The sequence below is a fragment of the Bacillus sp. SYZHCR11 genome (assembly GCF_057196865.1).
The window spans coordinates 742,611-800,281 of the sequence record NZ_JBXUND010000001.1 but is presented as its reverse complement, the minus strand read 5'-3'; the positions used below and the strand labels follow the sequence as shown (position 1 = coordinate 800,281).

Below are 57,671 nucleotides of genomic sequence, written 5' to 3'. Positions count from 1 at the left end.
CAATTGAGTCCGTCAAGCTTCAAAGTGAAGCGGAGCAGCTTGCCGGCATGATTCTGCAGTCTGAGACGGCTGAAAATTACCGCGATTGTTACAAGCGTCTCCGTGAAGATGAAGAGGCAGGGCGGATCATTCGTTCTTTTATGAGCGTTAAAGAGCAGTATGAGGATGTGCAGCGCTTTGGCAAATACCATCCTGATTATAGAGAGATTTCCCGCAAAATGAGAGAAATGAAGCGGGAGCTCGATTTAAACGATAAGGTGGCCGAATTTAAAAAAGCGGAGACTGAGCTTCAGTCGCTGCTTGATGAGATCAGCATTGAACTCGGAACGGCCGTCTCGGAGCATGTAAAAGTGCCGACGGGGAATCCTTATTTTGACGGCCTGTCATCCTGCGGCGGCGGCTGCGGTTCCGGCGGCGGCTGCGGATGCAAAGTTTCCTGACGAGACGGCCGTCTCGTCTTTTACATAAAATGAACAGAAAGTCAGGCGGGTGATCATGATGGAAAATAAGCGCCAAGGCATAATCGTATATCTGCATTCTTTAAAACACAGCAAAATGCTGAGAAAATTCGGCAACGTTCATTATGTTTCCAAGCGGCTGAAATACGTTGTGCTGTATTGCGATATGGACCTGATCGAAAAAACAATGGAAAAGATTTCTTCTTATTCTTATGTGAAGAAGGTAGAGCCTTCTTATAAACCTTTTTTAAAGCTGGAATTTGAATCAAAGCTTGATAAAGCGAAAGAGTACGATTATAAAGTCGGTATATAAAAAAATCCCCGCAGATACCTGCGGGGTCCTTCTATTCCTTAACAAGTTAAGGAGAAGGAAAAGGGAGAGGAGAAACCGGAGGAAGAACTTATGGGGAAACGTAAGTCTTCTCCGCGGTTGGCAACAACATCATTCATTGATGCTGTTACACGTAGTCTTGACAGGAATGTGAATATGTATACACGTTTTTCACGTTCATTGTTTGAAAGAATGCTTTATGATAAGATAGGGATTGTTTTTATACATAACGGCTCAGCCGATGAGAAACATCAAAGTTTTCAGAAAAAGTGGTGTGAATAATGAGAGTAATTTCCGGTTCAAGAAAAGGACGAGCCTTAAAGGCGGTGCCGGGCACATCAACAAGGCCGACGACGGATAAAGTAAAAGAGTCTATTTTTAATATGATCGGCCCGTATTTTGACGGAGGAACGGGGCTGGATTTGTTTGCGGGGAGCGGCGGTCTCGGGATTGAAGCGCTGTCGCGCGGATTTGACCGCTGTATCTTTGTGGATCGTGATTTCAAAGCCATCCAAACGGTAAAAGCAAATATCAAAGCGCTCGATCTGCTGTCTTCAGCGGAAGTATACCGCAATGATGCAGAGCGGGCCCTCTATGCCGCGGCGAAACGGGAAAAAGGTTTTGACGGAATTTTCTTAGATCCTCCGTATAAGGAACAAAAGCTGAAAGCGCTTATCGAAATGATTGATGAGCAGAACATGCTGAATGAAGACGGTTTTGTCGTAGCCGAGCATGATAAAGCCGTTGTGCTTCCTGAAGCCGTCGGCGCGCTTTCTGTAACAAGAAGGGAAATTTACGGGCTTACAGGAGTGACGATATACCGAAATAGGGGGTAATGATGTGGCAAGTATAGCTGTATGTCCCGGAAGTTTTGATCCCGTCACCTACGGACACCTGGACATTATCAGACGGGGGGCAAACGTGTTTGAGCATGTGTACGTATGCGTGCTCAATAATTCTTCTAAGCAGCCGCTGTTTACAGTCGAGGAACGCTGTGAGCTGTTAAGAGAAGTGACAAAAGACATTCCGAATATTACGGTCGAGACGTCACAGGGACTGTTAATCGACTATGCGAAAAAAAAGCGGGCGAAAGCGATTATCAGAGGGCTCAGAGCTGTTTCTGACTTCGAATATGAGATGCAGGGGACTTCCGTCAACCGCGTGCTTGACGAATCAATAGAAACTTTTTTTATGATGACGAACAATCAGTACTCTTTTTTAAGTTCAAGCATCGTAAAAGAAGTCGCAAAATATAACGGGCCTGTTTCAGAGTTTGTTCCTCCGGAAGTTGAACAGGCGCTGAAGCAGAAATTTAAAGGATGAGAAGCGCTGATCGGCGTCTCATCCTTTTTTTGTCCGTGCTGACAGCCTGTAACAATAAATCAATGCGTATACGGCGAGAGCTGTCAGCGTGATGGCGGGTCCGGTTTCAACAAGTGTATTCCATCCGCTGACGGCAGCAGATCCCGCGTCCTGATCGCGGAAAGGGAGGAATACGGACTGGTAAGGTTCGTCCAATGCAAGGTAAAGCGGCTTCCACAGTAAGAGAATAAAGAGTGCGGCATAAATGCCCTGAAGGATACGCGCCGCGAAAAACGGTTTAAAGCGGATATCTGTTTCCGATAAAATGCCGGCTACCTGGGCCTGTACGGAAAGGCCGCTGAACCCGAGAATAAAACTCACAATCATGGCTTTCGGCAGCAAGGCGGCATCAGCTTCACTGACCAGCTTGCTCCCAAGTGTAATTTCAAACATTCCGCTGATAAGAGGGATGTCCAGATTTGCCGGAAGATGAAAAAGGGAAAGCAGCGCGTTTGTAAATACAGAAAGCACATCCATGACTTGTACGATTGATAATAACCGGCTGAAAACCGAAAACAATATAATAAAACCGCCCACCATCAGCAAGGTTTGTACAGAAGAGGTGACGGCGTCGCCCAAAATTTTTCCGAGCGGCCGCTTTTCCGAAAGCCGCGCCTTGTGGAGGGCCAGAAATGCTTCCTTCAGAGAAGGAAGAGCGATCGTCTTTTTACCGGTATACGCCCTCTCTTCTTTCCGTCCGTATGAACGCATCGTGAGGCCGACGGCGATGTTTCCGAGATAGTGAGCCGATGCCAGCAGAATGCCGAGAGACGCGTTATGAAAAAAGCCGACCGCCACGGCAGCGAATATAAATAACGGATTGGATGAATTGGTAAAAGAGACGAGGCGTTCAGCCTCTACTCTGGAGATTTGTTTATCCTGGCGCAGCCGTGCCGTCAGCTTCGCGCCGGCCGGATTGCCTGAAGCCATGCCCATAGCCAGTACAAATCCGCCGACCCCCGGCACTCTGAAAATGGGACGCATAAAGGGTTCGAGTAAAAGGCCGACAAATTTGACAATGCCGAATCCGATTAAAAGCTCAGATAGAATAAAAAACGGAAGCAATGAAGGAAAAACGACCTCCCACCACATGGAAAGACCGGTTTTGGAGGCTTCGAATGAGGCCTGAGGGTGTGAAATAACCGTCGCCGTCAAAAAAATGAAAAACAATGAAATCAAAAATGTATGAAACTTAGACAAATTCATTCTTACCTCCCCGATGCTAAAATTGCACACTGACATTTATATCATGATAAAATATAGAACAGACCTTAAAGGCGGCCGGGCAAGTACCTATTTGTCATCCTGTACTAATATACGAGCATAGGGGTTCAATTTAGACCATAGAATTCATGTATAGGATGTCTATTAGGGGGTTCGTCGCGTTGGCCAAACCTACAATCGGGTTAGCGTTAGGTTCGGGAGGGGCAAGAGGCATCGCTCATCTCGGAGTGTTATCCAGTTTACATAAGCATCAGATTCCAATTGATATGATTGCCGGCAGCAGCATGGGAGCATTAGTCGGAAGCTTTTATGCGGCCGGGCATGACGTGGCTACGATGAAAAAAGTCGCCAAAGCATTTAAGCGGCGGGTGTACGCGGATTATACGATGCCGAGGCTCGGATTTTTAAAAGGAGACCGCATCAGGCAGCTCGTTCATGCCTATACGTACGGCAAGCCGATAGAAGAACTGCGGATCCCGCTCGGCATCGTGGCCTGCGACCTTCAGACCGGCGAAAAACTCGTTTTTACGAAAGGTTCAGTATCCGAAGCCGTCCGCGCGAGCATCAGCATACCGGGCGTTTTCGTCCCGCAAAAAATGAACGGACGTATGTTAGTCGACGGCGCGGTGGTCGACAGAATACCGGTGTCCGCCGTAAAAGACATGGGTGCTGATATCGTCATCGCCTCTGACGTATCCCGGGTGAAAAAAACGGAAAAAGCGGCACATATTTTTGATGTAATCATGCAAAGTATGGATATACTGCAAAATGAATTGGTCCGTCACCAGACCATTGCCGCAGACGTCATGATCCGCCCTTCTCTTGAATCATTCAGCTCAAGTTCTTTTGCCAACATTGATCATATGATCACAGCGGGCGAAGAAGCCGCAGACCGGATGATCGGCCGGATTAAACAAGAAATAGAGAACTGGGAGGGCTAACTCATATGAAAGCAAAACATTTTCGCTGGGTGTTTATCATCCTGATCTTATTAATTGCTGTTACATTTATTAAGCTTCCGTATTACATTACACAGCCGGGAGAAGCATCAGAGCTGAGACCGCTGATTAAGGTGGACGGAGGCTATCCTGAAAAAGGAAGCCTTTCCTTGATGACTGTCAAAGTAGGCCCCGCCAATCCGTATACATATCTTTGGGCGAAAGTGCATCCTTACGATGAAATCGTCCCTGATGAAAGCATAAAAGAAGAGGGCGAATCGGACTCGGATTATATGAAGCGCCAGCTGCAAATGATGAAAAGCTCCCAAGAAAACGCGGTCATTGCCGCTTATCAAAAAGCCGGGAAACAGGTGAAATACTCATTTAACGGGATTTTCGCCAGCTCAGTCGTCTCTGACATGCCGGCAAAAGGAAAAATAGAGGTCGGTGATAAAATCATCAGCGCGGACGGGAAAACATACGAATCCGCTGAAAAGCTGATTGATTATATCAGCAGCAAAAAAGCGGGGGAAAAAGTAACGTTTCACATTGAACGGGACACGAAAGAAAAGACCGTTGACATTGTGCTGAAATCATTCCCGGACGACCCGAAAAGAGCGGGAATCGGCGTCGCGTTATATACGGACCGGAACGTGAAAGTGAAGCCGGATCTCCATTTCAGCATTGAAAATATCGGCGGGCCTTCTGCGGGTCTCATGATGTCTTTAGAAATTTACAACCAGCTGACAAAACCTGACGAAACAAAAGGCTATAATATAGCCGGAACGGGGACAATCGACGTGGACGGCAAGGTCGGACCGATCGGCGGAATCGATCAGAAAGTCGTCGCCGCAGACAAAGCGGGAAAAGATATTTTCTTTGCGCCGAATCAAAACGGAGCTGAAAATTCTGATTACAAAAATGCGGTAAAAACAGCGAAAGCAATCAAGTCCGATATGAAGATCGTCCCTGTCGACACCATGCAGGACGCACTTGACTATTTGGATCAGCTGAAAGTAAAAAGCACCTGATACAGGCAGGTGCTTTTTTTACGCATTCAAAAAACGCTGTTCGTCTTCATCATAGCGGATCGGCGCTTGTGAAAATTCCTGTTTCTCAAACAATGTGCGTTCAGGTTCTTTTATCGGCAGGCTGTAAACCCGTCCCGCCAGTATGTCCAGATCCAGAGCGGGATGAGAGAAAGAAGAGAGCTTGCTGACGAGAGGTGCGGTAAGCTCTTTTTTCTTTGCCGACAGGTACGCCTGTCCTTTTTTCGTCATTCCGAGAAGACGGATATAAGGAGCGCTTGAAGGCTGTAAGAGCCGATGCATGTCCTCCTTTTTCGTCCGTGTCAGAATGTGCGTGTTCATCCGCTGCAGCCTCGTCCACGTGTATCGTTTTGTTTTCAATCGTTCCATCATTTCGCGATAGGATCGGGCTTGTCTGATGGTGCGCAGAATTCTGTGCTCAAGGCCTTCTTCCACTTCATAGATTCGGCTCAATTCTTCAGCGGACAGAGTGCTGAGGCTGTATTTTACATATGAAAAATAGTCTTCGGTGCTGTGCCATATCCCGTATGAATTTCTGTATGCCTCCAGCTCACGCGCAGACGCTTCCGGGAGAAAGCTCCTTGCGGCCGCCGTTCCTTTTTCTATCAGCGCTTTCCGGATGCTTGTTGCGCTGGCTATCCGGCTGTTATCTCCGGGAAGCTCGGCGTCATGATACTGGGAAGCGATTCTGGCTGTCGTATAAGGCTTCATAGCGGAACCGAAGGCGTGTATCGCTCTAATGTAGTGAAAACCGAGAATATTGTTCGGCTTGGACAAATCGAGCATGTCCCGCCCTTTGAATATGTGTGAAAAAGCTTTTGAGGCGGCGGCCGGATAGCTGAGACCCTTTTTCAGCTCCTCTTTCAGAATCAGGCTGCAGTCATCTTCCTTCCGGCTGAACGCTTCAGACGCTTCAATAAAGGGTTCGATCCGCCCGTTTTCGCTGCCGAAAAACAAGCTGCTGCATCCTAAATGATGAAGAAGCGAAACGCTGCCGCGCGCGAATAATTCCGCTTTTTGTACGGCATACATATAAGGGAGCTCAATGACGATATCCACGCCGTTTTCCAGCGCCATTTTTGTCCGGGCCCACTTTGAGACGGCGGCCGGTTCTCCGCGCTGCAAAAAAGGGCCGCTCATCACCGCCGCCGCGACGCTGCTGTCCGTTTTGATTTTTGCTTGTTCCGCATGATAGCGGTGTCCGTTATGAAAGGGATTATATTCAACAACCAGGCCGACTGCTTTCATATTTGTCCCGCCTTTCTTGCTATGTTTTGCTTCGTGTGGTACATTTGCAAATGAAGTGCATATTTTAGTCCGTTTCGTTTAGTGTATGCATAGCCTATCCGGCTGTCAACGATTGCATGACGGCGGCATTATGCTGTAAAGAAAAAATATTGACAAAAACATTCTGAAAAGCTATAATCATGTTTGTTGCTTTCCTGAGGTGATACAAATGAAATGGACGATTTATCAGCTTCATCAAATGGCGAAAAAGAGCTTTGAATTTGATGAAACAGTTGAGTTAAATGAGCTGACAAAATTGAATTCTGACATCCGCCGCATTTCTCCCGTCCGGGTGAAGGGCCGCGCGGAGATTGAATCCAAGCAAGTTTCGTTTGACTTTACGATTTCAGGCGAAATGGTTTTGCCGTGCTCAAGAACTTTAGTTGATGTGCCGTATCCATTTACAATCGCGACAAAAGAACTGTTTAGATTTCATAAGTCGGATGATATAGAAGATGAGGACGTTCATATTGCTGAAGACGATATCGTCGACTTAACTCCGATCGTAAAAGAAGAGATTCTTTTAGAAATTCCTATGCAAGTCTTTTGTGAAACTGAACAAAAAGAAGGAGCCGCTCCCCAAGTGGGGAAGGATTGGCAAGTGATTTCTGAGGAAGACAAGAAAAATCAAATCGACCCCAGACTTGCGGATCTGAAAAAGCTCTTAACACAAGATGATGAATCTTAACTCTTTAAGGAGGTGGGAATAATGGCTGTACCTTTTAGAAGAACTTCTAAAATGAAAAAAAGATTGCGCCGTACACATTTCAAACTAAATGTACCTGGTATGACAGAATGCCCGTCATGCGGAGAGATGAAATTGTCTCACCGTGTATGTAAAGCATGCGGATCATACAACGGCAAAGACATAAATGTTAAAAGCAATTAATGTATGAAGAAAAGCGCGGGAATCTCGGTTCCTGCGCTTTTCTTTTTTTTTTGCCCCTCCGGCCTGCTTCCGCCGAAAAAATTGTGAGCGCCAGTAGTCTATCTAATCTATCAGCGGCATATGTATGAGGTAAATGAGCAAATATGGAGGGAGATACGATTGACGATAACGAGACAAGACGCGTGGACGCAAGATGAAGATTTGCTGCTGGCCGAAGTGGTGCTCAGGCATATTCGGGAAGGCGGGACCCAGCTTTCCGCTTTTGAAGAAGTCGGCAGAGCGCTGACGAGAACGGCTGCCGCCTGCGGGTTCAGATGGAATTCTTATGTCAGAAAACAATATCAGTCAGGGATAGAACTGGCGAAAAAACAGCGGAAGGAATTAAGAAAGCAGATCGGGGTGCATTCCGCCAATCTGCCGGGAACCGTCAAACAGCCTCCGATCCGCAGGGCGGAAGGAGAAAAAGAGCTGTCCATTGATGATGTCATTTTGTTTCTTCAGCAATTTAAAGAGTCGCCGGCCGCAGCGGATGTTCGTCATGAAAAAGAAAAACTCACAGAACAGCTGACCGCGCTGCAAAAAGAAGTCGAGGATCTGCGTGAGGAAAATGAAAGCTTGAGAAACAAGCTGGAGATGACGGAAGAAGATTATAAAGCGTTAATTGACATTATGGACAGAGCGAGAAGGATGGTCAATTCAAAAGAAGACGACAGGAAATCGGCGCAGAGCCTGTAAAATGAACCGGCCTGAGGGCGGCGGCCCGGCCGGTTTTTTATTATGCCGTTTCTCCGGATGTCATTTCACCGTCCATATCGGGATGCCAGATGTAAGGATTTTCTCCTTTATCACGCGCCATATCATATTTAACGGGCTCGAAATTCATCTTATCCCAGAATTCTGCTGATTTCATGCGTGAATTTGTCCTGATCGGCATTCTGAAGGATTTTGCAAAATCAACAAGCGCTTTTCCGTATCCGTTGTTTTGATAGCCCGGAAGAACCTCAAGCTTCCAAAGTTCCAAAAAGTCCTGACGCTGATCAAAATACGGATTCGCGCCTCCGTTTACCTGATATAAACTCATTCTCGCCACTAGTTTATCCCCGAAGTAAATCCCGTAAAAAGGCGAGGTGCTGTCATTTTCAATGATATTATCCTGAAGATCTTCAAGCATCGACAGCTCCTGCATCCCGTATTCCTTAAACCTTTTAAATTCTTCGAGTGTCTTATAGTTGATGAGCAGGCGCTCTATTTTCAACACAAACTCCCCCTTTGTTGTGTTCTACCATTATTGTAAACGCTTTAATTGAAAATTCCAACTATAATATGCTTGCCTGTCTTTTTGCTCAAAACGAAATTGAAGTAATTTGCGGCGGCTTCTGCTATGATAATATGGAAAAATGCAGATATAGGGTGTGACAGTGTGAAAATCGGAATTATCGGCGGCGGAGCGGTAGGCCTTTTATGTGCTTACTACTTATCGTCCCGCCATCAGGTAACAGTCATTACGCGGCGGACGGAGCAGGCTGATGCGATTAACTCAGGCGGTATACGGCTTTTGAAAGACGGAATAGAATGTACGGCGGCATGCAGAGCGCAAACAGGCATCACTTCCGGATTCGACCTCTTAATCGCAGCCGTTAAACAGCACCAGCTCAGTGCTGTGCTGCGGGATCTTGAGACGGTAAAAGGGACGAATGTGCTGTTTTTGCAAAACGGCATGGGACACATACACGACATTAGAGATTGGCATACGGATCATTCGCTTTATGCCGGCACTGTTGAGCACGGAGCAAAAAAGATATCGGATCATGCCGTTGAACATACGGGAGCGGGAGCCGTAAGATGGAGTGTATTCAGCGCATCCCGGCCGGAAACGCTCAAAAGCATCTTTTCCGGCATGCACCGGGATTTTCCCGTATATGATGAAAACGACTGGTATCGGCTTTTAACGGGAAAACTGATCATCAATGTATGCATCAACCCGTTAACTGCATTGCTGCGCGTGAAAAACGGAGAGCTGTTAAGAAATGACGCTTACAAAAAATATATGAGAAATGTGTTTGAAGAAGCGGAGACAATACTTGGCCTCGCCGATAGAGAAAAAGCGTGGAACAAGGTTTGCGAAGTTTGCAGACTGACGGAAAAAAATCATTCTTCCATGCTCGTCGATATCATGGCAGGCAGGCGGACAGAGGCCGATGCGATTATCGGCTACCTTGTAAAAGAAGCGGAAAGCCGCGGATTGCCGGCCGTTCATCTCACGTTTTTACACCGCAGCATAAAAGCGTTAGAAAGAAACTGAAACAAAGTCTTTTGAGGTTTTCCGGTAACATGCTATACTCATTTCGGAAACCTAACTATTTATTGGAGAAAGGAAGTTCCAGACAGATGCAGCTAACTGAACTTTCCATCAAAAGTCAAAATAAGTTTGTGCAGCACTATATAGATGGAGAAAACATGTCTTCATTTTTTGATTATGATATTCATTCAGAGGACGTATGGCAAAAGCGGCTTCATGACCTCTCTTCGCGGCCGTTTGCCAGAGAGGAATTAGCGGATTATTTATCCTCCTATCACGAAAAATTTCACTCCGCCGCCATGCAGGCCTCCATCGAAAAACTGAGAGATCCAAAAAGCGCAGCGGTTGTAGGCGGCCAGCAGGCCGGTCTTTTAACGGGGCCTCTTTACACCATACATAAAATTATCTCCATTATCGTACTTGCCAGACAGCAGGAAGAGGCGCTGCAGATTCCTGTCGCTCCGATTTTCTGGGTGGCGGGTGAAGATCACGATCTGGAAGAAATTAATTATGTGCATACGTCAACAGAGAATAAAGGTCCGGTGAAGCGGAAACTGCCGCAGTCGTACTGGAAAAAAACATCGGCGGCTAAAACCGAGCTTGATCAGGAAAAATGCGCGGCTTGGATTGATGAAGTGTTCGCTGCTTTTGAGGAAACGGATCACACAAACACACTCCTTCAAAACGTGAAGCGATGTTTACGCTCATCAGAGACATTCACGGACTTTTTTGAGCTGTTGATCGCCGACTTGTTTCAAGAAGAAGGCCTTATTCTGATGAATTCGGGAGATCCGGGGATTAAAAAGCTGGAAACGGGTATGTTTCAGCAGATTTTAAAACACAATCACGAGCTTGCCAAAGCCGTGTCAGACCAGCAGCGTCTTATGCGGGAAGCCGGTTATCACCCGATTATTGAATCGGACAAAGATCAGGCTAATCTGTTTTACGAACACGAGGGAGAGCGTTTCTTAATTGAAAAAGAAAACGGCGTTTTTGTCATTAAGGAGCTTGACCTGAAGTGGACGAACGACGAGCTTCATACCCATATGGAAGAAAAACCGGAATGTTTCAGCAATAACGTTGTGACAAGGCCGCTTATGCAGGAGTTTCTCATCCCGACTCTGGCGTTTATCGCGGGACCGGGGGAGATCAATTATTGGGGTGAGCTGAAGCAGGCTTTCTCATTAATGGGCTTCCGCATGACGCCGGTAGTGCCGAGACTGAACATTACGATTCTTGAGCGCCATATTGAAAAGAAGCTTTCAGAACGGAATATTCCGCTTCAGGAAGCGATCGAACACGGCACCGGACACCTGAAAGACGCTTATTTTGAAGAGCAGATTCCGGAAGAGTTTTCTTCTGTAATGGAACAGGCGAAGTCGCAGATTGAAGCTGTCCATAAAAGCGCAAGGAACGAAGCGCTGAAGGTCGATTCAAGCCTTGAGCCGCTCTTACAGAAGAATGCCGCCTTCATTCAGGATCAGCTCTTGTTTTTAGAACGGACGGTAACGAAAAGAATTGAAGAAAAAGAAGGTTTTGTGCTGCGTGACTATGAAAGAATCCAAAACAGCATCAGACCGCTCGGCGCTCCGCAGGAACGGATTTGGAATGTAATGTATTATTTGAACCGTTACGGTCCAAAATTCTTCACAACCTTCAAACATCTGCCATTTTCTTTTCAAAACCAACATCAGATTGTCAAACTTTGAAATAAAGTTTTAAAGAACCCTGAATAGTTCAGGGTTTTTTTTTATGTGTAAACAGTGTAAAATGAGGTTGTGGAGAGAAGTGGCGGATAGTGGTGAGTTTAGGGGAGAAAGTGGGGGTCCTTATCATGTTTATGGGTGAATACCGGCATACAATTGATGCAAAGGGCCGCATGATCGTACCCGCAAAATTCAGAGAAGGCCTCGGTGAGCAGTTTGTGCTGACAAGAGGACTTGACCAATGCCTTTTCGGCTATCCGATGAATGAATGGAAGCTGATTGAAGAAAAGCTGAAGGCTCTGCCGCTCACCAAAAAAGACGCCCGCGCATTTACCCGATTCTTTTTTTCCGGTGCGACCGAATGCGAACTGGACAAGCAGGGAAGGGTTAATATTGCGTCATCTCTTCTGAATTACGCAAAACTGGAAAAAGAATGTGTTGTCATCGGGGTTTCCAATCGAATTGAATTGTGGAGTAAGGTAATATGGGAACAATACACAGAAGAGCAAGAAGATTCATTCGCTGAAATTGCTGAAAACATGATTGGATTTGATATATAATGGATCTTCGTGCATCACAACAACAACTGACAATTCAATTCATTCCTGATAAAGGTGGGACCGACACAAATGTTTCAGCATAAGACAGTACTTCTTCGTGAAACCGTCGACGGTTTAAATATCAAACCGGACGGAACCTATGTGGACTGCACCCTTGGCGGCGCCGGGCACAGTACATATTTATTGCAGCAATTATCGGAAAAAGGACGCCTGATCGCCTTTGACCAAGATGACACGGCGCTTGAAAACGCACAGAAAACATTGTCCGAATACAAAGGACAGCTCATTCTGGTAAAAAGCAACTTTCGTTATTTAAAAGAGTGTTTACATGAACACGGCATTACGAGTGTCGACGGAATTTTATTTGATTTAGGAGTATCCTCTCCGCAGCTTGATACACCGGAACGGGGATTCAGTTATCATCATGACGCACCGCTGGACATGAGGATGGACCAGTCGGCCGCCCTTACGGCGAAAGAAGTCGTAAATGAATGGCGGTATGAGGACCTTGTGAGGATTTTCTTTAAATACGGAGAAGAAAAATTCAGCAAGCAGATCGCCCGGAAAATTGAAGAGGCAAGAGAAAAATCGCCTATTCAAACAACCGGCCAACTGGTCGATCTAATAAAGGACGCGATACCGGCTCCGGCAAGAAGAAGCGGAGGTCATCCGGCCAAACGTGTATTCCAAGCCATTCGAATCGCCGTAAACGACGAGCTTCAGGTATTTGAAGAGGCCCTCTTGCAAGCGATAGAGGTGCTGAAGCCGGGCGGAAGGGTGTCTGTGATCACTTTTCACTCGCTGGAAGACAGAATGTGCAAGACGACATTCAAGGAAAAATCATCACTTCCCGAACTGCCTCCGGGTCTTCCCGTGATACCGGAAGAATTTGAACCGGAATTAAAACTGATTACGAGAAAGCCCATTACGGCATCAAAAGAGGAGCTTGAAGAAAATAACCGCGCCCGGTCAGCGAAGCTCCGCATTGCGGAGAAACGAAAATAACGGGCAGCAAATGACAACATTAAAGGAGGTCATCAGCCTATGAGCAACTTAGCTTACCAGCAGGAAAAACAACAACGGCCAGTGATAAGTCCCGAAAAAAAGGTGATTGTCAAAAAGAGGGCTTCCATTACACTCGGGGAAAAGGTGCTGCTCGTCCTGTTTGCCATTGCCGTTCTCTCCACATCAATGTTTATCGTATCAAAGGCATACGCGGCGTACCAATCCAATATTGAGGTGCAAAAACTGGAGGAGAAAGTATCTGAGAAGAATAAGCAGATCGGTGATCTCGAAAAGACGGCTGCTGACTTAAGCCAGCCGCAGCGCCTGATGGATATCGCTAAAAAGCACGGTTTGAATCTGAAAGATAAAAAAGTGAAAAACATACAGGAATGATAACCCATGCCGAAAAAAAATAAGTTTATGAACAGAGGAGCAGCGATACTCAGTATTTGTTTCGCTCTCTTTTTCTTTGTCATTCTCGGGAGAATGGCGTACATTCAATTAACCGGTAAAGCAAACGGAGTAGAACTTGCAACAAAAGCGACCGAGCAGCACGAAAAAAAGCGGACGATAGAAGCGAGCCGCGGCTCTATTCTTGACCGGAACGGCAAAGTGCTTGCAGAGGACACGGCGACATATAAGCTCATTGCCGTGCTTGATAAAAAAATGACGAGTGATCCGAAGCATCCTCAGCATGTCAAAGACAAAGAGAAAACGGCGGAAAAACTGGCGACCGTTATCAATCTTGATAAAAGCGAGATTCTGGACATCTTAAACAGGAATGGCGCGAAGCAGGTGGAATTCGGTTCAGCCGGCCGCGATATCTCTTATGCGAAAAAACAAAAGATCGAAAAAATGGATCTTCCGGGTATTTCTTTCTTAAGAGATACGAAGCGCTACTATCCGAACGGCATATTTTTGTCAAATGTTCTCGGCTATGCCGATGTGAATGAAAAAACAAACGAGATACAAGGCTCTTTAGGGCTTGAAAAAATACTGAATAACTATCTGACGGAACGTGACGGGTCCGTCACTTACGAAAGTGATAAATCCGGCTGGAAACTTCCGAACAGCAAAGAAAAAATCACCGCACCTAAAAACGGTGACAATGTATATTTAACCATTGATCAGAAAATTCAAACCTTTCTAGAAGACAGCATGACGAAAGTAGCGGAAAAATATAAACCGAAAAAAATTATGGCGGCTGTCGTAGAACCGAAAACAGGCAAAGTGCTTGCGATGGGGCAGCGTCCGAGTTTTGACCCGAATATCAGAAACGTCACCAATTATTACAACGACTTAGTGTCGTACGCGTATGAACCGGGATCGACGATGAAGATCTTTACGCTTGCCGCGGCGATTCAGGAAAATGTGTTTTCCGCAAACGAGAAATATAAATCAGGAACATATAAAGTGGGAGGCGGACCTGTTAAAGATTGGAACGATGGCGCCGGATGGGGTATGACAAGCTTCCATGACGGCCTCATGAGGTCATCGAATGTTGCTTTCGCCAAACTGGCCAATGAAAAACTGGGGTTTGACCGGTTTAATGAGTACCTGCACAAATTCGGGCTCTATCAAAAAACAGGGATTGATCTGCCCGGTGAAGTATCAAGTAAAATTAACTACAAATATGATTTTGACAAAGCGTCTACGGCTTACGGCCAAGCATCGGCGATAACACCGATCCAGCAGCTTCAGGCCGTCACGGCGATTGCTAATAACGGCAAAATGATGAAACCTTACGTCATTGATCATATTGTCGACCCCGATACGAAAAAAGTCGTCAAGCAGACAAAACCAGAGCAAGTAGGCACGCCGATTTCAGCCGATACGGCGAAAAAAGTCCGGAACCTGCTCGGAGAAGTCGTGACATCAGACATCGGAACGGGGAAACCTTATAAAATTGAAGGTTTTGACGTCGCGGGTAAAACGGGAACCGCACAAATCGCCGGGACGGGCGGATATTTAAGGGGAACGAGCAACTATGTGTTTTCATTCATGGGCATGGCGCCGAAAAATGATCCTAAGCTCGTCATCTATGTAGCCGTGCAGCAGCCGCAGTTAAAAGCGGGGCAAAGCAGCTCTGATCCTGTTGCGGAAATCTTTAACCCGACGATGAAAAACAGCCTCCACTACATGAATATCGAACCGACGGAAAAAACAGATTCCGGTCAGGAAGAAACGAAAAGCCAAAAGATGCCTGACCTGACAGATAAGACAGTCACGGGCGCTGAGAAGGAAGCGAAAAATGAACATCTCACACCGATTGTCATCGGCAGCGATGTTGCCGTAAAAGAGCAGTATCCGACAGCCGGAGAAGATGTGATCACCAATCAGAAAATCTTCTTAAAAACAGACGGAAAGATGACGATGCCGGATATGTCCGGATGGTCGAGACGGGAAGTGCTTCAATTCAGCAAAGTATCAGGCATTCACATCGATGTGAGCGGTGAAGGTTACGCTTCAAGCCAAAGTGTGAAAAAAGGCAAAGAACTGAAAGAAAATACCGTGATTAAGGTGAAATTTAAAAATCCTGATTAACGGGACAGAGAAGTCCGCGGATGCCCGCGGGCTTCTTTTTTATGCGCCGCCGTTCTATGTGTCCAAGCTGAGGCATAAATTGAAACAAGCCTAAATAAGGAGTGGACGGTCCCTTGCGCGTTTCAAATGTAACGGTTCGAAAACGTTTATTACTGGTTTTGCTTTTTGGCGTAATCATTTTTTTGATCATTGACAGCAGATTAGGCTATGTCCAATTTGTGATGGGAGAAAAGCTGACTTCACTGGCTAAGGATTCCTGGAGCCGGAATTTGCCGTTTGAGCCTGAGCGGGGAGAGATCCTTGACCGAAACGGCGTGAAGCTGGCTACGAATAAAAGCGCGCCGACCGTCTTTGTCGTACCGCGCCAGATTCAAAATCCCATAAAAACGGGCAAGCTTCTCGCGTCAGTTTTAAATATGTCGGAAGAGAAGGTCTACAAACATATTACTAAGAAAACCTCCATAGAAAAAATCTCACCCGAGGGGCGGAAAATTTCCAATAAAAAAGCGAAAGAAATCAAAGCGCTCGACTTAAAAGGGGTTTATGTGGCTGAAGACAGCATCCGTCATTATCCGTACGGAAGCTTTTTGTCCCATGTTCTCGGTTTTGCCGGTATTGATAACCAGGGCCTTCTCGGATTGGAGGCTTATTATGATGATGACTTAAAAGGTGTCAAGGGATCTGTGAAATTTTATACGGATGCCAAGGGGAAGAAAATGCCTGATGAAGCGGATGATTACACCCCTCCGAAAGACGGACTTGATATGAAATTGACGATTGACGCCAAGGTTCAGACGATTATAGAAAGGGAGCTCGACAATGCAGCGGCGAAATATAACCCGGACGGAATGATTGCGGTCGCAATGAATCCGAAAAACGGGGAAGTGCTCGGCATGTCAAGCCGTCCTGATTTTGATCCGGCTGACTATCAATCGGTGGATCCGTCCGTTTACAACCGGAACCTGCCGGTATGGAGCACATATGAACCGGGTTCGACCTTTAAGATTATTACGCTTGCGGCGGCTCTCCAAGAGCAAAAAGTAAACTTGCAAAGAGACCACTTTTATGACAAAGGATTTGCCGAGGTTGACGGCGCCCGCCTCCGATGCTGGAAAAAGGGCGGCCACGGTTCGCAATCTTATCTTGAAGTCGTTCAAAATTCCTGCAACCCCGGGTTTGTACAGCTGGGGGAACGGCTCGGAAAACAAAAGCTGTTTCAATATATTAAGGACTTCGGCTTTGGAAAGAAAACAGGCATTGATCTGCAAGGGGAAGGAACGGGGATTTTATTCCCGCTTGACAGAGTCGGCCCGGTCGAACAGGCGACAACCGCTTTCGGACAAGGGGTTTCCGTCACGCCGATTCAGCAGGTGGCAGCCGTTTCCGCAGCAATAAACGGCGGAACGCTTTATACTCCGTTTATCGCCAAAGAGTGGGTTGATCCCGTTACGAAAAAAACAGTTAAGAAACAATCGCCGATTGCGAAAAGGCAAGTTATTTCCCAGGAAACGTCAAAGCAGATCAGATATGCTTTAGAAAGCGTCGTCGCTCAGGGAACGGGGCGGAATGCCTTCGTGGAAGGATATCGCGTCGGCGGAAAAACAGGTACCGCACAAAAGGTCAAAGACGGCAAATATCTCGAAAACAACCATATCGTCTCCTTTATCGGTTTTGCGCCGGCTGATGACCCGAGTCTCGTCGTGTATGTCGCGGTTGATAATCCGAAAGGCACGATTCAATTCGGGGGAACCGTCGCCGCGCCGATTGTCGGAAATATGATGAGAGACAGTCTGCCGGAGCTCGGCGTGAAACCGCGAAAAAATCAAATCGAGAAAAAATATCAATGGAACGACACAAAAACAATAGAGGTTCCGAATGTTGTAGGGATGTCTGTCTCTGATCTTGAGTCGCTGCTTGTCAATTTGAATATTGACTCCTCAGGAAAAGGAAGCAAAATTGTGAAACAATCACCTGCAGCCGGAACGAAAGTAAAAGAAGGCTCAAAGATCCGTGTTTACTTGAGTGAAGAATGAGTCTTTTTGAGGCAGCCGATTGTTTTCGGCTGCCTTTTATCATAAAGAGAAAAAAAGAAGATAACTTTTAAGATTAACTGGATGTATCCTTTTATTTACGCTAAAATATGAACTGTATGTTTAAAAGCCATTCTGACTTTTATAAACGGTTATCATGATAAAAGAATGAATAGAATTTCTGAGAGGTTTGATACAATGAAACTTACAAAGCTGCTTACATATTTAATGGCCGAACCTGTTCAAAATGACTTTCATGACCCTGACATAACTTCAATTGAGATGGACTCCAGGGAAGTGAGAAAAGGGAGTCTTTTTGTGTGTATAAAAGGGTATACGGTAGACGGACATGATTTCGCCCAAAAAGCCGCAGAAAACGGCGCAGCGGCCATCGTTGCCGAGAAAGAGCTTGACGTCGATGTTCCTGTCATTATCGTCCGCCGGTCACAGCGGGCGCTCAGCGTTCTTTCTGACGCGTTTTACGGGCAGCCGACAAAGCAGCTTCAGCTTATCGGCATCACCGGCACAAACGGCAAAACATCAACGACGCACATGGTTGATGAGATTTTCAAAAAAGCGGGAAGACAGACCGGTTTAATCGGAACGATGTACATTAAAATCGGGGATGAGACATTCCCGGTCAAAAATACAACGCCCGAAAGCGTCACACTGCAAAAAACGTTCAAGAAAATGAATGATGAGCATGTTGACACAGCTATTATGGAAGTGTCTTCTCACGCTCTGTCACTCGGCAGGGTTCACGGCTGCGATTATGATATCGCCGTATTCACGAACCTGACGCAGGACCATTTAGACTATCACAAGACGATGGAAGACTACAGACAGGCTAAAAGCCTCCTGTTTTCCCAGCTGGGCGGCTCCTTTAACCATGAAAAGCCGAAGCGGGCCGTTTTAAACGCAGATGACAAAGCCAGTGCTTATTTTGAAAAAGTGACGGCGGCGCACATCCTTACATACGGAATCGAGAACGATGCCGATGTCATGGCGAAACAAATCGAGATCTCTGCGCAAGGCACAAGTTTTGAACTCGTTACGCCAAAAGGAACAAAGCAGATCACGGTTTCACTCGTCGGCCGCTTCAACGTGTATAACGTACTGGCTGCAGCGGCGACAGCGATCGCAGCGGGTCTGCCGTTTGATACGATCACGAGCGCTCTTGAAGAGCTGCAAGGTGTCAGAGGCCGGTTTGAACTGGTGAATCATAATCAGCCGTTTCCTGTGGTCGTCGATTACGCGCACACGCCTGACAGTCTGGAAAACGTTCTGAATACATGCAAAGACATGACAGAGGGCAAGCTTTTCGTCGTCGTCGGCTGCGGCGGAGACCGGGATAAAACGAAACGCCCGAAAATGGCGGAAATTGCGGTGCGGATTGCCGACGAACCGATTTTCACTTCAGATAACCCGAGAAGCGAGGACCCGCTGGCCATATTAAGAGATATGGAAAGAGGGGTAGAAGGCACCTACTATCACAGTATCGCAAACCGCGAGCAGGCTATCTTTTTTGCTATTGCCAACGCGAAAAAGGGAGATGTGGTTCTGATTGCCGGGAAAGGGCATGAAACCTATCAGCAGATCGGCAATGAAACATTCGACTTTGATGACGCCGAAGTAGCGGGAAGAGCTATTGTTGAGCTGAATAAAAAGTAAAACAGGAAAGAGTGTTAGAATGAGTGAAATGAAAAGAATTACGGGGACACAATGTGAATATGATAAATACGTATGTCGTTTGAACGAAACGGGAGGAGAAAAGAGCAATGCTTGAGCAAGTGATTTTATTTACAATAATAATGGGATTTTTAATCAGTGTTCTGATATCTCCGATTCTTATCCCGTTTTTAAGACGTTTAAAATTCGGCCAAAGTATCAGGGAAGAGGGGCCGAAATCACATATGAAAAAATCAGGGACGCCGACGATGGGCGGGGTCATGATTATCGTATCCATCGCCATTACGGCGATTGTCATGACGCAGAAATTTTCGCATCTGAGCGCGGAAATGTTTCTTCTGCTGTTTGTTACGATCGGATACGGCCTGCTCGGCTTTCTGGATGACTATATTAAAGTAGTAATGAAACGGAATCTCGGATTGACGTCGAAGCAGAAATTGATCGGCCAGATCATTATTGCCATTGTATTTTACGGAGTATATCATTATTGCCATTTTTCAACCGGCATCAGGGTGCCGGGCACACATCTGTCAATCGATCTCGGCTGGGGATACTTTATCCTCGTTCTCTTTATGCTTGTCGGAGGTTCAAATGCCGTCAACCTGACAGACGGTCTGGACGGTCTCTTGTCCGGTACCGCGGCTATCGCATTCGGCGCTTTCGCCATCCTTGCGTGGAACCAGTCACAATATGACGTTGCGATTTTCTCGGTTGCCGTTGTCGGCGCCGTTCTCGGTTTTCTTGTATTCAACGCCCATCCCGCCAAAGTATTTATGGGGGATACCGGTTCGCTTGCGCTCGGAGGAGCGATCGTGACCGTTGCCATTCTGACGAAGCTTGAAATTCTGCTCGTCATTATCGGCGGAGTTTTTGTTATTGAGACCTTATCTGTTATCTTACAAGTCATCAGCTTTAAAACGACAGGAAAACGAATCTTTAAGATGAGTCCGCTTCACCACCATTACGAATTGGTCGGATGGTCTGAATGGAGAGTTGTCGTCACATTCTGGACTGCGGGACTGCTGCTTGCCGTTTTAGGAATTTACATCGAGGTGTGGTTATAAGTGGAAAACGAACTTTTTTTGCGAAAACAAAACTTTCTGGTCCTCGGACTGGCGAAAAGCGGATATGCGGCTGCGTCGATTCTTCATGAAAAAGGCATTAACGTCGTCGTGAATGATCAAAAAGCCTTTGAAGAGAACGAACCTGCCCAAAGGCTTTCAGAAAGAGGAATCGAGGTCATCTGCGGTGAGCATCCGACGTCACTTTTTGATCAGCATCACATTACCATTCTGATCAAAAATCCCGGAATCCCGTATGAAAATATCATGGTGGAGGAAGCGCAAAGAAGAGGCATCCCGGTTTGGACGGAAATCGAGCTTGCGTATTATATCACCAATGCAAAATTCATCGGCATTACAGGTTCAAACGGGAAAACAACAACGACGACCCTGATTTATGAAATGCTGAAAGCTGACTCGATAAAGGCGCTGATCGCAGGAAATATCGGCACTGTCGCCAGTGAAGTGGCTTATCATGCTGACGGTGATGAATGGATCGTCACAGAGCTTTCTTCGTTCCAGCTTATGGGGACTCATGCGTTCAGACCTGAAATCGGCCTGATTTTAAATGTGTTCGACGCTCATTTGGATTACCATCACAGCCGTGAAAACTATGAAAAAGCCAAGCAGAACGTGTATCTTCATCAGCTTGAGAGTGATACGGCCATCGTGAATCAAAGCGATGAAACAGTCGTGCGGCTTGCCGAAAGCGGAAAAGCCGGCACCGTTCCGTTTTCAGTGCACCAGGAACTGTCAAGCGGCGCATTTATTAAAGACGGAATGCTGATGTTCGGCGATGAAGCGATTCTGCCTGTTGATGACATCGTGCTGCCGGGCGCGCACAATTTAGAAAATATATTGGCCGCTGTAGCCGCGGCAAAAACGGCGGGCGCGTCTAATAAAGCGATTCAGAAGGTGCTGACAAGCTTTACCGGTGTCAAACACCGTCTGCAGTATGTAACAGCAATCCGGAATCGTAAATTTTATAATGACAGCAAAGCGACGAATATTTTGGCCACAAGCAAAGCGCTCTCCGCGTTCAAAGCACCGGTTATTCTGCTTGCAGGCGGACTGGACCGCGGCAACGGTTTTGACGATCTGAAACCGTATATGGACAATGTCAAAGCGGTCCTGACGTTCGGACAGACAGCGCCGAAGATAGAAAAACTGGGCAATGAGCTGGGAATACAACATGTCAAACGTGTCGATAATGTTGAACAAGCAGTATCTGCGGCGTTTGCGCTCTCAAATGAAGGAGACGTCATCCTCTTGTCACCCGCGTGTGCGAGCTGGGATCAGTTCAAAACATTTGAAGAACGCGGTGACATGTTTATAGATGCCGTGCATATGCTTAAGTAAGGGCTTGTCTCTGTTCATCGGCAGCCCTAAATGACTTATGCTTGGGGTGTCGATTGCTTTGACTACTAAAAAAACAGCGCCTGATTTGTTATTAGTTATCATTACGTTATTGCTTTTAACAATAGGATTAATTATGGTCTACAGTGCAAGTGCGGTATGGGCGGATTATAAATTTGACGACTCGTTTTTCTTCGCGAAACGGCAGCTGCTGTTTGCGGGGATCGGCGTCATTGCCATGTTTTTCATTATGAATGTGGATTATTGGACATGGCGCACATGGTCGAAGCTGCTTCTGATCATTTGTTTTTTTCTGCTTGTGCTTGTGCTGATTCCGGGAGTCGGAATGGTGCGGAACGGTTCAAGAAGCTGGATCGGAGTGGGAGCGTTCAGCATTCAGCCTTCGGAGTTTATGAAACTCGCGATGATTGCGTTTCTGGCTAAATTTCTTTCTGAAAAACAGAAGAATATTACGTCATTCAGACGCGGATTCGTTCCCGCGCTCGGAATCGTGTTTTCTGCATTTATTATTATTATGTGCCAGCCGGATCTGGGAACGGGGACGGTAATGGTGGGCACGTGCATCGTGATGATTTTTGTATCCGGTGCGCGAATCGCTCATTTTGCGTTCCTCGGACTCATCGGTTTAAGCGGATTTGCGGCGCTTGTTCTGTCCGCTCCTTATCGGATTAAACGGATTACCTCTTACTTAAACCCGTGGGAGGACCCGCTTGGAAGCGGATTTCAGATCATTCAGTCGCTCTATGCCGTAGGTCCGGGGGGACTGTTCGGGATGGGGCTCGGCCAAAGCCGGCAAAAGTTTTTTTACCTGCCGGAGCCGCAAACCGATTTCATTTTTGCTATTTTATCTGAGGAACTCGGCTTTATCGGCGGTTCGCTCATATTGCTGCTGTTCAGTATTTTATTATGGCGGGGCGTCAGGATTGCCCTCGGCGCGCCGGATTTATACGGAAGCTTTGTCGCCATCGGTATTATTTCTATGATAGCTATTCAAGTCATGATTAATATCGGCGTTGTGACGGGGCTGATCCCGGTAACAGGAATTACGCTGCCGTTTTTAAGCTACGGAGGCTCATCACTGACGCTGATGCTCGCAGCGGTCGGCGTGCTTTTAAATGTCAGCCGGTACTCGAGGTATTGATCTGTATCTTGCCTCATCACTCATGATCTATTCGTTATCTATAAAAAAACAGACAACATCAATAACCCTGTCCTAAAAAACAGGGTTATCGCTATGTGATTAAGGGGGACATACGAATGCGTATTGCAGTAAGCGGAGGCGGAACCGGAGGACATATTTATCCGGCCCTGGCCTTTATTAAAGAAGTTCAGCGCCGGCATCCGGATGTGGAATTTTTGTATATCGGAACAGAGAACGGTCTGGAGAAAAAAATTGTTGAACGGGAAAATATCCCGTTCCGCGCCATTGAAATTACAGGTTTCAAACGAAAACTTTCTTTTGAAAATGTAAAAACCGTCATGCGTTTCTTAAAAGGCGTGAAGAAAAGCAAATCATATTTAAAAGAGTTTAAACCGGATGCCGTTATCGGTACAGGCGGCTATGTATGCGGTCCGGTCGTATACGCGGCGGCAAAAATGGGAATTCCGACGATCATTCATGAGCAAAACAGCCTGCCCGGCATCACAAATAAGTTTCTCTCGAAATATGTTAATAAGGTGGCAATTTGCTTTGAAGAGGCAAAATCGCATTTTCCTGCTGAAAAAGTTGTGTTTACGGGAAACCCGAGAGCCTCTGAAGTCGTCTCAATTAAGACAGGCCGCTCATTAACTGAGTTCGGGCTGAAAGACAATCAAAAAACGGTGCTCATTTTCGGCGGAAGCAGAGGCGCGGCTCCCATTAACCGTGCCGTGATAGATATGCAGGAAGAATTGAAAACGAGACCTTACCAAGTGCTTTATATTACCGGGGAAGTGCATTACGAGAAGGTAACGGCTGAGCTGAAAGGCGGAAAAGCCGCTGATAATATGGTGACAAAACCGTTTTTGCACCAAATGCCGGAGTACTTACAATCAATTGATGTCATTGTGGCAAGAGCCGGAGCGACGACGATTGCGGAGATCACCGCTCTCGGCATTCCGAGCGTGCTTATTCCGAGCCCGTATGTGACAGCCAATCACCAGGAAGTCAATGCGAAGGCGCTCAGCCAGCATGACGCTGCAATCGTACTGAAGGAAACCGAGCTCAGCGGAGAAAAACTGATCGCTGCGCTGGACAAAATCGTCATGAATGAAGAAACCTTAAAAGACATGAGTGAGCGGACAAAATCACTCGGTGTTCCGGATGCGGCAGCCAGACTGTACAGTATCATGGAAGACATAAAAAAATAGAGCAAATGGAATGCGGAGGTTTATGATGGAGAACGTAATTCAGGAATTAAGAGACCGCGAAGTCGGCAAAGTGCTGGAACAAGAACCGCTCGCGAACCATACAACGATGAAAATCGGCGGTCCGGCGGACATTTTGATCATCCCCAACAGTGTGGAAGCGGTCAAAGATATTATGGATATTGTGAAGAAACATGATCTGCCATGGACGGTTATCGGCCGCGGTTCAAATCTGCTCGTGCTTGATGAAGGCATAAGAGGAGTTGTCATCAAACTGGGCGCGGGTCTGGATCATTTGGAGATTGACGGTGATCAGGTGACGGTCGGAGGCGGCTATTCGGTCGTCCGGCTTGCGACTTCCATGAGTAAAAAAGGAATGTCCGGTCTCGAATTTGCAGCGGGCATTCCCGGATCAATCGGCGGGGCCGTCTATATGAATGCCGGGGCGCACGGATCTGATATGAGTGAGATTCTTGTGAAAGCCCGTATCTTATTTGAAGACGGCACAATCGAATGGCTGACAAACGAAGAGATGGATTTCAGCTACAGAACGTCTGTTTTGCAGAAAAAACGCCCCGGCGTCTGTCTCGAGGCAGTTCTTCAGCTTGAGCAAAAGGAACGGGAAGCCATTACGGCGCAAATGCAGCAGAACAAAGATTACAGAAAAAATACGCAGCCGTATTCAAGCCCATGCGCCGGAAGCATATTCAGAAATCCGCTGCCGAATCATGCCGGAAACCTCGTTGAAAAAGCGGGATTAAAAGGACATCAGATCGGCGGAGCGAAAGTATCCGAAATGCACGGGAATTTTATCGTCAATGCCGGCGGAGCGACTGCCAAGGACGTTCTCGACCTGATTGAGTATGTGAAAAAGACAATCCGTGAGCAGTATGATGTTGACATGCATACGGAAGTTGAAATCATCGGAGGGAATCGTTAAAAGGTTCTCTGATTTCCATGAGCTCATGTGATATACTTTTAACAAATGTCAAACGGCATCACAGCATGCCGTTTGTTTTTCAATCAGACGAATGTCAAGCTGTTTCATTCTTAGTGAGGTGGACAGGCAGTGAACCCAAATCATGAAAGAGAAAAAATCGTAAATATTGAAGAGCGGATTCCGAAAATCAAAGAGCAGCGGAAACAAAAAGCAAACCGCCGGCTGATTTCATTCATTGTGCTCTTTTTTATGATGGTGCTGATCATCGTGTACTTGCAGATGCCGATCAGCAAAGTGTCTTCTGTCACCGTTTCCGGAAACGAAAACGTGTCTGTAAAAGAGATCAACGCGCTTTCTGATATACATAACGGACAAACCGAGTTCTGGAGTCTGAACAAGAAAAAAACAGAAGAAAAGATTGAGCAGAATAAACTGGTGAAAAAGGCGGATCTTTCAAAAGTATTTCCTAATAAAGTCAGCATTCACATTGAAGAATACAAGACGATCGCGTATCTGCAGCGGAATGATGTGTATTATGAAGTGCTGGAGAACGGCACCGTGCTGCCGAACGAAGTCACGCCGGATGACGCGGGCCCGATTTTGGTTGACTGGACAAACGCGAAAAAGCGGGTCAAAATGGCGGAGCAGCTTGATAAGCTTTCCGGTTCGCTAAAGCAGTCGATTTCTGAAATCTATTATACACCGGTAAAAATGGACCAGGACCGGATCAAGCTGTATATGAACGACGGGTATGTAGTTACCGCTTCTATTAAAACATTTGCCGACCGGATGAAGACCTATCCTTCTATCGTTTCCCAGCTGGACGGCGGGAAAAAGGGGATTATCCACTTAGAAGTCGCTACGTATTTTGAAGAATTTAACAAAGGTAAATCCGGCAAGAAAAAAGAAAATGATTAATAGTTCTAAAGAACTAATTTTAAGGTGATTCAAAAGAATCTATTACAATCAGCGGGGCAGCCGATATAACCGATAGCGGAATAATTATGACTATGTTTGTTTTTGCCCGGGATATGGCTGCCGGACAAGGGGAAAATTCTCAATGCAATGGGCGTGTCTTCTTCAATGAACATTGCATTTGGAATTTTCCTCCTGTTTCTTCTTTTTTCGGATGTTTCTGGCAATATCTATAGCTTTTCTGGAGGTTCATCTTAGTGTAGACTAATGGAAAGCGGGTATATTTGCATCTGGTTTGCACATTATGGCACCGTGACAGGAAATCTTACGGTAAGGTGGGCCGTCTCTAAAAAAAATAAAAAAAATGCGATATAAAAGAGGATATACATAGAATATAACGAATAGTTTCATTAAACATAAATTGTGAGAAATCAGATAAGAATTTGTTGATGCTGTTGTTTTTGTTACACACTTGTAAAGCCACATTCATTGTATTGTTGTTCCGCAAATAATAGAATAGAATTTGATCGAAATGTGAGGAGGTGCCATAGAATGAACAACAATGAACTTTACGTCAGTCTTGACATCGGTACGTCCAATACAAAAGTGATCGTCGGAGAAATGACAGATGATTCCCTTAACATTATCGGAGTGGGAAATGTACCGTCTGAAGGATTGAAAAAAGGCTCAATCGTTGATATAGATGAAACCGTTCATTCTATAAGAAAAGCGTTTGACCAAGCTGAAAGAATGGTAGGTTTTCCGCTGAAAAAAGCCATTGTCGGCGTTAATGGAAATTATATTCATATTCAAGATACGAACGGCGTTGTCGCTGTTTCCAGTGAAAACAAAGAAATTCACGTTGAAGACGTCCGCAGGGTAATGGAAGCGGCACAGGTCGTGTCGGTTCCGCATGAGCAGCTGATCGTTGACGTCGTTCCGAAACAGTTTATCGTTGACGGAAGAGACGAAATTACCGATCCGAAAAAAATGCTCGGAGTGCGCCTGGAAGTAGAAGGCACGCTGATTACCGGCTCCAAAACGATCTTACATAATTTACTTCGCTGTGTGGAGAGAGCGGGCGTTGAAATTACTGATATCTGCCTGCAGCCGCTTGCGGCCGGTTCGGCGGCTTTGTCAAAAGACGAAAAAAACCTCGGAGTCGCCATGATTGATATCGGCGGCGGCTCGACGACGGTGGCGGTATTTGAACAGGGGCACCTGAAGGAGACAGCCGTCATTCCGCTCGGAGGCGAAAACATCACGAAAGATGTATCGATCGGATTGCGCACTTCCACCGAAGAGGCTGAAAGAGTAAAAAAACAATTCGGACATGCATTCTACGATGAGGCTTCAGAAGATGAAGTATTTGAAGTCACCGTCATAGGAACGAATCAAAAGCAATCTTTTACACAGCAGGAAATTGCCAATATTATTGAAGCAAGAGTGGAAGAGATTCTTGAGATTGCCGCAGCCGAAATTGAGCATATGGGAATTACAGATCTGCCCGGCGGCTTTGTGCTGACCGGCGGACAGGCCGCAATGCCCGGAGTGCTTTCATTGGCACAGGAAGTGCTGAGGCACAATGTAAGGGTCGCAAGCCCGAATTACATCGGTGTAAGAGACCCTCAGTATATGACGGGTGTCGGCTTGATACAATTTGCCTGCCGAAATGCCAGAATTCAGGGAAGAAAAATAGGCTTTCATATGCCGGAAGAAGCCGTGCAGGAAATCGCGGTCTCTCACGAAGAAGAACATCATCAGCGGCCAGAGGCGCAGCAGCGTCCAAAAGCAAAACAAAAAACACAAGCCGAACACAACAAACCGAGCAAAATGAAAAAACTATTAAGCATGTTTTGGGAATAGATTGATAGTCATTCGGCAGATTAGGAGGATTTAGCATGTTGGATTTCGAAACAAACATAGACGGCTTAGCATCAATTAAAGTAATCGGAGTAGGAGGCGGCGGTAATAACGCGGTCAACCGAATGATTGAAAATGAAGTGCAGGGTGTAGAGTATATTGCGGTAAACACGGACGCGCAAGCTCTTAACCTGTCAAAAGCGGAAGTGAAAATGCAGATCGGGGAAAAGCTGACCCGCGGTCTCGGAGCGGGAGCGAATCCGGAAGTCGGCAAAAAAGCCGCTGAAGAAAGTAAGGAACAAATCGAAGAAGCGTTAAAAGGCGCTGACATGGTGTTCGTTACAGCCGGAATGGGAGGCGGTACCGGAACGGGAGCCGCACCGGTGATCGCTCAAATCGCAAAGGACTTAGGCGCTTTGACTGTCGGTGTCGTAACAAGACCGTTTACATTTGAAGGAAGAAAACGCCAGCTGCAGGCTGCAGGCGGTATCACGGCAATGAAAGAAGCCGTTGACACACTGATCGTTATTCCGAATGACCGCATTCTTGAAATTGTCGATAAAAACACACCGATGCTTGAAGCATTCCGTGAAGCTGATAACGTGCTTCGCCAAGGGGTGCAAGGTATCTCTGACCTCATCGCAACGCCTGGTTTAATCAACTTGGACTTTGCCGATGTCAAAACCATCATGTCCAACAAAGGTTCAGCATTGATGGGTATCGGGATCGCTACAGGAGAAAGCCGTGCTGCTGAAGCCGCCAAAAAGGCGATCTCCAGTCCGTTACTGGAAGCGGCAATCGACGGAGCGCAAGGTGTTTTGATGAACATTACGGGAGGTACAAACCTGAGCCTCTACGAAGTGCAGGAAGCAGCCGACATCGTCGCTTCTGCCTCTGACCCTGATGTCAATATGATTTTCGGTTCAGTTATCAATGAAAATCTGAAAGATGAAATCGTCGTCACCGTTATTGCGACCGGTTTTATCGAACAGGAAAAAGATGACTCAAAACCGCAGCGTCCGACTTTAAACCAAGGATTGAAGTCTCAAAGCCAAAACGCTGCGAAACGTGAGCCGAAACGAGAAGAAACACAGCATCAAAACACGGTGAACCGCCATACATCACAACCGGCGGATGATGCCCTCGACATTCCTACATTTTTAAGAAACCGCAACAAACGCGGCTGATGTAAAAAAGGACAAGACCACATGGTTTTGTCCTTTTTCTTTTTTGTGCACAGTCTTCCTTCCTATCCCCCATGATCTATACAGTGAAAAAAGAAGCTTTATACCTATGACGAATTGATTGTTTTTTAGTTTCATACGGCTTTCTACAGAATGTGACAATATCTGGATGGAAGATTGTCTACATTTAACGTACAGCATCGAAATGACAAACGATTCCAATTATGAAGGGGGGATACACATTTTATAGGGCGTTACCAAATAAGGGGGGATACGATTGAAGAAAAAAACGAGAAACAGATGGACAGGCTCCGTTTTAAGTGCGATTGTCGTCAGTTCACTGTTGTTTCCGGGTGCAGCCGGAGCGAACAGCACACCGGGGGCAGTTTCTTTCACCAAAGATCTTTCTTCCTCTAAGAGCATTCAGCATAAGATTTCCGATTCAGTCAAGAAGCGTTTTGAAAAAAATGATAAAGTCACGTTTCTTATCAAATTTAAAGAGAAAGCCAATACGAAAAAAGCGGTCAAAGAAGCAGAAAAAAATGCCGAGTCTCATTCGCTTTCCGCAGCAAAAACCGAATATCAAAAGCGGTCAGCCGTTGTTTCTTCTTTAAAACTGGCAGCTCATGATGCGCAGCAGAATCTGAAAACATATTTGGAAAAACAAAAAAAGAAAGGAAAGGCTGATCACATCCATTCCTATTATATTGTCAACGGAATGGCAGTTACTGCTTCGAAAGAGGTAATGGAAAAAGCCGCCTCATTTCCTGAAGTAGAAAAAGTTCTTCCGAATGAAAAACGTCAGCTTACTCAACGGCAAGCAAAAGCTCCTTTTCAAATGAAGAAAAAACAAAAAGAGGTCAAAGCAAAGGAAGGCATCGAATGGAATATCAGCCAAATTGATGCGCCGCAGGCCTGGGCCTCAGGATACGACGGAACCGGCACGGTTGTCGCCTCCATTGATACGGGAGTTCAGTGGGATCATCCCGCGCTTAAGGAAAAATACCGGGGTTACGATCCTGAAAATCCCGCAGCGCCGAATCATGAAAAGAACTGGTATGATGCCGTGTCCCATAAAGACGCTCCCTACGACGATCTTGAACACGGCACTCATGTAACAGGGACCATGACGGGTTCAGAACCTGACGGCTCAAATCAAATCGGTGTGGCTCCGGGGGCGAAATGGATCGCAGTAAAAGCATTTTCAGATGACGGAGGAACCGATGCCGATATTTTGGATGCCGGTGAATGGGTGCTTGCGCCTAAAGATAAAAACGGCACGCCGCATCCCGAGATGGCGCCGGATGTTGTCAATAATTCCTGGGCGGGCGGTTCGGGAATGGACGAGTGGTACCGCGATATGGTGAATGCGTGGAGAGCGGCAGGGATTTTTCCGGAATTCTCTGCGGGAAATGAAGACTTATTTACACCGGGAGGACCGGGTTCAATCGCAAATCCGGCCAATTATCCTGAAGCATTTGCGACAGGTGCGACTGACATCGACAAGAAACTCGCTGATTTCTCACTTCAAGGCCCCTCACCGTATCATGAAACAAAACCGGACATTTCGGCTCCGGGAGTGAATATCCGTTCTTCGATTCCTGGAGGAACATACGAAGGCGGCTGGGACGGAACTTCAATGGCCGGGCCGCATGTGGCGGCGACGGCGGCTTTGTTAAGGCAGGCGAACGCCTCTATTACGGTCGATGAAATAGAAGACGTTTTGACGCGCACCGCCGAAAAGCTGACAGATTCCGTTTTTCCGGAATCACCGAATAACGGTTACGGCCACGGTCTCGTTAACGCTTTTGATGCCGTTTCTGCCGTAACGGACGGAATCGGAAGCGTAGAAGGCAAGGTATCTTCTGCGGGCGAAGATCACAATCCGCCCAGCTTTCATCATGAACCGGTCTCAGAGGCTTACAAAGGGGCAAACCTTCCGTTAACGGTTACAGCAGAAGATGATGTAAGCATAACTGAGGTGATCCTCTCCTATCAGTTTGATGAAGGAGAGTGGAAAACGGCAGCCGCCGTTCAAAAAAGCGGTGATGAAAAAAAGGGAACATACCAGGCGGAGATTCCGGACATAACGGGAAGCAAGATAAGTTATAAATGGACCATAAAAGATTTCGGAGGTCATTCTGTAGAATCTGATACGTACCGGGCTGACGTGAAACCGAGCATTACGGCGGGATACAAAGAGGATTTTGAATCACAGCCGGCGGGCTGGTCCAGTTACGGGACACATGATCAATGGGAATGGGGTATCCCGGGTTCAGGGCCCGGCGCCGCATTTTCCGGAGATAAAGTGTATGCGACGAATCTGTCCGGCCCTTATGCCGATTCGGCCAACATGAATCTCGTGATGCCTCCGATTCAAGTTCCGGAAACAGGGCGGCTGTTTTTACAATTTAAAAGCTGGCACAAGCTCGAAGAATTTTTTGATTACGGGTATGTGTTCGTTCTGCCGGAAGGGAAATCAAATTGGGAGCAGGCGGCCGTTTACAATGGTGATTCCGCAGGATGGAATGATGAAGAGGCGGATTTATCTGCGTATAAAGGCCAAAACATAAAGCTCATGTTTAATATGCAGTCTGACGAAGTACTCAATGAAGACGGATGGTATATCGATGATGTCCGGCTTTCAAGCAGCCCTCTCGGCAAGGCGGCTAAAAAAAGTAAACACAATAGACAAACACCTCCCGGCCACCTGAAGAAAAAAGCCATCAGTCCGAAACAGGCCAAACCGGCAGTGAAATCACCCGGAAAAAGAGTGAAACGTGAAACAAACCTCCTGCCGCTCAGAGCGCAAATCAGTGTCGCCGAGACGGGGAAATCCGTATATTCCGACCCTGCAAGCGGAAGCTACAGCCTGTCACATAAAGCGGGAAACTATACGCTGAAAGCCGAGGCATACGGATTTAAGTCCGCTTCGAAACAAGTTTCTGTTCAAGCAGACAAAACCGCGCAGGCAGACTTTACACTGGAGCAAATGCCGTCCGGCACGCTAAAAGGAACCATCACCAATCAGTCCACAGGCGAACCGGTAAAAGGGGCTGCGCTTTATGTGGCCGAGGATGCCGCAATTGAGCCGGCGGTGACAAACGATAAAGGGGAATATTCGCTTAAGGCGTACGAAGGCTCCTACACAATCAAAGTAGCGGCAAAAGGCTTTTACAATAGCGAATTTTCTGTCGACATCAAAGGAGATGCTGAAAAAAACGTCAAGCTTAAGCCGTATGTCGGTTATGAAGGGGAAATCGCCTATGATAACGGGACGGAAGAAGCCGCGCTGTCATATTTTAAAGCCGGCAGCAAATCTGCCGTTAAGATGACCCTCAAAGACGGAAAAGAACACGGTATGCTGACGGGAGGCCTTTTTAAATTTTGGGGCGCCGACTGGCCTGATCCGGGCGGTACCGAATTTCAAGCAGAAGTATATGATGCATCCGGCCCTGATGGAGCTCCGGGCAGCAAAATTGCCGGCCCGTTCCAAGCTGAAGCGCTTCGAAACGGCGAGTGGACCAAAGTGGATCTCAGCTCAAAAGGAATCGCGGTCGGAAAGGATTTTTATCTTGTGTTCCGTCAGACGAAACCCGATCCTTATACACCTGCCCTGTCATCTGATGACGGCAGTCCGTACTCGAACAGAAACTGGCAATACCTCGACGGCCGCTGGTCAAAAGCCGATAAATCAGACGGAAACTTTATGATCAGGGCTTTGGTCGACTACGAAGCTTCTGTGCCTGAGATAACGTCGCCTGAAAACCGGTCATTTACAAACAAGAAGTCAATCACGGTGAAAGGAACGGCTTCACCAAAAACCGCTGTCCGTCTTACCAATAACGGTAAAACCGCCGCAGAAACGAAAGCAGATGCAGACGGCAGTTTCCAGGCCGGTGTCACACTCACTAAAGATGGCAATCGGCTGACAGCGGCATCTGTGACAGACAGCGGGTCAACCGACGAGTCACGCCCTGTCACGGTCATACTGGATGAGGATAAGCCTGATGTGACGATTGACAGTCCGGCAAACGGTGATAAAACAAATAAAGAAGCAGTGACTGTAAAAGGAAAAGTGCACGACGCCCATTTAAAATGGGTAAAGGTGAACGGAAAAAAAGCTGAAGTAAATAACGGTTCTTATCAAGCGAGAACCCTTCTGGAAAACGGCAGCAATGAGATCAAGGTCACGGCCTCAGATGAAGCTGGTAACAAAACAACGAAAAAGACGGTAATCGATGTCAATTACAATGCTCCCGTCATTTCCGGATTGGTTCCCGGAGCGGATAAGGAATTAAAAGCCGGAGAATCAGTGAAAATCGCTTTTTCAAGCGGAAAGAAATTAGACGCTTCCTTCGTGATCCGTCTGCCTCTGACAAACGCCCGGGCAGGGAGCCAAAACGCAACAGAGCTTCCGCTGAGAGAAATTTCTCCGGGACGATATGAGGGTTACTGGACGGCGGCTTCTTCCATCAAAGCAAGCGGAGCAAAAATTGACGTTATCGCAAGAGATGACTACGGAAATGAAACGAGACAGACGGCTAAAGGAAAACTTTATATCAATGAGTAAAAACAGAGCGCTGCCAAATCACGGCAGCGCTTTTTTAGTTGAAGGGGACAATAGAAAATCAACCTTTTCGGCCCTCGACAAATAAAACGGTTATCCCTTAAAAATTGTACTTTACCCTCAACATTAATTGACAGACTTTCCCACAGAGCTTGCTTTATACTTATGAAACAAGAGAGAGAAACAGATATGTAAGACAAAAGAGGAAAGGGGTCAGATGTGAAAATCTATCTGGATGTCATTTGGCTGTTGAACTTTTGTTTTGATTCTCTTTTGCTTTTATTGACCGCCTTTATTTTAAAACGCCAGGTGAAAAAAAGAAGAGTGGCCGCCGGCGGTTTCATCGGGTCAGCCATTGTGCTTCTGATGTTTACGCCTATTTCTCCCTTTGTGGAGCATCCGGCGGGAAAAATGGCGTTTTCGGTAGTCATCGTGCTTACGGCTTTTGGCTTTAAACGGTTCCGATACTTTTTTCAAAATTTGTTCGCCTTTTATTTCGCGACTTTTCTCGTCGGCGGGGGAATGATCGGCGTACATTCCCTGCTGCAGACAGAATCAATTGTGCAGCAAGGCGTAATGGTTACAAGCCAGACCGGATTCGGCGACCCGATCAGCTGGATGTTTGTAGTTATCGGATTTCCGGCCATATGGTTTTTTTCGAAAAAGAGAATTGAAGACATCGAGACGAAGTCCATTCAGTACGATGAACTTGTCATGGTGCAGGCGGAATTCAGCGGACAGACAATCCGCGCGAAAGGATTGGTGGATTCCGGGAATCAGCTGTATGATCCGCTGACGAAAACGCCGGTCATGATCCTTCACATTAACAAATTCGCTCCGATCCTCAGCGAAAAGGAAACGGACTTCATCAAATCCGCCAGTCCGCTTGAAGTGATAGAGCAGCTTGATGATTCGTTCCGCCATGCGGATAAGCTGAGGCTGATTCCATACAGGGGCGTCGGCCAGGACAATCAATTTTTACTCTGTTTAAAGCCGGATTACGTCACGATTTTAACAAAAGACGAGATGATCGCATGTGAAAAATGCCTGATCGGCATCAGCACGAAGCCATTATCCGCTGACGGTGAATTTGACGGAATCGTTCATCCGAAGATGCTGACAGGGAAGGCTGTAAAACATGTTTCCTGACGAAAAGTCTGTTATTCATCATACTCAAAACGCGTGGTATTTAGAAGGGGGAGGAAGATGAAAAAACTTAAGCTGCGTCTGACATATTTGTGGTATAAATGGCTGATGAAACTCGGACTGAAAAGCGATGAAGTGTATTACATAGGAGGAAGCGAGGCGCTGCCGCCGCCTTTGTCTAAAGAAGAGGAGCAGGTGCTCTTATTAAAGCTGCCGAGCGGGGATCAGGCGGCGCGGGCCATCCTGATTGAGAGAAACTTACGTCTTGTCGTTTACATTGCCCGCAAATTCGAAAACACCGGCATCAATATCGAGGACTTAATCAGCATCGGCACCATCGGTTTGATCAAAGCGGTAAACACGTTTAATCCGGAAAAGAAAATCAAACTCGCCACCTACGCATCGCGATGTATTGAAAACGAAATTTTAATGTACTTGCGCCGAAACAATAAAATCCGTTCAGAGGTGTCCTTTGATGAACCGCTGAACATTGATTGGGACGGAAACGAACTGCTGCTTTCGGATGTGCTCGGCACAGATGATGATATTATTACGAAAGACATTGAAGCCAATGTGGATAAAAAACTTTTGAAAAAAGCGCTTGAGCAATTAAACGAAAGAGAAAAGCAGATTATGGAACTGCGTTTCGGGCTTGTCGGAGAAGAAGAAAAAACCCAAAAAGATGTAGCCGACATGATGGGGATTTCACAATCTTATATCTCCCGGCTCGAAAAGCGGATTATCAAAAGACTGAGAAAAGAGTTTAACAAAATGGTGTAAAATTTTTTCCATCTGACAGCCCTTACTGCTGCAAGGATTGCCGCCGCCGGATGTTTATTTCTGTAAAATGGCGGTGCATATTTTTCCCACCCGAGGAGATACTTAACGTTGTACAGCAGCTCCTAGTGGGAGGGAAAAACGTGTCAAGAAATAAAGTCGAAATTTGCGGGGTGGATACCTCCAAATTACCGGTGCTCAAGAATGAAGAGATGAGAAAGCTGTTTAGGCAATTGCAGGATGAGGGCGATGATTCAGCGAGGGAAAAGCTTGTAAACGGCAATCTGCGCCTTGTCTTAAGCGTCATTCAGAGGTTTAACAACAGAGGAGAGTATGTTGATGACTTATTTCAGGTCGGCTGCATCGGACTAATGAAATCCATTGATAATTTTGACCTAAGCCATAATGTTAAGTTTTCAACATACGCTGTACCGATGATCATCGGAGAAATCCGCAGATATTTGCGGGATAACAATCCGATCCGCGTCTCGAGGTCGCTTCGCGATATCGCATATAAAGCGCTTCAAGTAAGAGAGCGGTTAATCAGTGAGACAAGCAGGGAGCCGACAGCAGAGGAAATCGCCAAAGTTCTTGAAGTGCCCCATGAAGAAATTGTGTTTGCCCTTGACGCCATCCAGGATCCGGTTTCACTGTTTGAGCCGATTTATAATGACGGCGGCGATCCGATCTACGTGATGGACCAGATCAGCGATGAGCGCAACAAGGATACACAATGGATTGAGGAGCTCGCTCTGAAAGAAGGCATGAGAAGACTGAACGAACGGGAAAAAATGATTTTGCGAAAGCGCTTTTTCCAAGGGAAAACCCAAATGGAAGTCGCTGAAGAAATCGGGATATCCCAAGCTCAGGTCTCAAGGCTTGAAAAGGCAGCCATTAAACAAATGAATAAAAATATCCACCAATAACGGAAAAAGCCTTTAAACCTTGTTTAAAGGCTTTTTTCATGCGATGGTTTACGTTTGCAAAAAAGTGATGTATTCTAATGTGTAAAAGTTTTTAGAAAATTTAAATAAAGTAAACGGGGGAAACGGCAATGATTTTACAGCTGGACAGTGTGTCATTAAAAAGAAACGGGAAATGGATTTTGAAAGATATTAACTGGCGCGTCGAGAAAAACGAAAATTGGGTGCTGTACGGATTAAACGGAGCCGGAAAAACGGCTTTGCTGAATATGTTATGCTCTTATTACTTCCCCACTTCAGGAGAGATGCAGGTGCTCGGCCATCAGTTCGGCAAAACAGAGCTCGGTGACAGGCTCAGAAGGAAAATCGGCCTTGTTTCGGCAGGTCTTCAGCACAAATTATATGCCGCGGACTCCGCTTTTGAAATCGCCCTCAGCGGCGCGTACGCCTCAATCGGGCTGTACGAAACTCCGAGTGAGCAGGTAAGGGAAAAAGCGATCGGTCTTCTGAAGGATTTGGGCGCCATCAGTTACGCCGACAGGCGGTACGAAACATTATCACAAGGGGAAAGACAAAGAGCGCTGATTGCGCGGGCGCTTATGGCTGATCCCAAACTGCTGATTTTGGACGAGCCCGTGACGGGTCTTGATTTTATGGCAAGGGAGCAGCTGCTGGACACGATTACGTCGATCGCCGAAAAAGAAAATGCGCCGTCCATCCTTTATGTCACCCATCACGCTGAAGAAATTCTGCCGGTATTTGATCAGGCGCTGCTTTTAAAACAAGGCGAGGTGTTCGCCTCCGGGGAAATCAGGGATATGCTTTCTGACGAGCGGCTTACAGCGTTTTTCGATACGCCTGTCAATGTCTTATGGAACAATGGCCGCCCGTTTTTAACACGTGCAAAAGAGGCATCATCCGTAAAATAACATCAATTCACCCTGGGGGTGCTGCCATGCGGCTGAGAGAGACGTTGTCTCAACCCTTAACGGACCTGATCCGGATCATGCCGGCGGAGGGAAGCGGTGAAAAAAGCGGAGGAAGATCCGTTTTTTACCCGTTTTATTTTAATGAAACGGGTTTTTTGATACAGCCAAAGGGGAGATTTCCAATGCATCAGATTGATATGCTGTTACACCAGGCGGAGAAACGGCGGGGCGATTTAATACAAATAGCTGAAAGGTTGATCGCCTTTCCGACACCGGCTCCGCCTGCAAGAAATACGGCAGAAGCCCAAAAGTGGGTGGCCGGCTTTTTAAAAGAAACGGGCTGCTCGGTCGATATGTGGGATGTGTATCCGGAAGATCCGAATGTAGTCGGTGTTTTAAAAGGGACAGATTCAAGCAGGCATCAAAGCCTGATTTTAAACGGACACATTGATGTGGCAGAAGCCGGGGGCGAAGACTGGAACTCTGACCCGTTTCAGCCGCTCGTAAAAGACGGCATGCTGATCGGAAGGGGCGCCGTTGATATGAAAGGAGGTTTGGCGTGTGTTCTTTTCTCTCTGAAGCTGATCCATGATGCCGGCATTAAGCTTCCGGGCGACCTCATTGTACAGTCTGTAATCGGAGAAGAAGTCGGCGAGGCGGGGACGCTGGAATGCTGCAAACGCGGCTATCACGCGGATTTTGCGGTTGTCGCGGATACGAGCAGCCTGCATATTCAAGGGCAGGGCGGTGTCATCACCGGCTGGATAGAATTGAAAAGCAAACAAACATTTCATGACGGCATGAGGCGCAATATGATTCATGCGGGCGGAGGCACATTCGGAGCGAGCGCCATCGAAAAAATGGCGAAAATCATCACTGCCTTGGGAGAGCTGGAGCGCCACTGGGCGGTAACGAAAAGCTATCCCGGCATTGCGCCCGGCACCAATACGATCAACCCCGCCGTCATTGAAGGCGGAAGACACGCAGCGTTTGTCGCCGATGAATGCCGGTTATGGATCACCGTCCACTTTTATCCGAACGAAACGCACGAACAAGCAGCCGCAGAAATCGAAGACTATATTAATCGTGTCGCTGACAGTGATCTGTGGCTCAAAGAAAACAGGCCGGTGTTCAAATGGGGCGGATCTTCGATGATTGAAGACAGAGGAGAGGTGTTCCCGGCGCTGGAAATCGATCCGGATCATCCGGCAGTTTCTGTCTTGGCTGCATCACACTCTGCCGTCAAAAAACAGGAGCCCGTCATTGATGTTTCCCAAACCGTAACAGACGGAGGATGGCTTTATCAGGCCGGGATTCCGAGCGTCATATACGGCCCCGGCGATTTAAAAAACGCCCACTCCGTAAACGAGGAAGTGTCCGTTGATGAGCTTATGGACTATACGAAAATCATGCTGAGATTTATTCTCGGCTGGTGCAGCCGCAAAAAAGATTGCCCGATGTGACAAGGTTCAGCCCGGCCGTTCATATAATAGGAAAAAGAACGGGCAAAGGGCGTGATACGGATGATCAGCATATCTGAATTTCAAATAAAAGATGTGGTAAACGTGTCGAACGGAAAAAAACTCGGAAGCATCGGGGATATTGATATTAACGTGACAACGGGAAAAATTCAGGCGATTATTTTAGGCGGCAGCGGAAAAGTTCTCGGTTTTTTCGGAAAAGAAGAGGAAATGATCATTCCTTGGCGAAATATAGTTAAAATTGGGGAAGATGTCATCTTAGTGCGTGTAAATGAACCAAAGGGGGGAGCGTAATCCTCCCTTTACTTGTAAAAAGCCGGAAATCTCAATGTTTCCGGCACATTTATTTATCTCATTTTTCAATCAGCCGCTAAACGTATGCTTAAAATTGTGTTAAAATGAGTGGGAAATTACGCTTTTTTAATGTTTGTCGAAAGGTTGGATCTCCATGAATACATATCACCCGTTTAGTCTTACCACCCCCTCGGCACTCATGATAGAAGACTGGAACTGTGTGAATCAGCTTAACACAAAGGTCATCGCCGGATTCACAACGAAAAACGGCGGTGTCAGCAATCCTCCGTATGAGTCATTAAATACCGGATTGCACGTCCGGGACGAAGCTCATGATGTTGTGACAAACCGTGGAGTCATAGCGTCCTTATGCGGTACTGATCTGGATTCCTGGGTGTTCGCCGACCAGACACATGAAAACCGCGTCCGGCGCGTGACAGCCGGGGATAAAGGAAAAGGAGCGAGAGACTATTCTTCCGCATTCCGCGGGACGGACGGGCTCTACACGAAAGATGCGAATCTTTTTTTGGCCCTTTGTTTTGCGGACTGTGTGCCCTTGTATTTTTATGACCCGGTGAAATCCATTATCGGCGCTGCCCATGCCGGATGGAAGGGGACGGTCAAACAAATCGGACGCATCATGACGGAACGCTGGGTAAACGAAGAAGGCTCCCGTTTAACAGATATTCAGGCTGTCATCGGTCCGTCCATCAGCGCGGGAAGTTATACAGTCGACGACCGCGTCATCAATGAAGTGCGGGCGCTGCCCTTTACGGCTGAATCCGCCATATGCGAAACGGAAAAAGGCCAGTATCAACTTGATTTAAAAGAGGTCAACCGTCTTCTTCTGATACATTGCGGCATTCCGGAAGAAAACATTTCAGTCAGCGGATTATGCACCGAACGAGAGCGTGAACTATTCTTTTCACACCGCCGCGACAAAGGGAAAACGGGACGCATGATGTCCTTTATCGGAATGAAGGAGGCATAAGATCTTGCGTGTTGCTGATCAATTACGACATATAAACGAAAGAATAAACGAAGCATGTAACAGATCGGGCCGAAGCCCCGAAGATGTTACCGTCATCGCGGTTACAAAATACGTATCAGCTGAAAGGGCTCAAGAGGCCGTTGATGCCGGTATTACAAGTCTGGGAGAAAACCGGGATGCCGAGCTTATCCATAAGCAGGAAGTCATCAAAGGAAGCCCGAAGTGGCACTTTATCGGCAGTCTTCAGTCCAGAAAGGTGAAGGCCGTCGTTGACCGTGTATCTTATATTCATTCCTTAGACAGACTGTCATTGGCAAAAGAGATTGAAAAACGGGCGCAGCATACGGTTCGCTGTTTTGTGCAGGTGAATACTTCGCTTGAGCCGTCTAAGCACGGTTTGAAAACAGAGGAGGTCATCCCCTTTATCAGAGAGCTTTCTGAGTTTAGAAACATTTCTGTAGAGGGCCTGATGACGATGGCTCCCCTGACAGACGATACAGAAACGATCAGAGCCTGCTTCCGGCAATTGCGTGATCTGAGGGATCAGGTGCAAAAACTGAATCAGACAAACGCGCCGTGCCGGGAACTGTCAATGGGCATGTCAAATGATTATGAAATCGCTGTTGAAGAGGGCGCAACTTTTATCAGAATCGGCTCTTCATTAGTCGGAAATGAACCGGGGGGTGTAAACAAATGAGCATGAAAAATAAACTGAAAAACTTTTTCTCAATGGATGAGGAGGAGTACGAGTACGAATACATTGAAACGGAGCAGGATCATCAGGAAGAGCATGAACAGCAGAAAGATAAACAGCCTGCTTACGCTCAGAAGCCGCAGGGCAAGCAGAACGTAGTAAGCTTGCAAAGTGTTCAGAAATCCTCTAAAGTGGTCTTGAGTGAACCGCGTGTATATGCGGAAGCGCAGGAAATCGCCGATCATTTAAAGAACAGGCGGGCGGTTGTCGTCAATCTGCAGCGCATCCAGCATGATCAGGCGAAAAGAATCGTCGACTTTTTAAGCGGTACCGTCTACGCCATCGGCGGCGACATTCAGAGAATCGGTTCAGATATTTTTCTGTGCACGCCTGATAATGTCGACGTTTCCGGCACGATTTCGGAGCTTATAAATGAAGACGAACATCAGAGGTGGTAAAGCAGGATGATTCTTTATCAAATTTTTTCCGTTCTGAGTTATTTAATTTACATCTACTCGTTTGCCCTGATCATCTATATCTTTATGTCATGGGTGCCGAGTACGAGAGAAACGGCGGTCGGACGGTTTCTCGCAGCGATTTGCGAACCGTATTTAGAGCCGTTCAGAAGGATCATTCCGCCCATTGCCATGCTGGATATATCCCCGATTGTAGCGATTATCGTGCTTCGGTTTGCCACGACGGGACTTTGGGGCCTATACCGCATGATCGCAATGTATACTTGAATGCGACAGTTTGATACGGGCTTGGCACCAGCCAAGCCTCTTTACATAGAAAGGAAAGAACATGAGCGATATTTACCAGCACTTCAGACAAGACGAGCGGCCTTTTATTGATCAGGTGCTTGAATGGAAACAGATTGTCCTGGACCAGTATCGGATGAAGCTGACTGATTTCTTAGATCCCAGGGAACAGGTGATTGTAAAAGCCGTTATCGGCGACGCCTGCGGTCTTGCGTTTTTCGGAGGATATGACAGAGCTGAGCGCAAACGCGCGATTTTATACCCTGAATATATGGAACCTGAACAGGATGATTTTGAGCTCCGGGCTTTTGACGTTCAATACGCTGAAAAATTCGTCAGCATTGACCACCGCTCTCTTCTAGGATCATTAATGGGGGTCGGCTTAAAGCGGCAGAAATACGGCGATCTGATTTTCTCAGAGGAAGCCGTGCAGCTCATCGTCTCCGGTGAAATCGCCGATTTTGTCAGCACTCAGCTGACGAAGGCGGGCAAAGCGCCGGTAAAGCTTGAGAAAATCGAGCTTTCCGCTCTTCACATTCCCGCTTCAGATGTCGAAATAAGGGATGACACGGTTTCTTCATTGCGTCTCGACGCCGTCTGCGCTTCAATGAGCAGGCAATCCCGGCAGAAAGCGCAGGCGCTTGTGAAAAACGGGCTCGTTAAGGTGAATTGGAAAGCTATTGAAGATCCGTCTTTTCAGGTTGCTGAAGGGGACATGCTCTCGATTCGCGGCTTCGGACGATGCAGTTTGGCAAAAGTTGACGGAAAAACGAAAAAAGACAAATGGAAAGTTACATTTGAACGGCAAAAATGAGTCGTTTTTTCAGTTTTTTTCTCCATCTGTGCCGTATTTGTTTTATAATGTGAACTAGATAACCGTACTGAAATGTAAAAATGGAGGTGGCAATATGCCATTAACGCCGAATGATATCCATAACAAAACGTTTACAAAAGGTTTTCGCGGATATGATGAAGATGAAGTAAATGAATTTTTAATGCAGGTCAGAAAAGATTACGAAATCGCACTCCGTAAAAAAACGGAGCTTGAGGCGAAAGTGAACGAGCTGGACGAAAAAATCGGCCACTTTGCCAATATCGAAGAAACGCTGAATAAATCAATTCTCGTAGCCCAGGAAGCAGCAGAAGACGTAAAGCGCAACTCGCAGAAAGAAGCGAAGCTGATCGTCCGTGAAGCAGAAAAAAATGCCGATCGCATCATCAATGAGTCACTTTCCAAATCAAGAAAAATCGCAATGGAAATCGAAGAGCTGAAAAAACAGTCTAAAGTCTTCAGAACACGTTTCCAAATGCTGATTGAAGCGCAGCTTGACCTGCTGAAGAACGATGATTGGGATCATCTGCTGGAATACGAAGTCGACGCGGTATTTGAGGAAAAAGAATAATTTTCTGATTTTCTTGACATTCTTCGGCCCGTTCGAATATAATACGTTCATAAATTCAGATGAAAAGACGATTGAAAGGGACCGGCATGACTCAAAACAGGCTATAAAGCGAACCGGGGAAGGTGAAAGCCCGGGATGGCCGGAATCATGCAGATCAGCCCTTTAGTTTCCTTTCTGAACCGAGAGTAGGAAAGGACGTTCCATCACGTTACGATGTTCGAGAGGAAAAGACGGATGATCCGTTTTTTCTAAAAGGGTGGTACCGCGAGATAAGCTTTCTCGTCCCTTATGGGATGAGAGGGCTTTTTTTATTTTCTGAAAAATGTTGTGGAGGAATGAAAATGGATTACAAAGATACGCTGTTAATGCCGAAAACAGATTTTCCGATGCGGGGAAATCTGCCGAATCGTGAGCCGGACATGCAAAAAGACTGGGAGGAGCAGGACATTTACCGTCTTGTTCAAGAACGGACGAAAGACCGCCCGAAATTCGTGCTGCATGACGGACCTCCTTATGCAAACGGAGACATCCACATGGGCCATGCCCTGAACAAAATCCTGAAAGACTTCATCGTCCGCTATAAATCAATGAGCGGTTACAACGCACCGTACGTGCCGGGCTGGGATACGCACGGACTGCCGATTGAAACGGCGCTGACGAAAAACAAAAAAGTAAACCGGAAAGAAATGTCCGTCGCTGATTTCCGCAAGCTTTGCGAAGATTATGCATGGCAGCAGATCGAAAGACAGCGCGAACAATTCAAGCGTCTCGGCGTCAGAGGCGATTGGGAAAACCCGTATGTTACGCTTCAGCCTGAATTTGAAGCGCAGCAGATCCGCGTTTTCGGCGAGATGGCGAAAAGAGGCTATATTTATAAAGGTCTGAAGCCGGTCAACTGGTCGCCTTCAAGTGAATCTGCCTTAGCAGAAGCGGAAATTGAATATCAGGACAAACGTTCCGCGTCTATTTATGTTGCGTTTAAAGTGAAAGACGGTAAAGGCGTTCTGGAAAACGGAGAAAGCTTCATCATCTGGACGACGACGCCGTGGACGATGCCTGCCAACCTCGGAATTTCCGTTCATCCTGATCTTGAATACAATGTCATCAAGGTTGGAGACAAGCGTTATGTAGTGGCGGCTGAACTGATCGAAAACGTAGCGGAGGCATGCGGCTTTGAAAATCCTGAAGTTGTCGCATCATATAAAGGCAGAGAATTAGAATACATCACTGCAGAACATCCGCTGTACGGCAGAGATTCACTCGTCATGCTCGGTGACCACGTCACAACCGATGCCGGAACAGGCTGTGTTCATACTGCCCCGGGCCACGGGGAAGATGACTTTATCGTCGGCCAAAAGTACGGCTTAGAAGTACTGTGCCCTGTTGATGAAAAAGGAAACATGACCGACGAAGCGCCGGGCTTTGAAGGAATGTTTTACGATAAAGCCAATAAACCGATCACGGAGAAGCTTGAAGAAAACGGCGCGCTTTTGAAACTCGAGTTTATTACACACTCCTATCCGCATGACTGGAGAACGAAAAAACCGACGATCTTCAGAGCGACTGCGCAATGGTTTGCGTCAATTAAAGATTTCAGATCCGATCTGCTTGATGCCATCAAACAAACGAAGTGGGTGCCGGAGTGGGGCGAACAGCGCCTTTACAACATGGTGCGCGACCGCGGTGACTGGTGTATCTCAAGACAGCGCGTCTGGGGTGTTCCGATCCCGGTATTTTATGCAGAAAACGGTGAGCCGATCATCACTGACGAAACGATTGAACACGTGTCTGAGCTGTTCAAACAGCACGGCTCAAACGTATGGTTTGAAAGAGAGGCAAAAGACCTCCTGCCGGAAGGATTTACACATCCGGGAAGCCCGAACGGAATCTTCACGAAAGAGCAAGACATTATGGATGTATGGTTTGATTCAGGTTCTTCCCATCAGGCCGTTCTTGAAGAACGAGATGATCTTGTCCGTCCGGCTGATTTATACCTTGAAGGCTCTGACCAATACCGCGGCTGGTTTAACTCATCTCTTTCCACCGCTGTTGCAGTCACCGGCAAAGCGCCGTATAAAGGCGTATTAAGCCACGGATTTACACTTGATGCAAACGGCCGTAAAATGAGTAAATCACTCGGCAATACGATTGACCCGACAAAAATCGCAAAACAGCTTGGAGCTGAAATTCTGCGTTTATGGGTATCTTCCGTAAACTATCAGGCCGATCACCCGGTTTCTGAAGATATTCTGAAGCAGGTCGCGGAAGTATACCGGAAAGTCCGCAACACGTTCCGCTTCCTTCACGGCAACCTGTTCGATTTTGATCCAAGCATCAATGCCGTGGATGTAAAAGATCTCCGCGAAGTGGATCAATATATGCTGATCAAGCTGAATAAGCTGATCGATAAGGTGAAAAAAGCGTACGATGAATACGAATTTGCGGTTGTTTATCACAGCATTCACAATTTCTGTACGATCGAGCTCAGCTCCTTCTATCTTGATTTTGCAAAAGATGTTGTGTACATCGAGCATGCGGATCATCCGGACCGCCGCAGCATGCAGACCGTCTTTTATGAAACGCTGCTGGCGTTAGTGAAACTGACGGCGCCGATTCTCCCGCATACGGCGGATGAAATGTGGTCTCACTTATCATTTGTTGAAGAAGCGAGCGTGCAGCTGACAGATATGCCGGAAACCATTGCTGTTCCGGACAGTCAGGCGACAGAAGAAAAATTCGACCGCTTCATGGAGCTTCGAAACGACGTGCTGAAAGCTTTGGAAACAGCCCGTAACGAAAAAATTATCGGAAGATCATTGGAAGCGAGCCTGACTTTGTATCCGAACAAAGAAAACCGCGACCTCTTGTCATCCATTAAAGAAAACATCGCGCAGCTGTTTATCGTCTCAGAACTGACAGTAAAAGACGAAAGTGAAGCGCCGGAAAACGCGCAAAGCTTTACAACAGGAAAAATGACCGTAGAAAAAGCGGAAGGCCAGATGTGTGAGCGTTCCCGCGTAATTTCTAAAGATGTCGGAGCCAATCCGAAATATCCGACATTATCACTGCGCAATGCGGAAATCGTTGAAAAATATTATCAAAAATAATAAATGAGAAAGCGCCCGGTGTCAGCCGGGCGCTTTTTTACATGCCAGCAATGTCATCGATTAGAACGGCAGGAAAATTCTTATGGGCTTCAAATGGCGCTCTGAGGGCAACAATAAAGCTATAACATCAAGAGCAGGAGTTGTGATGAATGAATGATCAACTGACCGCAATCCACACGGAGCTTCTCATGATGAAAGAAGAACTTCAATCAAGATTATTCGAATATTCTTGCTTTCAAATGTCAGCATCTGTTGAACCTTCAATGAACGACCAAGAAGCAACTCTGATCTATCATATAAAAGAAGAACTTCAGGATGTTCTTCTTGCCCTGTCTAAGTTTGAAAACAATACGTACGGTTATTGTGAAAAAACAGGCGCCCCCATTCCGATTGAAAAACTTGCGGTGCTGCCGACGGCCAGAACCGCTGATGATTTTTATTATCCCGCTCAATTTGAAAAGAAAACCCTTCCATACTGGGTAACCGGAGATTATGCATATGATCAGGCGCTGTATGAGTGACAGCGTCTGTTTGTATACGCTTATGATCTGCCTTTACTCCGGCATCTTTTACTGATAAAATTCATAAAGGATAAAAGTAACTGTATACTGGAGGAACGTGTGTGCTTTATTATCTTATCGCTCTTTTTATTATTATTGCCGACCAATTGACCAAATGGCTTGTCGTCAGCCATATGGAATTGGGACAAAGCATACCTGTCATCGACCAGGTGCTTTATATCACATCTCATCGCAACACGGGAGCGGCGTGGGGGATTTTAGCCGGCCAAATGTGGTTTTTCTACGTCATTACCATCGCCGTGATTATCGGAATCGTTTATTACATACAGCGTTATGCAAAAGGGCAGATGTTACTCGGAATTTCTCTCGGCTTAATGCTGGGAGGTGCGGCCGGAAACTTTATTGACCGGGCGGCGCGCCAGGAAGTGGTGGATTTTATTCATGTCATCATCGTGGATTATCACTATCCGATTTTTAATATCGCGGACTCCTCACTGTGCGTCGGTGTAATACTTTTATTTATTCATATGCTGTTTGACAGCGGGAAAAAGAAGGAGCAATAACATGAATCAATTTGAGATAACCGTTCAGCCTGAACAAAAGAGCGAACGGATTGATAAATTTTTGGCTTCAACGGGAGAAAACTGGTCACGCACTCAAGTGCAGCAATGGGTAAAAGAGGGACTGGTATCCGTTAACGGCAAATCCGTAAAAGCGAATTATAAAATGCAGCCCGGCGATCAGGTAAACGTCACCATTCCTGAACCGGAAGAATTGGACGTGCTTGCAGAGCCGATGGATTTGGACATTTACTATGAAGACCAGGATGTCTTGGTTGTGAACAAACCGCGGGGCATGGTCGTACATCCGGCTCCCGGCCATGTGACAGGGACTCTCGTAAACGGACTGATGGCTCACTGCAATGATCTTTCAGGCATTAACGGCGTCATGCGCCCGGGAATCGTCCACCGGATTGATAAAGATACCTCCGGCCTGTTAATGGTCGCCAAAAACGATATGGCGCATGAATCACTCGTTAATCAGCTCGTCAATAAAACCGTGACGAGAAAGTACACAGCGGTTGTCCACGGGTTGATTTCACATGATGACGGAACGATTGACGCTCCGATCGGGAGAGATAAAAAAGACCGACAAAGCATGACCGTAACAAGAGAAAGCAGCAAAAATGCCGTCACGCATTTCCACGTGCTTGAGCGTTTTCAAGATTTCACGCTCGTAGAGTGCCGTCTTGAAACCGGAAGAACGCATCAGATCCGTGTTCATATGAAATATATCGGATTTCCTTTGGCAGGCGACCCGAAGTACGGACCGAGAAAAACCATTGATTTCAACGGTCAGGCGCTTCATGCCGGAATATTAGGTTTTGACCATCCGCGGACGGGCGAATACATGGAGTTTGAAGCGCCCCTTCCTGAAGATATGAAAAAACTCATTGAACATTTGAGAAATAGCCATTGACAGCGAGTTTCTTTTCTGAAATAATAAAAACAAGCTGAATAGATTCTTTAACACAGTCCGGAGAGGCTGAGAAGGATAACGGATAGGACAGAAGAGATACACGTGTGTCTTGGTCCTGGAAAGGAACCCCTCTATGCTCTGGCAGGAGGGGTTTTTTCTTCTTATATACGAATGGAGAGGTGTCACGAGTGAATCAAAAAGCTGTTATTCTCGACGAACAGGCCATCAGAAGGGCGCTGACAAGGATAGCCCATGAAATGATCGAACGGAATAAAGGAATGAATGACTGCATTCTTGTAGGGATTAAAACAAGAGGTATTTATTTAGCGAAGCGGCTGGCCGAGCGGATCGAACAGATTGAAGGAAATCCGGTCACCGTCGGGGAAATCGATATCACCCTTTACCGTGACGATCTCACAAAAAAAACGAGCAATGAAGAGCCGCTTGTAAAAGGCGCGGACATTCCGGCCGATATCACAGACCAAAAGGTCATTGTGGTTGACGATGTGCTTTATACCGGCCGGACGGTGAGAGCTGCGATGGATGCTCTCGTTGATGTCGGGCGGCCGTCATCGATACAGCTTGCCGTGCTTGTCGACAGAGGACACCGGGAGCTGCCGATCAGAGCGGACTATATCGGGAAAAACATTCCGACCTCAAAAGCTGAAAAAGTGATGGTTCAGCTGAGCGAAGTTGATCAGACTGATATGGTCGCCATTTACGAAAATGAATAATCACCCTTTTTAAATGCATTCCAGAGAGTTTGCAAAGAGGATTTTAAAACACAAAGCCGGGCGGATCGACGCGGCCGGGCTTTGTATGCCTCTTTGCGCAAAAAGCAAAGAGGTTTTTTTATACCATTTGAAAGTCAACCGGGAGGAAAACGCCATGAGTAAGAAAAAAGTAAACCTGGGAGTCAAGGACGTCCCCAATCCATTGTCCTGGCTGTCATTCAGCCTGCAGCATTTATTCGCCATGTTCGGTTCAACCATACTCGTGCCGAAACTGGTCGGAATGAGCCCGGCAGTGGCGCTTGTCACGAGCGGAATCGGGACACTCGCCTATCTCTTGGTGACAAAAGGCCAGATTCCCGCTTATCTCGGCTCATCATTCGCCTTTATATCACCAATTATCTTGGTGAAGGCGACGGGAGGACCGGGGGCTGCCATGGTCGGCGCTTTCCTGGCGGGAATTGTGTACGGCCTGATCGCGCTTCTCATCAGGCAGCTTGGAACGGGGTGGCTGATGAAGCTGCTGCCCCCGGTGGTCGTCGGGCCGGTCATCATCGTCATCGGTCTCGGACTGGCAAGCACAGCCGTCAATATGGCAATGTATGCTGATCCGAATGCGAAGGAACTCGTTTACAGCCTGAAACATTTCAGTGTAGCCGGCGTCACTTTGGCCATCACCATTATCTGCGCCATCTTTTTACGGGGATTTTTAAGCTTGATTCCGGTATTGATCGGCATTATAGGCGGATATCTGTTTGCGCTGACACAGGGCATCGTCAATTTTCAGCCGGTCATTGATGCAAAATGGTTCGCCGTTCCTGAATTTATCATCCCTTTCAAAGACTACACGCCGTCAGTGACATTGGGCATTGCCGCTGCGATGGTGCCGGTCGCTTTCGTGACGATGTCAGAACATATCGGCCACCAAATGGTGCTGAGTAAAGTCGTCGGACAGGATTTTATTAAAAAGCCGGGACTGCACCGCTCCATAATGGGGGACAGCGTAGCGACGATTATCGCTTCGTTAATCGGCGGCCCGCCGACGACAACATACGGCGAAAACATCGGTGTCCTGGCAATTACGAGAGTTTTCAGCGTCTTTGTCATCGGCGGCGCAGGAGTGATTGCGCTGTGCTTCGGATTTATCGGCAAAGTTTCAGCGCTGATCAGCTCTGTTCCGTCCGCGGTTATGGGAGGCGTTTCCTTCCTGCTCTTCGGAATCATTGCCTCCAGCGGCTTGAGAATGCTGATTGACAACAACATTGATTATGAAAACAAGCGAAATTTAATTATCACATCCGTCATCCTCGTGATCGGCGTCGGAGGGGCTTTTATTCAAGTATCAAAAGGCGGGTTCCAAATATCCGGCATGGCGCTTGCGGCAATCGTCGGAGTCATCCTGAACCTTATCCTGCCGCATGCAAATGAAGAAGACGCGATTGCATCAGAAAAACCAAATCATATGTAAACCTTTTAAAGAAAGTCCAGAGAGGCTTGGAAGGGTTATAACGGGAAGAAGCTGTACGGCTCTTCTCTCTTTAACCGCACCCCGAGTCTATAGACCGGGGTGTTTTTTACGGCCTTCAAGCGGAAACGGAGGAGAAAAAACATGAATCATTTAACGGCGATGTCTGAACTGAGCGCGGCTGAAATTACAGAACTGCTGCGAGAGGCAAAAGCGATAAAAGAGGGTGCAGTCCGTCCCGATCTCGCGGGAAAATTCGTTGCGAATCTGTTTTTTGAACCGAGCACGAGAACGCGGTTCAGCTTTGAAGTGGCGGAAAAGAAACTCGGGATGAACGTGCTCAGCTTAGACGGCACGAGCACAAGCGTTCAAAAAGGCGAGTCCTTATACGACACGGTCAAAACACTGGAATCAATCGGAGCGGATGCCTGTGTCATCAGGCACAGCACGGATGAATATTACAAAGATCTGACCGGCAGAGTCAATATTCCGATCTTAAACGCTGGCGACGGCTGCGGCCAGCACCCGACTCAGTCATTGCTCGATTTAATGACGATTCAAGAGGAATTTGAGACCTTTCAGGGCCTGACGGTTTCCATTCATGGCGATATCAAACACAGCAGAGTGGCAAGGTCAAATGCCGAGGTGCTGACAAGGCTCGGCGCACGTGTGCTGTTTTCCGGGCCGCCGCAGTGGCAGGATGAGAAAAACGCCTTCGGCACCTGTGTTCAGACGGATGAAGCCATACAAGCTTCAGATGTCGTCATGCTGCTCCGCATCCAAAATGAAAGGCATCAGACAGAAGCCGACCAAAAAGGCTACCTGGAAGCATACGGGCTGACCGAAAAACGGGCGGAGAGCATGAAGCGGCATGCTATCATCATGCATCCCGCACCGGTGAACAGAGGAGTCGAAATTGACACAACATTAGTGGAATGCGGAAAATCAAGAATCTTTAAACAAATGGAAAATGGTGTGTATATCAGAATGGCAGTCTTAAAAAGAGCACTGCAAACCAATGTGAAAAGGGGAGAAGCGGCTTATGTCTTATCTCATTAAAAACGGCTGGATATTAAATGAACAGGGAGAAAAAGCGGTACAGGATATCCGGGTAACGGGTGAATTCATTTCGGAAACCGGGCTTCTGACAGCGAAAGACGGAGAAACGGTGATCGACGCTGAGGGACTGTTCGTTTCACCTGGGCTCGTAGACCTTCATGTCCACTTCAGAGAACCGGGCGGCGAGAAAAAAGAAACCATTGAGACGGGCTCTAAAGCCGCGGCGCGCGGCGGTTTTACCACAGTCGCCGCCATGCCGAATACAAGGCCGGTGCCGGATACGAAAGAGCAGATGGAATGGCTGCAAAACAGGATCAAAGAAACCTCATCTGTCAGGGTCCTTCCTTACGCATCGATTACGATCAGACAAACCGGCGAAGAAATGACAGATTTTGAGGCGCTTCATGAAGCGGGCGCATTCGCCTTCACCGATGACGGCGTCGGCGTTCAGACGGCCGGAATGATGTATGAAGCCATGAAACGGGCGGCTTCAATAAATAAAGCGATTGTCGCTCATTGTGAGGATAACTCGCTTATTTACGGAGGGAGCGTGCATGAAGGTTCTTTTTCAAAAGCGAACGGCCTGAAGGGTATACCTTCCATTTGTGAAGCGGTACATATCGCCCGTGACGTGCTGCTGGCGGAAGCAGCGGGCTGCCATTACCACGTGTGTCATATCAGCACGAAAGAATCCGTCAGAGCCGTAAGAGACGCAAAAAAAGCGGGAATCCGCGTGACGGCGGAAGTATCGCCGCACCACCTGCTGCTTTGTGACGAAGATATCCCGGGACTTGATACCAATTTTAAGATGAATCCGCCGCTTCGCAGCAAAGAGGACAGAGAGGCGCTGATTGAAGGGCTTTTAGACGGCACGATTGATTTCATCGCCACTGACCATGCGCCGCATACAGAAGAAGAGAAAAACACGGATATGAAGCTTGCGCCTTTCGGTATCGTCGGTTTAGAAACTGCCTTTCCGCTTCTGTACACACATTTTGTGAAAAACGGGGCGTGGACGCTGAAGCAGCTGGTTGATTTCATGACGGTAAAACCTTGCGAGGCATTCGGTCTTCCGTACGGAACGCTTGCACCGGGGGCGCCGGCTGACATCACCCTGATTGATCTGGACAAAGAAGCGGCCATTGACAAAGATACATTTTTATCTAAAGGAAAAAATACGCCATTCAACAAGATGAAGTGCTTCGGCTGGCCTGTTGCAACGATGGCTGCCGGTAAACTTGCATATGAAGAAGGGAGACTCGTCAAATGAAAAGAAGACTAGTGCTGGAAAATGGAGCGGTATTTGAGGGTGAAGCATTCGGGAGCCTGGAGCATACCGCGGGTGAAGTCGTATTCAACACGGGAATGACCGGTTATCAGGAAATTTTATCAGACCCTTCTTACTGCGGGCAGATCGTGACGCTGACGTATCCGCTGATCGGCAACTACGGAATTAACAGAGATGACTTTGAATCCATCACTCCTTTTGTAAAAGGGCTGATCGTAAAAGAACTGTGCGAGCTGCCTTCCAACTGGCGCTCGGCTTACACGCTTGATGAGTATCTGAAAATGAAAAATATCCCCGGCTTACAAGGGATCGACACGCGAAAACTCACCAGAATGATCCGCACGGCCGGCGCATTAAAAGGAACGTTTGCATCAAGTGAGGAGAATGTCGGAGAGGTTCTTGCAAGGCTGAAAGAAACGGAACTGCCGAGAAATCAAGTTGCTCAAGTATCGGCGAAAACGGCATATCCGAGTCCGGGCCGCGGCAAACGCATCGTGCTCGTCGATTTCGGTATGAAGCACGGCATCTTAAGAGAGTTAAACAAAAGAAAATGCGATGTCATCGTTGTGCCGTACAATGTAACGGCGGAAGAAGTGCTTCAGCTCAAGCCGGACGGCATCATGCTTTCTAACGGACCCGGAGATCCGAAAGATGTGCCGGAAGCCATTGAAATGATAAAAGGCATACTCGGGAAGGTGCCGTTATTCGGAATCTGTCTCGGCCATCAATTATTTGCGCTGGCATCGGGAGCGGAAACGGAAAAAATGAAATTCGGACACAGGGGTTCCAATCATCCGGTTAAAGAGCTTGCGACAGGGAAAGTCGCTTTAACAGCCCAAAACCACGGATATACGGTTTCTTCAATAGATGAGACAGAGCTTGAAGTGACGCACATTGCGATCAATGATCAAACGATCGAAGGACTCAAGCATAAAACATTGCCGGCATTTACGGTTCAGTACCACCCTGAAGCTTCACCGGGACCGGAAGACGCCAATCACTTATTTGACAGATTCATTGACTTGATCGAAACAACTGAGAAAGAAGGGGAAGCGGTATGCCAAAACGCGTAGATATTAAAAAGATTTTAGTGATCGGATCAGGCCCGATTATTATCGGACAGGCGGCGGAATTTGATTATGCGGGCACACAGGCGTGTCTCGCTTTAAAGGAAGAAGGCTATGAAGTCATTCTCGTCAACTCGAATCCGGCAACGATTATGACGGATACGGAAATGGCTGATCGGGTATACATAGAACCGCTGACGCCGGAGTTTCTCACGCGTATTATCAGAAAAGAACGGCCGGACGCCATCCTGCCGACTCTGGGAGGACAGACCGGACTGAATCTTGCCGTCGAGCTGTCTGAACTCGGGGTTCTTGAGGAATGCGGAGTGGAAGTGCTCGGCACAAAGCTGTCCGCCATCCAGCAGGCGGAAGACCGCGACTTATTCCGTACGCTGATGAATGAGCTGAATGAACCGGTGCCGGAAAGTGAGATCATCCGCACTTTACAGGAAGCCGAGGAATTTGTCGGCCGGATCGGGTTTCCGGTTATCGTGCGCCCCGCTTACACATTAGGCGGAACGGGCGGCGGCATCTGCTCGAATGAAGCGGAACTGAAAGAGATCGTCGAAAACGGATTAAAGCTCAGCCCCGTCCATCAGTGCCTTCTGGAAAAAAGCATCGCCGGTTACAAAGAGATCGAATATGAAGTCATGAGAGACAGCAGAGATCACGCGATCGTCGTCTGCAACATGGAAAATATCGATCCGGTCGGCATCCATACGGGCGACAGCATCGTCGTTGCCCCGAGCCAGACTTTGAGCGACCGGGAATATCAGCTTTTGCGCAATGTTTCATTAAAGCTGATCCGCGCGCTCGGCATTGAAGGCGGCTGTAATGTTCAGCTCGCGCTCGATCCCGACAGCTTCCAATATTACATTATCGAAGTGAATCCGCGGGTGAGCCGCTCATCTGCCCTCGCTTCAAAAGCGACGGGTTACCCGATCGCAAAGCTTGCGGCGAAAATCGCAGTCGGGCTTTCTCTTGATGAAATGATGAATCCCGTAACGGGAAAAACATATGCGGCTTTTGAGCCCGCGCTTGACTATGTCGTTTCTAAAATCCCGCGCTGGCCGTTCGACAAATTTGAGTCGGCAAACCGCAGGCTCGGGACGCAGATGAAAGCCACCGGAGAGGTCATGGCCATCGGACGCACCCTTGAAGAATCGCTGTTAAAGGCGGTCCGCTCACTGGAAGCCGATGTCTATCACCTGGAACTGAAGGATGCGGAAGAGATTTCTGACGGGCTTTTGGAAAAACGGATCAGAAAGGCCGGAGATGAACGGCTGTTTTATCTTGCAGAAGCGTTCAGAAGAGGCTACACAGTGGAGCAGCTTCATGAGTTTTCCGCAATTGACGTATTCTTTTTGCACAAGCTCTGTAAGCTGGTCGCTTTTGAAACCGAGCTGAAAGCGGAAAAAGGCAGCCTCGCCGTCCTGCAGACAGCGAAGGAACTCGGTTTCTCCGACAAATATATCAGCCGGGAATGGAATATGCCGGAACAAGAGCTGTATCAAATGCGAAAAGAAGCAGCCATCAAGCCTGTATATAAAATGGTGGATACATGCGCGGCGGAATTCGAATCAGAAACCCCGTACTTCTACAGCACATATGAGGAAGAAAACGAGTCTGAGATAACATCAAGAAAAAGCGTCGTCGTCCTCGGCTCCGGCCCGATCCGCATCGGACAGGGCGTCGAATTTGACTATGCGACCGTTCACTCTGTCTGGGCGATTAAGCAGGCAGGATATGAAGCGATTATTATCAACAACAACCCTGAGACGGTGTCCACTGATTTCAGCATATCAGACAAACTGTATTTTGAACCGCTGACGGTAGAAGATGTCATGCACATCATTGATTTGGAACAGCCGGAAGGCGTTGTTGTCCAATTCGGCGGCCAGACGGCGATCAACCTTGCGGAAGAATTGAGCGCCCGCGGCGTCAAAATTCTCGGTACATCACTTGAAGATTTAGACCGTGCGGAAGACCGGGATAAGTTCGAGCAGGCGCTTGAGGCGCTGAATGTGCCGCAGCCGCTCGGAAAAACCGCCGTGTCGGTGAACGAAGCGGTCAAAATCGCTGCATCCATCGGCTATCCGGTACTTGTCCGCCCTTCGTATGTGCTCGGCGGCCGGGCGATGGAAATCGTCTATCACGAAGAAGAACTGCTTCACTATATGAAAAATGCGGTCAAAATCAACCCGCAGCATCCGGTGTTAATCGACCGTTATCTGACGGGGAAAGAAATCGAAGTCGATGCCGTATCTGACGGCGAAACAGTCGTTATTCCGGGGATTATGGAGCATATCGAGCGGGCCGGCGTCCATTCAGGGGATTCAATCGCCGTCTATCCGCCTCAGTCTTTAAGCGGAGACATTAAGAAAAAAATCGAACAATACACTGTTGCCTTGGCAAAAGGCCTTAACATCATCGGGTTGCTGAACATCCAGTTCGTACTTTCGCAAGGTGAGGTGTATGTGCTTGAGGTAAATCCGCGGTCAAGCAGAACCGTGCCGTTCTTAAGCAAAATCACTAAGATTCCGATGGCGAATCTGGCGACAAAGGTCATTCTCGGCCAAAAGCTTGCTGATTTCGGCTATCAAGAGGGGCTGCAGCCTGAACAGCAGGGGGTGTTCGTGAAAGCGCCTGTCTTCTCATTCGCGAAGCTGAGAAGAGTGGATATCACGTTAGGCCCTGAAATGAAGTCGACGGGAGAGGTCATGGGCAAAGATTCAACCTTGGAAAAAGCGCTCTATAAAGCGCTGATTGCCTCAGGCATTCAAATCCCGAACTACGGTTCAGTGCTGTTGACCGTTGCTGATAAAGATAAAGAAGAAGGACTCCTGATCGCCAAGCGGTTCCACGCCATCGGCTATAAAATCTTGGCGACGGAAGGAACGGCGGCTTATTTGAAAGACGCTCAGATTCCGGCTCAAGTCGTCGGGAAAATCGGCGAAGAAGGGAAAAATCTGCTCGATGTGATCAGAAACGGAGAAGCGCAATTTGTCATCAATACGCTGACAAAGGGCAAACAGCCGGCCAGAGACGGCTTCAGAATCCGCCGCGAATCCGTTGAGAACGGAGTCGCCTGCCTGACATCTTTAGATACGGCCGAAGCCATTTTGCGGGTATTGGAAAGCATGACATTCCGGGCGGATCATATGCCTGCATCCGAAACCAATCAAAAGGCGGCAGTCACGATATGAAAAAAGCGCATTTGACTGTTCAATCCAACTTAGAAATTGCCGACCGGATTTATAAGATGGTGCTGAAAGGAGAGCTTGTCCGGCACCTTACCGAGCCGGGACAATTTCTTCATCTGAAGGTGAGTGACGCGGTCACACCGCTATTAAGAAGACCGCTCAGCATTGCGGACGTCAATTTCGCCGCGGATGAAGTATCCGTTATCTACAGAGCTGACGGTGAGGGAACGCGCCTTTTGTCCGGGAAAAAAGAGGGCGGCAAAATAGACGTTCTCGGCCCTCTCGGCAACGGATTTCCCGTGCGGCGGATTGAACCCGGCAAAACCGCGCTGTTAGTCGGAGGCGGAGTGGGGGTTCCGCCTTTGCAGGAACTGTCAAAGCGCCTGACGGAAAAAGGCGTAAACGTCATTCATGTGCTTGGATTTCAATCAGCAAAGGATGTTTTTTACGAACAGGAATGCCGTGCGTACGGAGACACTTATGTGGCGACGGCTGACGGAACATATGGAGAGAAAGGATTTGTCACCGATATCATCCGTGAAAAGCAGCTCGAATTCGATGTCCTGCTAAGCTGCGGACCGACACCGATGCTGAAAGCTCTGAAGCAGCAGTACGGCCATAAAGAGGTTTATCTTTCGATGGAAGAGCGGATGGGCTGCGGCATCGGGGCCTGCTTCGCCTGCGTGTGCCGCACGGGTGAAAGCGATACATCCTATGTAAAGGTC

The 57,671-nt window shown here is 47.3% G+C and carries 53 protein-coding genes and 1 riboswitch (2 of these 54 cut by a window edge); of the genes, 50 read left to right on the top strand and 3 right to left on the bottom strand.

What is annotated here, in order from left to right:
- The 5 genes from ricF to coaD form a co-directional block, all read left to right on the top strand.
- Positions 1–440: the 3' portion of a regulatory iron-sulfur-containing complex subunit RicF gene (gene ricF, locus AC2CGA_RS03505; RefSeq protein ID WP_003154472.1), read on the top strand. 10 nt of this gene lie to the left of the window's left edge; 440 of the gene's 450 nt are visible here — the last part of the coding sequence; the start codon falls outside the window, past its left edge; it ends in the stop codon at positions 438–440.
- 58 nt (positions 441–498) lie between these two features.
- Positions 499–771, top strand: coding sequence for a YlbG family protein (locus AC2CGA_RS03500; RefSeq protein WP_003154470.1), 273 nt, complete (start codon positions 499–501; stop codon positions 769–771).
- Between the two features lie 90 nt (positions 772–861).
- Positions 862–1,071: a hypothetical protein gene (locus AC2CGA_RS03495; protein WP_015388275.1), complete on the top strand. Its 210-nt coding sequence runs from the start codon at positions 862–864 to the stop codon at positions 1,069–1,071.
- Positions 1,071–1,625 (top strand): 16S rRNA (guanine(966)-N(2))-methyltransferase RsmD, encoded by a 555-nt coding sequence (rsmD, locus tag AC2CGA_RS03490; RefSeq protein ID WP_032856757.1) that lies wholly within the window; start codon positions 1,071–1,073, stop codon positions 1,623–1,625. Before AC2CGA_RS03495 ends, rsmD begins: the two co-directional genes overlap by 1 nt.
- A gap of 4 nt (positions 1,626–1,629) precedes the next feature.
- Entirely contained in the window at positions 1,630–2,112 is a 483-nt protein-coding gene (gene coaD, locus AC2CGA_RS03485; protein ID WP_003154467.1) for a pantetheine-phosphate adenylyltransferase, read from the top strand.
- 18 nt (positions 2,113–2,130) lie between these two features.
- Here coaD and ylbJ read toward each other — a convergent pair whose 3' ends face one another.
- Entirely contained in the window at positions 2,131–3,357 is a 1,227-nt protein-coding gene (ylbJ, locus tag AC2CGA_RS03480; RefSeq protein ID WP_044053185.1) for a sporulation integral membrane protein YlbJ, read from the bottom strand.
- 179 nt (positions 3,358–3,536) lie between these two features.
- On the opposite strand from ylbJ, the gene AC2CGA_RS03475 reads away from it, so the two are divergent.
- Positions 3,537–4,316: a patatin family protein gene (locus tag AC2CGA_RS03475; protein WP_015388274.1), complete on the top strand. Its 780-nt coding sequence runs from the start codon at positions 3,537–3,539 to the stop codon at positions 4,314–4,316.
- 5 nt (positions 4,317–4,321) lie between these two features.
- Positions 4,322–5,344 carry a SepM family pheromone-processing serine protease gene (locus tag AC2CGA_RS03470; RefSeq protein WP_003154464.1) on the top strand — a complete coding sequence of 341 codons (1,023 nt, stop codon included), beginning with the start codon at positions 4,322–4,324 and terminating at the stop codon, positions 5,342–5,344.
- Positions 5,345–5,362: 18 nt separating this feature from the next.
- Here the strand turns inward: AC2CGA_RS03470 and AC2CGA_RS03465 are convergent, their stop codons facing one another.
- Positions 5,363–6,610 (bottom strand): nucleotidyltransferase, encoded by a 1,248-nt coding sequence (locus AC2CGA_RS03465; RefSeq protein WP_048367230.1) that lies wholly within the window; start codon positions 6,608–6,610, stop codon positions 5,363–5,365.
- Positions 6,611–6,818: 208 nt separating this feature from the next.
- Between AC2CGA_RS03465 and AC2CGA_RS03460 the strand changes: the two genes are divergently transcribed.
- The 3 genes from AC2CGA_RS03460 (at position 6,819) to gerR (ending at position 8,273) form a co-directional block, all read left to right on the top strand.
- Complete coding sequence (locus AC2CGA_RS03460; RefSeq protein ID WP_003154459.1) at positions 6,819–7,337, top strand: YceD family protein; 519 nt, start codon at positions 6,819–6,821, stop codon at positions 7,335–7,337.
- Positions 7,338–7,358: 21 nt separating this feature from the next.
- Positions 7,359–7,538: a 50S ribosomal protein L32 gene (rpmF, locus tag AC2CGA_RS03455; RefSeq protein ID WP_003154457.1), complete on the top strand. Its 180-nt coding sequence runs from the start codon at positions 7,359–7,361 to the stop codon at positions 7,536–7,538.
- 159 nt (positions 7,539–7,697) lie between these two features.
- Positions 7,698–8,273 carry a sporulation-specific transcriptional regulator GerR gene (gerR, locus tag AC2CGA_RS03450; protein WP_003154450.1) on the top strand — a complete coding sequence of 192 codons (576 nt, stop codon included), beginning with the start codon at positions 7,698–7,700 and terminating at the stop codon, positions 8,271–8,273.
- 40 nt (positions 8,274–8,313) lie between these two features.
- Here gerR and AC2CGA_RS03445 read toward each other — a convergent pair whose 3' ends face one another.
- Positions 8,314–8,796, bottom strand: coding sequence for an N-acetyltransferase (locus AC2CGA_RS03445; RefSeq protein WP_003154449.1), 483 nt, complete (start codon positions 8,794–8,796; stop codon positions 8,314–8,316).
- A 162-nt stretch (positions 8,797–8,958) separates the two neighbouring features.
- Here AC2CGA_RS03445 and AC2CGA_RS03440 point away from each other — a divergent pair, with 162 nt between their 5' ends.
- The 40 genes from AC2CGA_RS03440 to AC2CGA_RS03245 form a co-directional block, all read left to right on the top strand.
- A complete protein-coding gene (locus tag AC2CGA_RS03440; RefSeq protein WP_032868805.1) occupies positions 8,959–9,840 on the top strand; it encodes a 2-dehydropantoate 2-reductase in 882 nt (293 codons plus the stop codon).
- Between the two features lie 86 nt (positions 9,841–9,926).
- The gene (bshC, locus tag AC2CGA_RS03435; RefSeq protein WP_032856769.1) at positions 9,927–11,546 is read left to right on the top strand and encodes a bacillithiol biosynthesis cysteine-adding enzyme BshC; all 1,620 of its coding nucleotides are present in this window, start codon (positions 9,927–9,929) and stop codon (positions 11,544–11,546) included.
- Between the two features lie 125 nt (positions 11,547–11,671).
- Entirely contained in the window at positions 11,672–12,103 is a 432-nt protein-coding gene (mraZ, locus tag AC2CGA_RS03430; protein WP_003154445.1) for a division/cell wall cluster transcriptional repressor MraZ, read from the top strand.
- A gap of 69 nt (positions 12,104–12,172) precedes the next feature.
- A complete protein-coding gene (gene rsmH, locus AC2CGA_RS03425; protein ID WP_003154444.1) occupies positions 12,173–13,108 on the top strand; it encodes a 16S rRNA (cytosine(1402)-N(4))-methyltransferase RsmH in 936 nt (311 codons plus the stop codon).
- Positions 13,109–13,147: 39 nt separating this feature from the next.
- On the top strand, positions 13,148–13,501 hold the full coding sequence (ftsL, locus tag AC2CGA_RS03420) for a cell division protein FtsL (protein ID WP_003154442.1): 354 nt from the start codon (positions 13,148–13,150) through the stop codon (positions 13,499–13,501).
- 6 nt (positions 13,502–13,507) lie between these two features.
- A complete protein-coding gene (pbpB, locus tag AC2CGA_RS03415; RefSeq protein WP_046559578.1) occupies positions 13,508–15,652 on the top strand; it encodes a penicillin-binding protein 2B in 2,145 nt (714 codons plus the stop codon).
- Between the two features lie 113 nt (positions 15,653–15,765).
- Positions 15,766–17,685 (top strand): stage V sporulation protein D, encoded by a 1,920-nt coding sequence (locus AC2CGA_RS03410; protein WP_003154438.1) that lies wholly within the window; start codon positions 15,766–15,768, stop codon positions 17,683–17,685.
- Between the two features lie 195 nt (positions 17,686–17,880).
- On the top strand, positions 17,881–19,353 hold the full coding sequence (locus AC2CGA_RS03405) for a UDP-N-acetylmuramoyl-L-alanyl-D-glutamate--2,6-diaminopimelate ligase (RefSeq protein ID WP_003154436.1): 1,473 nt from the start codon (positions 17,881–17,883) through the stop codon (positions 19,351–19,353).
- A 107-nt stretch (positions 19,354–19,460) separates the two neighbouring features.
- Positions 19,461–20,435: a phospho-N-acetylmuramoyl-pentapeptide-transferase gene (mraY, locus tag AC2CGA_RS03400; RefSeq protein WP_007409707.1), complete on the top strand. Its 975-nt coding sequence runs from the start codon at positions 19,461–19,463 to the stop codon at positions 20,433–20,435.
- On the top strand, positions 20,436–21,791 hold the full coding sequence (gene murD, locus AC2CGA_RS03395; RefSeq protein WP_003154432.1) for a UDP-N-acetylmuramoyl-L-alanine--D-glutamate ligase: 1,356 nt from the start codon (positions 20,436–20,438) through the stop codon (positions 21,789–21,791).
- 58 nt (positions 21,792–21,849) lie between these two features.
- Positions 21,850–22,950, top strand: a complete 1,101-nt coding sequence (gene spoVE / locus AC2CGA_RS03390) for a stage V sporulation protein E (RefSeq protein ID WP_003154430.1) — start codon at positions 21,850–21,852, stop codon at positions 22,948–22,950.
- A gap of 116 nt (positions 22,951–23,066) precedes the next feature.
- On the top strand, positions 23,067–24,158 hold the full coding sequence (gene murG, locus AC2CGA_RS03385) for an undecaprenyldiphospho-muramoylpentapeptide beta-N-acetylglucosaminyltransferase (protein WP_003154428.1): 1,092 nt from the start codon (positions 23,067–23,069) through the stop codon (positions 24,156–24,158).
- A gap of 25 nt (positions 24,159–24,183) precedes the next feature.
- Positions 24,184–25,095 (top strand): UDP-N-acetylmuramate dehydrogenase, encoded by a 912-nt coding sequence (gene murB / locus AC2CGA_RS03380; protein ID WP_014304967.1) that lies wholly within the window; start codon positions 24,184–24,186, stop codon positions 25,093–25,095.
- 129 nt (positions 25,096–25,224) lie between these two features.
- A complete protein-coding gene (locus AC2CGA_RS03375) occupies positions 25,225–26,013 on the top strand; it encodes a cell division protein FtsQ/DivIB (protein WP_024085278.1) in 789 nt (262 codons plus the stop codon).
- A 549-nt stretch (positions 26,014–26,562) separates the two neighbouring features.
- Positions 26,563–27,876 (top strand): cell division protein FtsA, encoded by a 1,314-nt coding sequence (gene ftsA / locus AC2CGA_RS03370; RefSeq protein WP_003154425.1) that lies wholly within the window; start codon positions 26,563–26,565, stop codon positions 27,874–27,876.
- A gap of 35 nt (positions 27,877–27,911) precedes the next feature.
- Positions 27,912–29,060, top strand: a complete 1,149-nt coding sequence (gene ftsZ, locus AC2CGA_RS03365) for a cell division protein FtsZ (protein ID WP_003154424.1) — start codon at positions 27,912–27,914, stop codon at positions 29,058–29,060.
- A 274-nt stretch (positions 29,061–29,334) separates the two neighbouring features.
- Positions 29,335–33,630, top strand: coding sequence for a S8 family peptidase (locus AC2CGA_RS03360; RefSeq protein ID WP_139885268.1), 4,296 nt, complete (start codon positions 29,335–29,337; stop codon positions 33,628–33,630).
- Positions 33,631–33,846: 216 nt separating this feature from the next.
- On the top strand, positions 33,847–34,776 hold the full coding sequence (gene spoIIGA / locus AC2CGA_RS03355; RefSeq protein WP_024085280.1) for a sigma-E processing peptidase SpoIIGA: 930 nt from the start codon (positions 33,847–33,849) through the stop codon (positions 34,774–34,776).
- Between the two features lie 57 nt (positions 34,777–34,833).
- On the top strand, positions 34,834–35,553 hold the full coding sequence (gene sigE, locus AC2CGA_RS03350; protein WP_007409714.1) for an RNA polymerase sporulation sigma factor SigE: 720 nt from the start codon (positions 34,834–34,836) through the stop codon (positions 35,551–35,553).
- A 140-nt stretch (positions 35,554–35,693) separates the two neighbouring features.
- Positions 35,694–36,476 (top strand): RNA polymerase sporulation sigma factor SigG, encoded by a 783-nt coding sequence (gene sigG / locus AC2CGA_RS03345; protein ID WP_003154420.1) that lies wholly within the window; start codon positions 35,694–35,696, stop codon positions 36,474–36,476.
- 128 nt (positions 36,477–36,604) lie between these two features.
- Entirely contained in the window at positions 36,605–37,402 is a 798-nt protein-coding gene (locus AC2CGA_RS03340) for an ABC transporter ATP-binding protein (RefSeq protein WP_024085281.1), read from the top strand.
- A 4-nt stretch (positions 37,403–37,406) separates the two neighbouring features.
- Positions 37,407–37,511, top strand: a riboswitch (TPP riboswitch).
- Between the two features lie 73 nt (positions 37,512–37,584).
- Positions 37,585–38,865 carry an acetylornithine deacetylase gene (locus AC2CGA_RS03335; protein WP_484480122.1) on the top strand — a complete coding sequence of 427 codons (1,281 nt, stop codon included), beginning with the start codon at positions 37,585–37,587 and terminating at the stop codon, positions 38,863–38,865.
- A gap of 60 nt (positions 38,866–38,925) precedes the next feature.
- Entirely contained in the window at positions 38,926–39,177 is a 252-nt protein-coding gene (locus AC2CGA_RS03330; protein WP_003154415.1) for a YlmC/YmxH family sporulation protein, read from the top strand.
- 154 nt (positions 39,178–39,331) lie between these two features.
- Positions 39,332–40,168 (top strand): peptidoglycan editing factor PgeF, encoded by an 837-nt coding sequence (gene pgeF / locus AC2CGA_RS03325; RefSeq protein WP_057080698.1) that lies wholly within the window; start codon positions 39,332–39,334, stop codon positions 40,166–40,168.
- Positions 40,169–40,172: 4 nt separating this feature from the next.
- Entirely contained in the window at positions 40,173–40,865 is a 693-nt protein-coding gene (locus AC2CGA_RS03320; RefSeq protein ID WP_024085283.1) for a YggS family pyridoxal phosphate-dependent enzyme, read from the top strand.
- On the top strand, positions 40,862–41,320 hold the full coding sequence (gene sepF / locus AC2CGA_RS03315; protein WP_003154410.1) for a cell division protein SepF: 459 nt from the start codon (positions 40,862–40,864) through the stop codon (positions 41,318–41,320). Before AC2CGA_RS03320 ends, sepF begins: the two co-directional genes overlap by 4 nt.
- Positions 41,321–41,326: 6 nt before the next feature.
- On the top strand, positions 41,327–41,605 hold the full coding sequence (locus AC2CGA_RS03310; protein WP_003154408.1) for a YggT family protein: 279 nt from the start codon (positions 41,327–41,329) through the stop codon (positions 41,603–41,605).
- Positions 41,606–41,666: 61 nt separating this feature from the next.
- Positions 41,667–42,437: a YlmH family RNA-binding protein gene (locus tag AC2CGA_RS03305; protein WP_014304974.1), complete on the top strand. Its 771-nt coding sequence runs from the start codon at positions 41,667–41,669 to the stop codon at positions 42,435–42,437.
- A gap of 94 nt (positions 42,438–42,531) precedes the next feature.
- Positions 42,532–43,026 (top strand): septum site-determining protein DivIVA, encoded by a 495-nt coding sequence (gene divIVA, locus AC2CGA_RS03300; RefSeq protein ID WP_003154406.1) that lies wholly within the window; start codon positions 42,532–42,534, stop codon positions 43,024–43,026.
- Between the two features lie 341 nt (positions 43,027–43,367).
- Positions 43,368–46,133, top strand: coding sequence for an isoleucine--tRNA ligase (gene ileS, locus AC2CGA_RS03295; RefSeq protein WP_014304975.1), 2,766 nt, complete (start codon positions 43,368–43,370; stop codon positions 46,131–46,133).
- 149 nt (positions 46,134–46,282) lie between these two features.
- Complete coding sequence (locus AC2CGA_RS03290; RefSeq protein WP_014304976.1) at positions 46,283–46,654, top strand: TraR/DksA family transcriptional regulator; 372 nt, start codon at positions 46,283–46,285, stop codon at positions 46,652–46,654.
- A gap of 101 nt (positions 46,655–46,755) precedes the next feature.
- The gene (gene lspA, locus AC2CGA_RS03285; protein WP_003154398.1) at positions 46,756–47,217 is read left to right on the top strand and encodes a signal peptidase II; all 462 of its coding nucleotides are present in this window, start codon (positions 46,756–46,758) and stop codon (positions 47,215–47,217) included.
- 1 nt (position 47,218) lies between these two features.
- Positions 47,219–48,133, top strand: coding sequence for an RluA family pseudouridine synthase (locus AC2CGA_RS03280; protein ID WP_003154395.1), 915 nt, complete (start codon positions 47,219–47,221; stop codon positions 48,131–48,133).
- Between the two features lie 188 nt (positions 48,134–48,321).
- Positions 48,322–48,867, top strand: coding sequence for a bifunctional pyrimidine operon transcriptional regulator/uracil phosphoribosyltransferase (pyrR, locus tag AC2CGA_RS03275; protein WP_003154392.1), 546 nt, complete (start codon positions 48,322–48,324; stop codon positions 48,865–48,867).
- Positions 48,868–49,021: 154 nt separating this feature from the next.
- Positions 49,022–50,332, top strand: a complete 1,311-nt coding sequence (pyrP, locus tag AC2CGA_RS03270) for a uracil permease PyrP (protein ID WP_014304978.1) — start codon at positions 49,022–49,024, stop codon at positions 50,330–50,332.
- A 141-nt stretch (positions 50,333–50,473) separates the two neighbouring features.
- Positions 50,474–51,388 (top strand): aspartate carbamoyltransferase catalytic subunit, encoded by a 915-nt coding sequence (locus tag AC2CGA_RS03265; protein WP_003154387.1) that lies wholly within the window; start codon positions 50,474–50,476, stop codon positions 51,386–51,388.
- A complete protein-coding gene (locus AC2CGA_RS03260) occupies positions 51,372–52,658 on the top strand; it encodes a dihydroorotase (RefSeq protein ID WP_025851354.1) in 1,287 nt (428 codons plus the stop codon). The genes AC2CGA_RS03265 and AC2CGA_RS03260 overlap by 17 nt, the downstream gene beginning before the upstream one ends.
- Entirely contained in the window at positions 52,655–53,749 is a 1,095-nt protein-coding gene (locus AC2CGA_RS03255; protein WP_007409730.1) for a carbamoyl phosphate synthase small subunit, read from the top strand. Before AC2CGA_RS03260 ends, AC2CGA_RS03255 begins: the two co-directional genes overlap by 4 nt.
- Positions 53,734–56,949 carry a carbamoyl-phosphate synthase (glutamine-hydrolyzing) large subunit gene (gene carB / locus AC2CGA_RS03250; RefSeq protein WP_060386929.1) on the top strand — a complete coding sequence of 1,072 codons (3,216 nt, stop codon included), beginning with the start codon at positions 53,734–53,736 and terminating at the stop codon, positions 56,947–56,949. The genes AC2CGA_RS03255 and carB overlap by 16 nt, the downstream gene beginning before the upstream one ends.
- Positions 56,946–57,671, top strand: partial view of a dihydroorotate dehydrogenase electron transfer subunit gene (locus AC2CGA_RS03245; RefSeq protein ID WP_060657321.1) — the 5' portion only. 45 nt of this gene lie beyond the right edge of the window; only the first 726 of its 771 coding nucleotides appear in the window; its start codon is at positions 56,946–56,948; the stop codon falls past the right edge of the window. The genes carB and AC2CGA_RS03245 overlap by 4 nt, the downstream gene beginning before the upstream one ends.

Bases quoted from the DNA above. Each gene is read 5' to 3' on its own strand.
- AC2CGA_RS03500 (WP_003154470.1), top strand. From the start codon at position 499: ATGGAAAATAAGCGCCAAGGCATAATCGTATATCTGCATTCTTTAAAA.
- AC2CGA_RS03495 (WP_015388275.1), top strand. From the start codon at position 862: ATGGGGAAACGTAAGTCTTCTCCGCGGTTGGCAACAACATCATTCATT.
- rsmD (WP_032856757.1), top strand. From the start codon at position 1,071: ATGAGAGTAATTTCCGGTTCAAGAAAAGGACGAGCCTTAAAGGCGGTG.
- ylbJ (WP_044053185.1), bottom strand. From the start codon at position 3,357: ATGAATTTGTCTAAGTTTCATACATTTTTGATTTCATTGTTTTTCATT.
- AC2CGA_RS03470 (WP_003154464.1), top strand. From the start codon at position 4,322: ATGAAAGCAAAACATTTTCGCTGGGTGTTTATCATCCTGATCTTATTA.
- AC2CGA_RS03465 (WP_048367230.1), bottom strand. From the start codon at position 6,610: ATGAAAGCAGTCGGCCTGGTTGTTGAATATAATCCCTTTCATAACGGA.
- AC2CGA_RS03460 (WP_003154459.1), top strand. From the start codon at position 6,819: ATGAAATGGACGATTTATCAGCTTCATCAAATGGCGAAAAAGAGCTTT.
- rpmF (WP_003154457.1), top strand. From the start codon at position 7,359: ATGGCTGTACCTTTTAGAAGAACTTCTAAAATGAAAAAAAGATTGCGC.
- bshC (WP_032856769.1), top strand. From the start codon at position 9,927: ATGCAGCTAACTGAACTTTCCATCAAAAGTCAAAATAAGTTTGTGCAG.
- mraZ (WP_003154445.1), top strand. From the start codon at position 11,672: ATGTTTATGGGTGAATACCGGCATACAATTGATGCAAAGGGCCGCATG.
- rsmH (WP_003154444.1), top strand. From the start codon at position 12,173: ATGTTTCAGCATAAGACAGTACTTCTTCGTGAAACCGTCGACGGTTTA.
- ftsL (WP_003154442.1), top strand. From the start codon at position 13,148: ATGAGCAACTTAGCTTACCAGCAGGAAAAACAACAACGGCCAGTGATA.
- pbpB (WP_046559578.1), top strand. From the start codon at position 13,508: ATGCCGAAAAAAAATAAGTTTATGAACAGAGGAGCAGCGATACTCAGT.
- AC2CGA_RS03405 (WP_003154436.1), top strand. From the start codon at position 17,881: ATGAAACTTACAAAGCTGCTTACATATTTAATGGCCGAACCTGTTCAA.
- mraY (WP_007409707.1), top strand. From the start codon at position 19,461: ATGCTTGAGCAAGTGATTTTATTTACAATAATAATGGGATTTTTAATC.
- murG (WP_003154428.1), top strand. From the start codon at position 23,067: ATGCGTATTGCAGTAAGCGGAGGCGGAACCGGAGGACATATTTATCCG.
- murB (WP_014304967.1), top strand. From the start codon at position 24,184: ATGGAGAACGTAATTCAGGAATTAAGAGACCGCGAAGTCGGCAAAGTG.
- ftsA (WP_003154425.1), top strand. From the start codon at position 26,563: ATGAACAACAATGAACTTTACGTCAGTCTTGACATCGGTACGTCCAAT.
- ftsZ (WP_003154424.1), top strand. From the start codon at position 27,912: ATGTTGGATTTCGAAACAAACATAGACGGCTTAGCATCAATTAAAGTA.
- sigE (WP_007409714.1), top strand. From the start codon at position 34,834: ATGAAAAAACTTAAGCTGCGTCTGACATATTTGTGGTATAAATGGCTG.
- AC2CGA_RS03340 (WP_024085281.1), top strand. From the start codon at position 36,605: ATGATTTTACAGCTGGACAGTGTGTCATTAAAAAGAAACGGGAAATGG.
- AC2CGA_RS03335 (WP_484480122.1), top strand. From the start codon at position 37,585: ATGCATCAGATTGATATGCTGTTACACCAGGCGGAGAAACGGCGGGGC.
- AC2CGA_RS03330 (WP_003154415.1), top strand. From the start codon at position 38,926: ATGATCAGCATATCTGAATTTCAAATAAAAGATGTGGTAAACGTGTCG.
- pgeF (WP_057080698.1), top strand. From the start codon at position 39,332: ATGAATACATATCACCCGTTTAGTCTTACCACCCCCTCGGCACTCATG.
- sepF (WP_003154410.1), top strand. From the start codon at position 40,862: ATGAGCATGAAAAATAAACTGAAAAACTTTTTCTCAATGGATGAGGAG.
- AC2CGA_RS03310 (WP_003154408.1), top strand. From the start codon at position 41,327: ATGATTCTTTATCAAATTTTTTCCGTTCTGAGTTATTTAATTTACATC.
- AC2CGA_RS03305 (WP_014304974.1), top strand. From the start codon at position 41,667: ATGAGCGATATTTACCAGCACTTCAGACAAGACGAGCGGCCTTTTATT.
- divIVA (WP_003154406.1), top strand. From the start codon at position 42,532: ATGCCATTAACGCCGAATGATATCCATAACAAAACGTTTACAAAAGGT.
- ileS (WP_014304975.1), top strand. From the start codon at position 43,368: ATGGATTACAAAGATACGCTGTTAATGCCGAAAACAGATTTTCCGATG.
- AC2CGA_RS03290 (WP_014304976.1), top strand. From the start codon at position 46,283: ATGAATGATCAACTGACCGCAATCCACACGGAGCTTCTCATGATGAAA.
- AC2CGA_RS03280 (WP_003154395.1), top strand. From the start codon at position 47,219: ATGAATCAATTTGAGATAACCGTTCAGCCTGAACAAAAGAGCGAACGG.
- pyrP (WP_014304978.1), top strand. From the start codon at position 49,022: ATGAGTAAGAAAAAAGTAAACCTGGGAGTCAAGGACGTCCCCAATCCA.
- AC2CGA_RS03265 (WP_003154387.1), top strand. From the start codon at position 50,474: ATGAATCATTTAACGGCGATGTCTGAACTGAGCGCGGCTGAAATTACA.
- AC2CGA_RS03260 (WP_025851354.1), top strand. From the start codon at position 51,372: ATGTCTTATCTCATTAAAAACGGCTGGATATTAAATGAACAGGGAGAA.
- AC2CGA_RS03255 (WP_007409730.1), top strand. From the start codon at position 52,655: ATGAAAAGAAGACTAGTGCTGGAAAATGGAGCGGTATTTGAGGGTGAA.
- carB (WP_060386929.1), top strand. From the start codon at position 53,734: ATGCCAAAACGCGTAGATATTAAAAAGATTTTAGTGATCGGATCAGGC.